46 protein-coding genes and 1 pseudogene (1 of these 47 running past the window's edge) are annotated in these 57,671 nt (G+C 69.8%); 20 read left to right on the top strand and 27 right to left on the bottom strand.

Annotated elements, in window-relative coordinates:
- The 3 genes in view from ICC28_RS35665 to ICC28_RS35655 are tightly spaced (each overlapping or abutting the next) and all read left to right on the top strand, a layout consistent with a single transcriptional unit that may run on beyond the window.
- Window positions 1-3,281: the 3' portion of a non-ribosomal peptide synthetase gene (locus ICC28_RS35665; protein ID WP_188292974.1), read on the top strand. It extends 592 nt beyond the left edge of the window; 3,281 of the gene's 3,873 nt are visible here — the last part of the coding sequence; its start codon lies off the left edge, out of view; its stop codon occupies window positions 3,279-3,281.
- Window positions 3,278-3,454: an MbtH family NRPS accessory protein gene (locus ICC28_RS35660; RefSeq protein ID WP_188292973.1), complete on the top strand. Its 177-nt coding sequence runs from the start codon at window positions 3,278-3,280 to the stop codon at window positions 3,452-3,454. Before ICC28_RS35665 ends, ICC28_RS35660 begins: the two co-directional genes overlap by 4 nt.
- On the top strand, window positions 3,451-4,212 hold the full coding sequence (locus tag ICC28_RS35655; protein WP_188292972.1) for a 4'-phosphopantetheinyl transferase family protein: 762 nt from the start codon (window positions 3,451-3,453) through the stop codon (window positions 4,210-4,212). Before ICC28_RS35660 ends, ICC28_RS35655 begins: the two co-directional genes overlap by 4 nt.
- On the opposite strand, the gene ICC28_RS35650 is transcribed toward ICC28_RS35655, so the two are convergent.
- Entirely contained in the window at window positions 4,139-5,335 is a 1,197-nt protein-coding gene (locus tag ICC28_RS35650; protein WP_188292971.1) for an alpha/beta hydrolase-fold protein, read from the bottom strand. The genes ICC28_RS35655 and ICC28_RS35650 overlap by 74 nt on opposite strands.
- Window positions 5,336-5,442: 107 nt before the next feature.
- Between ICC28_RS35650 and ICC28_RS35645 the strand changes: the two genes are divergently transcribed.
- From ICC28_RS35645 to ICC28_RS35635, 3 genes are all read left to right on the top strand, one after another.
- Complete coding sequence (locus ICC28_RS35645; RefSeq protein WP_188292970.1) at window positions 5,443-7,140, top strand: hypothetical protein; 1,698 nt, start codon at window positions 5,443-5,445, stop codon at window positions 7,138-7,140.
- A 46-nt stretch (window positions 7,141-7,186) separates the two neighbouring features.
- Window positions 7,187-8,227: a YncE family protein gene (locus ICC28_RS35640; protein ID WP_188292969.1), complete on the top strand. Its 1,041-nt coding sequence runs from the start codon at window positions 7,187-7,189 to the stop codon at window positions 8,225-8,227.
- 95 nt (window positions 8,228-8,322) lie between these two features.
- On the top strand, window positions 8,323-8,502 hold the full coding sequence (locus ICC28_RS35635) for a hypothetical protein (protein ID WP_188292968.1): 180 nt from the start codon (window positions 8,323-8,325) through the stop codon (window positions 8,500-8,502).
- 95 nt (window positions 8,503-8,597) lie between these two features.
- Here the strand turns inward: ICC28_RS35635 and ICC28_RS35630 are convergent, their stop codons facing one another.
- On the bottom strand, window positions 8,598-9,236 hold the full coding sequence (locus ICC28_RS35630; RefSeq protein WP_188292967.1) for a TetR/AcrR family transcriptional regulator: 639 nt from the start codon (window positions 9,234-9,236) through the stop codon (window positions 8,598-8,600).
- A gap of 696 nt (window positions 9,237-9,932) precedes the next feature.
- Here ICC28_RS35630 and ICC28_RS35625 point away from each other — a divergent pair.
- Together ICC28_RS35625 and ICC28_RS35620 are read left to right on the top strand one after the other, a co-directional pair.
- The gene (locus tag ICC28_RS35625) at window positions 9,933-11,336 is read left to right on the top strand and encodes a hypothetical protein (protein ID WP_188292966.1); all 1,404 of its coding nucleotides are present in this window, start codon (window positions 9,933-9,935) and stop codon (window positions 11,334-11,336) included.
- 884 nt (window positions 11,337-12,220) lie between these two features.
- Window positions 12,221-13,636, top strand: a complete 1,416-nt coding sequence (locus tag ICC28_RS35620) for an alpha/beta hydrolase-fold protein (protein ID WP_188292965.1) — start codon at window positions 12,221-12,223, stop codon at window positions 13,634-13,636.
- Window positions 13,637-13,895: 259 nt separating this feature from the next.
- Here the strand turns inward: ICC28_RS35620 and ICC28_RS35615 are convergent, their stop codons facing one another.
- Window positions 13,896-14,123: a hypothetical protein gene (locus ICC28_RS35615; RefSeq protein WP_188292964.1), complete on the bottom strand. Its 228-nt coding sequence runs from the start codon at window positions 14,121-14,123 to the stop codon at window positions 13,896-13,898.
- 406 nt (window positions 14,124-14,529) lie between these two features.
- Here ICC28_RS35615 and ICC28_RS35610 point away from each other — a divergent pair, with 406 nt between their 5' ends.
- Window positions 14,530-15,519: an MFS transporter gene (locus tag ICC28_RS35610; protein WP_188292963.1), complete on the top strand. Its 990-nt coding sequence runs from the start codon at window positions 14,530-14,532 to the stop codon at window positions 15,517-15,519.
- Window positions 15,520-15,630: 111 nt separating this feature from the next.
- Window positions 15,631-16,017 carry a hypothetical protein gene (locus tag ICC28_RS35605; protein ID WP_188292962.1) on the top strand — a complete coding sequence of 129 codons (387 nt, stop codon included), beginning with the start codon at window positions 15,631-15,633 and terminating at the stop codon, window positions 16,015-16,017.
- A gap of 652 nt (window positions 16,018-16,669) precedes the next feature.
- Here the strand turns inward: ICC28_RS35605 and ICC28_RS35600 are convergent.
- The 3 genes from ICC28_RS35600 to ICC28_RS35590 all read right to left on the bottom strand — a co-directional run bounded on the left by ICC28_RS35600 (window position 16,670) and on the right by ICC28_RS35590 (window position 19,431).
- On the bottom strand, window positions 16,670-17,695 hold the full coding sequence (locus ICC28_RS35600) for an alpha/beta hydrolase-fold protein (RefSeq protein ID WP_188292961.1): 1,026 nt from the start codon (window positions 17,693-17,695) through the stop codon (window positions 16,670-16,672).
- Window positions 17,696-17,999: 304 nt separating this feature from the next.
- Entirely contained in the window at window positions 18,000-18,290 is a 291-nt protein-coding gene (locus ICC28_RS35595; protein WP_188292960.1) for a fibronectin type III-like domain-contianing protein, read from the bottom strand.
- A 10-nt stretch (window positions 18,291-18,300) separates the two neighbouring features.
- On the bottom strand, window positions 18,301-19,431 hold the full coding sequence (locus ICC28_RS35590) for an alpha/beta hydrolase (RefSeq protein ID WP_188292959.1): 1,131 nt from the start codon (window positions 19,429-19,431) through the stop codon (window positions 18,301-18,303).
- 204 nt (window positions 19,432-19,635) lie between these two features.
- Between ICC28_RS35590 and ICC28_RS35585 the strand changes: the two genes are divergently transcribed.
- The 4 genes from ICC28_RS35585 (at window position 19,636) to ICC28_RS35570 (ending at window position 24,877) form a co-directional block, all read left to right on the top strand.
- A complete protein-coding gene (locus tag ICC28_RS35585) occupies window positions 19,636-20,256 on the top strand; it encodes a carboxylesterase family protein (RefSeq protein WP_188292958.1) in 621 nt (206 codons plus the stop codon).
- Window positions 20,257-20,451: 195 nt separating this feature from the next.
- Window positions 20,452-21,234, top strand: coding sequence for a hypothetical protein (locus ICC28_RS35580; protein WP_188292957.1), 783 nt, complete (start codon window positions 20,452-20,454; stop codon window positions 21,232-21,234).
- Between the two features lie 332 nt (window positions 21,235-21,566).
- Complete coding sequence (locus ICC28_RS35575) at window positions 21,567-23,162, top strand: carboxylesterase/lipase family protein (RefSeq protein WP_188292956.1); 1,596 nt, start codon at window positions 21,567-21,569, stop codon at window positions 23,160-23,162.
- 50 nt (window positions 23,163-23,212) lie between these two features.
- Window positions 23,213-24,877, top strand: a complete 1,665-nt coding sequence (locus ICC28_RS35570) for a carboxylesterase/lipase family protein (RefSeq protein WP_188292955.1) — start codon at window positions 23,213-23,215, stop codon at window positions 24,875-24,877.
- A gap of 71 nt (window positions 24,878-24,948) precedes the next feature.
- On the opposite strand, the gene ICC28_RS35565 is transcribed toward ICC28_RS35570, so the two are convergent.
- From ICC28_RS35565 to ICC28_RS35545, 5 genes are all read right to left on the bottom strand, one after another.
- Window positions 24,949-25,968, bottom strand: a complete 1,020-nt coding sequence (locus tag ICC28_RS35565) for an LLM class flavin-dependent oxidoreductase (RefSeq protein WP_188292954.1) — start codon at window positions 25,966-25,968, stop codon at window positions 24,949-24,951.
- Between the two features lie 37 nt (window positions 25,969-26,005).
- Entirely contained in the window at window positions 26,006-26,488 is a 483-nt protein-coding gene (gene rraA, locus ICC28_RS35560; protein WP_188292953.1) for a ribonuclease E activity regulator RraA, read from the bottom strand.
- Complete coding sequence (locus tag ICC28_RS35555) at window positions 26,485-28,176, bottom strand: thiamine pyrophosphate-binding protein (protein ID WP_188292952.1); 1,692 nt, start codon at window positions 28,174-28,176, stop codon at window positions 26,485-26,487. Before ICC28_RS35555 ends, rraA begins: the two co-directional genes overlap by 4 nt.
- Window positions 28,173-29,267, bottom strand: coding sequence for an alpha/beta hydrolase (locus tag ICC28_RS35550; protein WP_317454158.1), 1,095 nt, complete (start codon window positions 29,265-29,267; stop codon window positions 28,173-28,175). Before ICC28_RS35550 ends, ICC28_RS35555 begins: the two co-directional genes overlap by 4 nt.
- Before the next feature lie 279 nt (window positions 29,268-29,546).
- On the bottom strand, window positions 29,547-30,755 hold the full coding sequence (locus tag ICC28_RS35545) for an MFS transporter (protein ID WP_188292951.1): 1,209 nt from the start codon (window positions 30,753-30,755) through the stop codon (window positions 29,547-29,549).
- A gap of 302 nt (window positions 30,756-31,057) precedes the next feature.
- Here ICC28_RS35545 and ICC28_RS35540 point away from each other — a divergent pair, with 302 nt between their 5' ends.
- The gene (locus tag ICC28_RS35540; RefSeq protein WP_188292950.1) at window positions 31,058-32,173 is read left to right on the top strand and encodes an ABC transporter substrate-binding protein; all 1,116 of its coding nucleotides are present in this window, start codon (window positions 31,058-31,060) and stop codon (window positions 32,171-32,173) included.
- A gap of 99 nt (window positions 32,174-32,272) precedes the next feature.
- The gene (locus ICC28_RS35535; RefSeq protein WP_188292949.1) at window positions 32,273-33,268 is read left to right on the top strand and encodes a LysR family transcriptional regulator; all 996 of its coding nucleotides are present in this window, start codon (window positions 32,273-32,275) and stop codon (window positions 33,266-33,268) included.
- Window positions 33,269-33,275: 7 nt separating this feature from the next.
- Here the strand turns inward: ICC28_RS35535 and ICC28_RS35530 are convergent, their stop codons facing one another.
- The 3 genes from ICC28_RS35530 to ICC28_RS35520 are packed head-to-tail and all read right to left on the bottom strand — an operon-like array spanning window position 33,276 to window position 37,722.
- On the bottom strand, window positions 33,276-34,511 hold the full coding sequence (locus ICC28_RS35530) for an ABC transporter ATP-binding protein (protein ID WP_188292948.1): 1,236 nt from the start codon (window positions 34,509-34,511) through the stop codon (window positions 33,276-33,278).
- Window positions 34,512-34,557: 46 nt separating this feature from the next.
- Window positions 34,558-36,291 carry an ABC transporter permease gene (locus tag ICC28_RS35525; RefSeq protein WP_188292947.1) on the bottom strand — a complete coding sequence of 578 codons (1,734 nt, stop codon included), beginning with the start codon at window positions 36,289-36,291 and terminating at the stop codon, window positions 34,558-34,560.
- Between the two features lie 36 nt (window positions 36,292-36,327).
- Entirely contained in the window at window positions 36,328-37,722 is a 1,395-nt protein-coding gene (locus ICC28_RS35520; protein ID WP_188292946.1) for a CapA family protein, read from the bottom strand.
- 243 nt (window positions 37,723-37,965) lie between these two features.
- On the opposite strand from ICC28_RS35520, the gene ICC28_RS35515 reads away from it, so the two are divergent.
- On the top strand, window positions 37,966-38,298 hold the full coding sequence (locus ICC28_RS35515) for a hypothetical protein (protein ID WP_188292945.1): 333 nt from the start codon (window positions 37,966-37,968) through the stop codon (window positions 38,296-38,298).
- 178 nt (window positions 38,299-38,476) lie between these two features.
- Here the strand turns inward: ICC28_RS35515 and ICC28_RS35510 are convergent, their stop codons facing one another.
- The 3 genes from ICC28_RS35510 to ICC28_RS35500 are packed head-to-tail and all read right to left on the bottom strand — an operon-like array spanning window position 38,477 to window position 40,660.
- Window positions 38,477-39,304 carry a substrate-binding periplasmic protein gene (locus ICC28_RS35510; protein WP_188292944.1) on the bottom strand — a complete coding sequence of 276 codons (828 nt, stop codon included), beginning with the start codon at window positions 39,302-39,304 and terminating at the stop codon, window positions 38,477-38,479.
- A gap of 60 nt (window positions 39,305-39,364) precedes the next feature.
- On the bottom strand, window positions 39,365-39,994 hold the full coding sequence (locus ICC28_RS35505) for an amino acid ABC transporter permease (RefSeq protein ID WP_188292943.1): 630 nt from the start codon (window positions 39,992-39,994) through the stop codon (window positions 39,365-39,367).
- Window positions 39,995-40,015: 21 nt separating this feature from the next.
- Window positions 40,016-40,660 carry an amino acid ABC transporter permease gene (locus tag ICC28_RS35500; protein ID WP_188292942.1) on the bottom strand — a complete coding sequence of 215 codons (645 nt, stop codon included), beginning with the start codon at window positions 40,658-40,660 and terminating at the stop codon, window positions 40,016-40,018.
- 37 nt (window positions 40,661-40,697) lie between these two features.
- On the opposite strand from ICC28_RS35500, the gene ICC28_RS41370 reads away from it, so the two are divergent.
- Window positions 40,698-40,973, top strand: a complete 276-nt coding sequence (locus tag ICC28_RS41370) for a hypothetical protein (protein ID WP_317454157.1) — start codon at window positions 40,698-40,700, stop codon at window positions 40,971-40,973.
- On the opposite strand, the pseudogene ICC28_RS35495 reads toward ICC28_RS41370, so the two are convergent.
- Both ICC28_RS35495 and ICC28_RS35490 read right to left on the bottom strand, forming a co-directional pair.
- Window positions 40,950-41,531, bottom strand: a pseudogene (locus tag ICC28_RS35495) (amino acid ABC transporter ATP-binding protein); the annotation flags it as partial. The gene ICC28_RS41370 and the pseudogene ICC28_RS35495 sit on opposite strands and share 24 nt — an antisense overlap.
- 150 nt (window positions 41,532-41,681) lie before the next feature.
- Window positions 41,682-42,374: a GntR family transcriptional regulator gene (locus ICC28_RS35490; RefSeq protein WP_188292941.1), complete on the bottom strand. Its 693-nt coding sequence runs from the start codon at window positions 42,372-42,374 to the stop codon at window positions 41,682-41,684.
- Between the two features lie 136 nt (window positions 42,375-42,510).
- Between ICC28_RS35490 and ICC28_RS35485 the strand changes: the two genes are divergently transcribed.
- Both ICC28_RS35485 and ICC28_RS35480 read left to right on the top strand, forming a co-directional pair.
- On the top strand, window positions 42,511-43,431 hold the full coding sequence (locus ICC28_RS35485) for an ornithine cyclodeaminase family protein (RefSeq protein ID WP_188292940.1): 921 nt from the start codon (window positions 42,511-42,513) through the stop codon (window positions 43,429-43,431).
- A gap of 34 nt (window positions 43,432-43,465) precedes the next feature.
- Window positions 43,466-44,758 carry an NAD(P)/FAD-dependent oxidoreductase gene (locus tag ICC28_RS35480; RefSeq protein WP_188292939.1) on the top strand — a complete coding sequence of 431 codons (1,293 nt, stop codon included), beginning with the start codon at window positions 43,466-43,468 and terminating at the stop codon, window positions 44,756-44,758.
- Between the two features lie 243 nt (window positions 44,759-45,001).
- On the opposite strand, the gene ICC28_RS35475 is transcribed toward ICC28_RS35480, so the two are convergent.
- From ICC28_RS35475 to ICC28_RS35440, 8 genes are all read right to left on the bottom strand, one after another.
- Window positions 45,002-46,399 carry a ricin-type beta-trefoil lectin domain protein gene (locus tag ICC28_RS35475; protein WP_317454156.1) on the bottom strand — a complete coding sequence of 466 codons (1,398 nt, stop codon included), beginning with the start codon at window positions 46,397-46,399 and terminating at the stop codon, window positions 45,002-45,004.
- 356 nt (window positions 46,400-46,755) lie between these two features.
- Window positions 46,756-48,630 carry an RICIN domain-containing protein gene (locus tag ICC28_RS35470; protein WP_188292937.1) on the bottom strand — a complete coding sequence of 625 codons (1,875 nt, stop codon included), beginning with the start codon at window positions 48,628-48,630 and terminating at the stop codon, window positions 46,756-46,758.
- Window positions 48,631-48,896: 266 nt separating this feature from the next.
- A complete protein-coding gene (locus ICC28_RS35465; protein ID WP_188292936.1) occupies window positions 48,897-50,774 on the bottom strand; it encodes an RICIN domain-containing protein in 1,878 nt (625 codons plus the stop codon).
- 53 nt (window positions 50,775-50,827) lie between these two features.
- Window positions 50,828-52,579, bottom strand: coding sequence for an amylo-alpha-1,6-glucosidase (locus ICC28_RS35460; RefSeq protein WP_188292935.1), 1,752 nt, complete (start codon window positions 52,577-52,579; stop codon window positions 50,828-50,830).
- Window positions 52,580-52,717: 138 nt separating this feature from the next.
- Window positions 52,718-53,554 carry a carbohydrate ABC transporter permease gene (locus ICC28_RS35455; protein ID WP_188292934.1) on the bottom strand — a complete coding sequence of 279 codons (837 nt, stop codon included), beginning with the start codon at window positions 53,552-53,554 and terminating at the stop codon, window positions 52,718-52,720.
- Window positions 53,551-54,540 (bottom strand): carbohydrate ABC transporter permease, encoded by a 990-nt coding sequence (locus ICC28_RS35450; protein ID WP_188292933.1) that lies wholly within the window; start codon window positions 54,538-54,540, stop codon window positions 53,551-53,553. The genes ICC28_RS35455 and ICC28_RS35450 overlap by 4 nt, the downstream gene beginning before the upstream one ends.
- Before the next feature lie 20 nt (window positions 54,541-54,560).
- Window positions 54,561-55,805: an extracellular solute-binding protein gene (locus ICC28_RS35445; protein ID WP_188292932.1), complete on the bottom strand. Its 1,245-nt coding sequence runs from the start codon at window positions 55,803-55,805 to the stop codon at window positions 54,561-54,563.
- 135 nt (window positions 55,806-55,940) lie between these two features.
- Window positions 55,941-56,963, bottom strand: a complete 1,023-nt coding sequence (locus tag ICC28_RS35440) for a LacI family DNA-binding transcriptional regulator (protein ID WP_188292931.1) — start codon at window positions 56,961-56,963, stop codon at window positions 55,941-55,943.
- Window positions 56,964-57,671 lie beyond the last annotated feature (708 nt).

Genomic DNA, 57,671 nt, shown 5'->3' with positions numbered 1-57,671 from the left:
CGCAGGCCCTCGCCGACCGCCCGGAGGCACCCCGGCTCGCGGGCCGGGGCGCGCTGCCCTCCCGCTCGTTCCTGCGCCGTACGGCCCACCTGGCGCCGGCGTCCACCGAACGGCTGCGCGAACTCGCCGGCCAACTGCGCGCCACCTGGCCGGACGTGCTCATCGCCGCTCAGGCGCTCTACACCGCCCGTGCCACCGCTCGTACGGAGGTGGTGCTCGGGCTGCCCATCATGGGGCGGATGGGCTCGGTGGCCCTGCGCGTGCCCGGCATGGTGATGAACGTCCTGCCGCTCAGGCTGACCGTCTCCCCGGAGGCGACCTTCGCCGAACTGCTGCGGCAGGTCGTGCTCGGCATCCGCGAGGTGCGCCGCCACCAGCGCTACCGCTACGAGGACATCCGCCGTGACCTGGGCCTGCTCGGCGAAAACCGCGGTCTGGTCGGTCCGCTGGTCAACGTGATGCCCTTCGACTACGGCGTCGACTTCGCGGGCACGCCCGCCCGCGCCCGCAACCTGTCCGCGGGCCCGGTCGACGACCTGACCGTCAACATCTACGACCGTGCCGACGGCCGCGGCCTGCGCATCGACCACGACGGCAATCCCGCCGTGTACAGCGAAGCCGAACTCACCGCGCACCAGGAGCGGTTCCTGCGGCTGCTGGAGCGGCTGGCCGACGGCGACCCACACCTGCCGCTCGCCGTCCACACGATCACGACCCCGGCGGAACAGGCCCTGGTCCTCGACAAGTTCAACGACACCGAACGGGCTCTGCCGCCGACGACTCTGATCGGTCCGATCGAGTCCCAGGCGGCCCGCACCCCGGACGCGCCGGCGCTGGTCTTCGCGGACACGACACTCACCTACGCACAACTCAACGTCCGCGCCAACCGGTTGGCCCACCACCTCCGCTCGCTGGGCGCGCGTCCGGGTGCGGTGGTGGCGGTGTCGGTGCCGCGCTCCGTCGAGCTGGTCGTCGCGCTCCTCGCCGTACTGAAGACGGGGGCGGCCTATCTGCCGCTCGACCCGGACTATCCCACCCAGCGGCTGACCCACATGCTCCAGGACGCGGTGCCGGTGTGCGCCGTCACCGACCGCGCGGACCGGCTGCCGGACGACGTCGGGACGCCGCTCGTAGTCCTGGACGGGCTCGATCTGACGGCGTACCCGTGGGTGGATCCTGCGCGGGCGCTCACTCCGGCCCATCCCGCCTACGTCATCTACACCTCCGGTTCCACGGGCCGGCCGAAGGGGGTCGTCGTCCCGCACGGGGCGATCGACAACCGACTGCGCTGGATGCAGCACGAGTACGGACTGACCGCGGCGGACCGTGTGTTGCAGAAGACACCGTCGTCCTTCGACGTGTCGGTGTGGGAGTTCTTCTGGCCGCTTCGCGAGGGCGCCGCCCTGGTCGTCGCCGAGCCGGGCGGGCACAAGGACCCCACCTATCTGGCCCGGCTGATCCGCGAACAGGCCGTCACCACCTGCCACTTCGTGCCGTCGATGCTCCAGGCCTTCCTGGCGGACCCGTCGGCGGCCGGCTGCGACGGACTGCGCCGGGTGTTCTGCAGCGGAGAGGCGCTGCCCCGCGAGACGGCCAACGCGTTCTTCCGCACGCTGCCGGACGTCGAGCTGCACAACCAGTACGGGCCGACCGAGGCCGCGGTCGACGTCACGTATCACGCCTGCGCTCCCGGTGGCTCCGGCCCGGTGCCGATCGGGCGGCCGGTGTGGAACACCCGCCTGTACGTCCTGGACGCGGCGCTGCAGCCCTGCCCGCCCGGAGTGGCGGGCGAACTGTACCTGGCGGGTGCCCAGTTGGCCGACGGCTACCTCCATCGCGCCGAGCTGACCGCGACCCGGTTCGTGGCCGACCCGTTCGGCCTGGCGGGCACCCGGATGTACCGCACGGGCGACCTGGCGCGCTGGACGCACGACGGCGAGGTCGAATACCTCGGCCGCACCGACCACCAGGTGAAGCTGCGCGGTCAGCGAATCGAACTCGGCGAGATCGAGGCCGCGTTGGCCACCCAGCCTGGCGTGGACGGCTCGTGCGCGATGGTGACGCAGGACCGGCTCGTCGGCTACGTCACCGGCGACGTCGACCCTCAGGCCGTACGGGCCGCGCTGGCCCGCGAGCTGCCCGAGCACATGGTGCCGGCGGCGATCGTCGCCCTGGACGCGTTCCCGCTCAGCCCCAACGGCAAGCTGGACCGCCGCGAGCTGCCCGCCCCTGTCTTCAAGGGCGGGGCCGGCGGGCGCGCCCCGTCCGGACCACGCGAGGAGACGCTGATGCGGCTGTTCGCCGAGGTGCTCGGCGTCGAACGCATCGGTCCCGACGACGCGTTCTTCGACCTCGGCGGCACGTCCCTGCTCGCGGTGCGGCTGGTGGCGCGGGTGCGGGAGGAGTTCGGTGCCGAGCTGACGATCGGCTCCCTGTTCGAGGCGCCGACACCTGCGGCCCTAGCCGCCCGCCTCGGCACAGCTCAGCAGGCCGCCGGGGACGCCCTGGACGTCGTACTGCCGCTGCGCGCGGAGGGAGCGCGACGGCCGCTGTTCGCGATCCACCCGGCGGGCGGGATCGCCTGGTGTTACGCGGGGCTGTCCGCGCGCCTCGGTCCGCAGCAGCCGGTGTACGGCGTCCAGGCGCGCGGACTGGTCGGTGACGAACCGCTGCCGCGCACCCTGAAGGAGGAGGCCAAGGACTACGTCGAGCGGATCCGGGAGGTGCAGCCGCACGGGCCGTACCGGCTGCTCGGCTGGTCGGTCGGCGGAGTGCTCGCGCACACCGTGGCCGTGCTGCTCCAGGAGACCGGAGAGCGGGTCGAACTCCTGGCGCTGCTCGACGCGTTCCCCGCCGAGCAGTGGCGGGACCGGCCCGCGCCCGAGGAGGGCGACGCGCTCACCGCGGTACTGCGGATGGCGGGCTTCGACCGCACCGACGAGCGGACGCGCGCGGACGTGCTGACCACGCTGCGCCGGGCGGGCAGTCCGCTGGCCGGGCTCTCCGACCGCACGCTGAACCAGATCGTCGACATCGTCCCGAACCACGCCCGCATGATGCGCGAGCACCAACACCGCCGCTACGAGGGCGACTTGCTGTTCTTCACGGCCGCCGCCCCGCGGGCCGAGGACTGGCTGACCCGGGAGGCGTGGCGGCCGCACGTGAGCGGCGCGATCGACAACCACGACCTGGACTGCACCCATCCGCAGCTGATGCGGGACCGGTACCTCGACGACATCGCGGCCCATCTCACCGCATGGCTCAAGGAGTTCGACGCATGACGCGGCAGTCGGGTCCGTTCGATCCCGGTCATCGGCACCTGGTGCTGGAGAACTCCGAGAGACGGCTGTCGTTGTGGCCGGCCTGGCGGGCGGTGCCGCCCGGCTGGGAGGTCCGCTTCGGCCCGGCCCCGCACAAGGAGTGCGTGCTCCGGGTGGAGGTGGGGCGGCGATGACGACGGCGATCGCTCCGCAGGTGCTGGTGCGGGGCCCGGGGCTGGCCCCGCGGGCGCTGTCGCGGGGGCCGCTGCTGTGGGTCGTGCGGCCCCCGGCGGCGGACACCCCGCTCGACTTCCGCCTGCTGGACGCGGAGGAACAGCGACGGGCGGCGGCGCTGCGGCGGCCGGCCGAGCGGGCCCTGTACGTGGCCGCGCACAGCGCGCTGCGCCGGACATTGAGCGCCTACACGGGTGTACCGGCCGCCTCGGTGCGGCTGACGCGGCTGCCCTGTCCGGGCTGCGGCGGCCCGCACGGGCGTCCGGCGGTGGCGGGGCCGGCCGGGCACGCGGTGCACTTCTCGCTCTCCCGCACCGACGGGCTCGCGCTGCTGGGGCTCGCCTCGCGGCCGGTGGGCGTCGATGTCCAGCGGGTGCCCGATCCGAAGCTCGCCGAGGAGGCCTCCCGGTCTCTGCATCCGTCCGAGCGGCGGCAGTTGACCAACATGCCCCCCGCGGTCCGCGCCGCCGCCTTCGCGCGCTGCTGGTCCCGCAAGGAGGCCTACCTCAAGGCGACCGGCGAGGGCGTTTCCCTCGATGCCCTGCGGGGCGTCCATGTCGGGGCCGGCTTCGACCCCGCGCAGCTGTCGCGCTGGCGGCTCGCGGATGTCGACGTCCCCGTCGGCTGGTCCGCGGCCTGTGTGGTCAGCGCCCCAGGAGCTCCACGAGGCCATCGGCCAGTTCCGTGCGCCAGCAGAGGTAGTCATGGCCGCCGTTGAATTCCCGATAGGAGGAGTCGTGATACCCCACGGCCGCGAGCGTGTCGCGCAGCCGCCGCGCCGCGGGCAGGGCCACCCACTCCTGCTCGCCGAAGGACAGCCGGAATCGCACCGGGAGCCGGGGCCCCTCGGCGATGACCTTGGTGAGCCATTCGGTGTCCGGTCCGACGGGCCACCAGAACGAGCCGGACTGGACCAGCGCGTTGCCAAAGCGATGCGGCGCGGCCACGGCGGCGTAGGCGGCGGTGAGTCCGCCGAGGCTCTGGCCCGCGATGATGGTGCGGGCCGGGTCGTCGGTGAGCGGCAGCCGGCCGGCCGCCCAGGGCAGCAACTCGTCGGCGAGGAAGGCGAGGTACTCGGGACGGCAGGACAACTCCGCCCAGCGGGTGGGTTCGTCCACGGCCTCGGGCAGCACGGCGGCGAGCGGGGGGATGCGCCCGTCGGCGATCAGGTTGTCGAGAAGGCGGCCGAGGCCGAGGCGCGGTTGCCAGTGCTCGCCGTCGAGGAGGACGAGGACGGGCAACTCCGGTGCGGGGACGGGGGGTTCGTACAGCCACACACGGCGGTCGGCGACCTGGTGCTCGGTGACGGATCCGCGCGGGACACCGGGTCTCGGCTGCCAGTCCGTCGCTCCCGGCGCGGCGGGGAGTTCGGCGTAGGGGACCGGCTTCCCGTCCCAGCGATGGGGCACGGCCCGGGAGTTGAACGGGTCCGCACGACGGCTCGGGCCCGCGCCGTCGTCGACGATCAGATCGTAGGTGCCGCGCCAGTCGTGGCGCAGGCGCAGCGTCCAGTGCCAGACGTCGGTGCCGGGGACGTGCGCCATCAGGTTGCCCTCGGGGTCGCGGGGGTCGCCCAGCTTGTTCGGCAGGACCCGGACGGCTCGGGTGCCGGGGGCGCCGCGCCACAGGAACGTCACGGCGAGGTGGTCGTCGCGGCCCAGGGGGTCCGGGCCGACAAGGGGGGCGCCGCGGCGGCGGACGTCCGCCCAGAACGCCTCCGTCCCGCCGGGCGCGGGCAGCGCGCACGCCGGCTCGGAGAGCCGGGGTACCGGGTCCGGTCGCGGGATGCGGGGCGGGTGGTGCGGGGCACCCTCCGGCGGCGTCAGCGCGGGCACGGGCATGGGGGCGGACTCCCGATGGCGAGGCGGCTCTTCCTGTTAGGACAGCCTAACCTCACCTCCTTTTGTGATCACTCGCATATGTCTCTCATCTGCCAGGAGCATTTCTCATGACGTCTCACAGACCCACACTCGGTGGCCGTGTCCTCGCGCTGACCGCCGGCGCCACGCTCGGGCTCGGCGCCCTGGCCGTGCCCGTGCTGGGCTCCACCGTCCTCGACACCAACGGCAGCGTGGCCCTGGCGGCGGACGCGACGACGCCCGCAGTCACGCTCGGGACCGCCTCCGCGGCGCCGGGCGGCGAGGTGTCGTTCACCGTCTCGGGCTTCCCGGCCGCGGCCACGCTGAGTGTGAAGTTCGACGACACGACCCTGCTCAAGCAGTTCACGATCGGCGACGACGGGACCGTGTCGGGGACGGTGACGATACCGGCCGACGCGAGCGTGGGCGGCGGTCACTGGCTGCGGTTCCTGGCCCCGCAGACCAGCGTGAAGAGCGAGGCGCTGACGGTGGCGGAGGCGCCCACCCCGTCCCCGACGCCGACTCCCACACCGACAGCGACTCCCACCGCCACGGCGCCGACCCCCGCGGTGAAGCTGACCAGCAGTGCCAAGGTCACGGCGGGCGGCAAGGTCTCCTTCAGCCTCACCGGATTCGCCGAGGGCCAGACGGTGACGGTCAAGCTGGACGACAGCACGATCCTCGCCCAGTGGACCGACGCGGTGGACGCGGCCGGCACCTTCGAGGGGACGGTCACCATCCCCTCCTCCACCTCTGCGGGAGCGCATTGGCTGCGCTTCCTCGCCCCTGAACCGGCGACCAGCCTCAAGGCCGACATCACGGTGAAGGCGGCGACCTCGGGCGAGGACGACGGCAGCGACTCCGGGTCGGGATCCGGCTCGGGATCCGGCTCGGGCTCGGGCGGCAGCAGCTCCGGCTCCGACAGCGGCGGTTCGGGCAGCGGCGGCGACTCGTCCGGCGCCGCCGCCTCCATCACAGCCGGCTCGCAGGTGGCCGCGGGCGGCAAGGTGTCCTTCCGGGTGACCGGGTTCCCGGCGGGTCAGCGCCTGACGGTCAAGCTGGACGACAGCGAGATCCTCGGCCAGTGGACCCTCGGCTCCGACGGGTCGTACTCCGGCAGCGTCACGGTGCCGTCGGACACGACGAAGGGCTCGCACTGGCTGCGCTTCCTGGCCCCGGACCCGGCGACCAGCCTCAAGGCGGCCTTCACGGTGACCAGCGGCACGTCCACCGCCGCCTCGACGACCTCGCCGTCTTCCTCTTCCTCTTCCTCGTCCTCGGCGACCCCGGTCCCCGCCGCCTCCGGCGCACCCGCGAGCGCCACCAACTCCGCCGGCGCGAAGGCCGAGATCACCGCCAGTGAGGTGCAGCCCGGCGGGCGGCTCCACTTCAAGGTGACGAAGTTCCCGGCCGGGGAGACGGTCACCGTCAAGCTCGACGACGAGAGCATCCTGGGCCAGTGGAAGGCCGATGCGTACGGTTCGTACGAGGGTGACGTGACGGTCCCCGCGGACACCTCCGTCGGCGCGCACTGGCTGCGCTTCCTCGCGCCCAACCCGCCCACTTCACTGAAGATCGAGTTCACGACGACCGCCGCGGACGGCACACCGTCCACTTCCCCGACCGCCCAGGACACCGAGCCGCAGAGCCTCGCCGCCGCGACCGTCGAGGCTCCGGTCTCCTACGCCACCATCACGTGGTCCGCAGCGGCCGCGGCAGCCGGCGGTGCCGGCGGAGCCGCGGCGACGACCTTGTTCGTCGTGCGCCGCCGCAGCGCGGCCAACTGAGCCACTCTCCCACCAGTTGATCACCTACACAAGGAGTTCCATCAGCATGTCCACTCGCATCACCTACCGTGCGGCCGTCGCCGCGGCGCTTGCCGCGGCCGGCACCGTCGCCCTGCCCGGCACGGCCTCGGCCCAGGCGACCACCACCGTCACCGCCACCACGGCCCCCTTGGTGAAGGGCCTCTACCAGTCGGCCTACTCCGAGCGGAACGACGCCCTCTGGGTCACCGTCTCCAACGGCCGTCCGCCCGTCACCGCGACCAGCCTGCTCAAGGTCGACCCGGACACGCTCGCCGTGGAGCGGACGATCACCCCGCCGGTCACCGACGCCACCACCGGCGCGCGGGAGGCCGTCTACGGTGTCGCCGTCGACGACGAGCACAACACCGTGTGGGTCACCAACACCCGCAACAACACGGTCGCCGTCTACAGCCAGAAGGACGGCTCCCACCTGGCCACGCTGCCGGACGTGGCACACGCCCGGGAGATCGTCGTGGACGAGCGCCACAACACGGTCTGGGCGACGGCCTTCGGCTCGGGGGCCCTGGTCGCCTATGACTCGAAGACCCTTGAGGAGAAGCGCCGCATCACCGTCGAGGGCGCGAGCCCGGCCGGTGTCACGGTCAACGAGCGCACCGGCACGGTGTACGCGACCGACCTCGCGGGCGACCGAATCATCGCGGTCACCCGGCAGTCGGACACCCCGGTATTCGTCCCCACCGGCGACGGCCCGATCTCGATCTCGCTGTCCGGCAACGGTAGTACGGCCTACACCGCCGACCAGACGGCCGGCACGGTCTCGGTCGTCGACCTGAAGCAGGGGACCGTCACGAAGTCCGTGGCCACAGGGGCGGGGGCGCTGTCCCTGGACACCGACGAGCGCTCGGGTGACGTGGTGGTCGTCAACCGCACGGCGGCGACCGTGACGGTGGTCGACCCTCGTGCGGGTGTTGTCGAGGAGACCGTGACCACGGCGGCCAACCCCAACCATGTCGAGGTGACCGACGGCCGCGCGTACGTGGTCGACAAGTCCGGTGCCGGCGCGGCCGGTGCGGACCAGGTGACCCGGATCGACCTGGGGCACTGAGCCGAGCGGGAGGGCCCCGGCTCCGGGGCCCTCCTGACCGGTGAACGTGACCGCCGCCGACATGCAGGAGGCCGTCGGCGAGTTCCTGAACGCCTGTGAGCCAGATGAAGGTCGTCATGATCGGCTGTTGCCGCAGTAGCGGCTTCGCCGTGGGCCTGCACACCTGCGACCGTAAGCCCGACTCCGTCGCGAAGTCCGCCGAGCAGGACCAGCCCCTGCTCACGAGCCGCGGCTCGCACGTGCTGTCCTCGTCACTGTCCGGTGAGGACTCGTAGCCGCCACGGACAGCACCGGCGAGGCGAGCGAGCACGGTCGCCTGAGCGGAACCCCGACCGGGCCCACGAGGACTCCACGTCGGAACGGAAGACCGTCAGCTGAGCCCCTCCGCCGCGACACGGAGTGCCGAGCGCAGGGCTGCCCTCAGTTCGGCCTCCACCGTCGCGGGGTCGGATGACGCGTCGGCGGTGCGCCACGCACAGTGTTCGACTGCCGCGCGCAGGGTCGCGTTGAGCATGGCCGCCCGGACCATGGGCCGTAGGTCGTCGACGGGCAGACCGGCTCGCTCGGCCAGGACTCGGGCGAACACCGGCTCGGCCTCATCGTGCATCTGAAGCCAGACGGCGCGCAGGCCTGGTTCGGTACGGGTCAGCCGGATCAGTGCGCCGACGGTGGCGCGATCGCCGCCGCCGACGAGTCCGTGTTCGGCCGTGGGCTCCTGGTCGAAGAGCTGTTCAAGGGGCTGCCCGGAACGCCAGTCGCGAAGGCAGGCGACAGCAAGATCGATGCCCGCCGACAACAGCGGCCGTACGCAGCTCTCCTTGCTCGGGAAGTACCGCCATACCGTTCGCGAGGAGACACCGACGGCCCGCCCGATCTGCTCACCGGTGGTCGCCGTGACGCCCTGCGCGACGAACAGGTCCACCGCCGCCCAGGCGATCTCCCATCGGATCTCGGTCTTGCGCTCCTCGCTCAGGGGCGGCCGCCCCGTGCGTCCGCGCGGTACGGTCATCTCTTCTCCCGCCGATGGTGATCGATCCCCTGGGATTCTCCATCAAACGTTTATGTCGCTCACAGACATTAACTCGTAGGATGGGGCGCGCCAGGCGCGTCGCCTGCGATGAGCGGATCGGAGCGCCTCTTGACCAGCGGACTCGGCGGACTCGGCGTCCTCGTCACCGGAACGAGTTCCGGCATCGGGCTGCGACCAGCCCGGCCTTCGCCGCGGAGAACGCGCGCGTGCTCGTGACGGAACTCGACGCAGAGGGCACGGAACACTGCATGCCCATCGTCGAGAATGTCGAGCAGGCCATCCACTGGCCGACACCATCGGCAGCGGCGCGGCATGGAGCACCTCGCCGAGGATCCCGCACAGGCCGACGGCCGCGAAAGCCCGCCATGAACCCCGCTCGCGTAACGGTTCGAGATGACCGTGCCGCGCGGTCAGCCATTCCCGGAAAACGCGCCATCACTCCCTCAAACCATTCAAACAATTCCCACAGCCCATCCATGGAAATGCGCGCGACACACATAGTCCCGCAACATGCAATCTGTTCTGACGCCTCTGGGAATTGACATCACGAACGACGCACTGCAACGATCAATGAGCCCACATAATCCGAGTCTCCCTTTGGAGTGGGGGCACGCCAAAGCCGTGCAAAAAAATGCATTAGCAAGCAATCTGGAATTCCCGGCGAGAGGAACCCCTGTGACGGTGAAGAATGACAGCAAGAAGGTCCAGCCAGGCGGTGGGCCGGTCCATCGGCGGTCGTTCCTGGGTGGCTCCGTCGCCGCCGCCGTGGCGGCCGTGTCCATAGGCGCCACGCAGGCGTCGGCCGCCGACAGGAAGGCGGCTCCGACGGCGGCCGCCGGAGGCACCTCGGCATCGGGGTTGCGGGCGGGGGCCGGCAAGGCCGTGATCGAGATCCCGTCCTCGCTTCTGCCCCTGGACGGCTTCACCACGGTCCACGACGACCTGTACGTCCGGATCCTGCTGCTGGAGAGCGGCTCACGCCGCGTCGCCCTGGTCGTACTGGACATGACCTCGATCGGTTCGGACGGTGTCGCCGCACTGCGGAAGATCGTCACCGACGCGGCCGGCGTCGAGTCGGCCGACATCATCGTGACCGTCACCCACACCTTCTCGACCCCGCACGTCAATCCCGGCAGTGCGGCCAACTCCCCGTTCATGAAGCAGGTCTCGCAGGCCGCTTCGACGGCGGTCGCGGCCGCGGTCAAGGCGCTGCAGCCCGCCCTGGTCGGTTTCGGCACCGGCAAGTGCGACGTCAACGTCAATCGTGACGTCCTCACCGCCGACGGCTGGTGGCTGGGCACCGGCGAGTCGGGCACGTCCGACAAGAGCGTCGGCGTCACCCGCTTCGACGACACGGCCGGCAACCCCATCGCCATCCTGGTCAACTACGCCGTGCAGTCTTCCGTGATGCTGGACTCCGTCATGGCGAACGGCGACCACCCCGTCACGGCCGACCTCGCGGGCGCGGCGGTGGCGCACATCGAGAAGCAGTACGGCGACGACACCGTGGGCTTCTTCCTCGTCGGAGCATGCGGCGACCAGTCGCCCGCCTTCCGGTCCAAGCGATACACCATCGACAAGGACAAGAAGTGGTCCCAGACCGACGCCGCCGACGCCGGCTGGCTGCTGCTGACCGTGCAGGGCGAGCGGCTGGGTACCGAGGCCGTCCGGGTCAGCCAGACCGTCAAGACCACGGCCGCGGCGACGCTGGACCTGGTCACCGACTCCGTCACGGTCGACGCCGTCACCATGGGGCGCCCGACGGGCCCTGTGAAGACCTACACCTTCACTCCCAACGGCACGGCCGACGTACCCATCTGGGTGCTCCGGATCGGGGCCGGAGTGTTCGCCGGGGTGGCGCCGGAATTGTCCGCCTCCACCGGCCTGAGCATCAAAAAACGCTCCCCCTTCCCGCACACGGCCGTGCTGTCGATGCTCGACGGCGGGGCGAAGAGCATGGCAGATTCCATCAGTTACGCCCGGATCACCTACGAAGCGGTGAATTCGACCTATGCACAGGGTTCGGCGGAAAAGGTCGCGGCGAAAATCGACGACATGCTCGACTCCCTGCGCGGCTGACTTGAAATCGCCCCGGATTCGGAAGCCCTGACACAAGCTCTTGACCGGACTTGGTGAAAAGAATCGCCGGAGTTCCGTTCCGGCAGGCGTTGCGCGGGATCCTGTTCCAGCTGCGCACCTTACCGGCGTGTCGGGCAGGATGTGTTCCAAGAGCAGCACCTCGGCTCGGAAACGACCTGCCCGCGGCGCCTGACCGCCTTCAAGGAGTTCGGCTTCCGGGACCGGCCGCGTCCAGTCCCGTTGAGGGAACAACGGTCGAAGAGAAGGGGCTGGGCGGGGTTCGATGCATGGCTGTGGCGGCGGGCACCACAACGCCCTGCCGAGACCGCCGCAGACCCCGCCGCCATGACACGCAGGCCAGACCCACCGCGCGACGGGCTCCGTCAACGAACTCGCTCGGCGGGTCGAGGTCTGCGTCGTCGTGCACAGGACGCGCCCCGGGCCGCGGTGAGCGGGCACGGGAAGAAGGCGACAGGCGACGGGGCCGTCACCCTGCCATGCACATGGCCGCGCGGGCCGCCCCTCGCTCGTGCGCCTTCGACGGTCCGTCTCGCGCGGCCCGGGGCCCCGGGCAGATGTCCTCGGTATGCCTTCGAGGTTCACACCCGGTTTCGTGGCCCTGCCCGTGAGCCCGAAGAGAGCCCATGAACCGGCCTCATCTCCTCATCCTGTGCGCCGCCACAGCAACCGCACAACTTTCAGTGCTGGAATCTCTCGCAGTCGCCTCGCCGAAACTCGGGGCGACTGCAACGCCGTTGGACTGAGGCGTCGGCGAACGCTCCCTGAGGCGACGGATCGCCACGGCGTCCGGCCAGGACTCCCACCGGCCTCGCCCCACGGCGTCAGAACACGCAAGCAACCCCGCACGGGGGGATAGGAATCTCATGGATCGTCGTAAGTTTCTGGTGCGTTCGGCCGGCACGGCGGTGGCCGTGCTGGCGGGCGCCGTCGGTTGCAGCTCGGGCAGCGGCAACAGCGGCTCCAACCATGTGAAGAACGCGACGGCGATCACACAGGTGTTCGGCGATGGCCAGAAGCTGACCAGCGTCACCCTGGAGTACGACGCCGAGATCAAGAACGCCGGACTGTCCACATCGGACTTCTCGGTCAGCGGCCGGAAGATCACCAAAATCTACGCGAACACCTCCGCCGCCACCGCTTCCAAGGGCACCGACGGCAAGTACGTGATCCTGGAACTGGATCCCGATGACGACAACGCCATGATCAACCCTGGCGCCGCCGCGGCGATGAGCCAGATGGGCGGCGGCTCGGGCGCACCCAGCGGTGCCCCGAGCGGGGCGCCCAGCGGCGGGGGCATGGGCGGCCCGCCGAGCGGCGCGCCCGGTGGCGGCGGGGGCGGCCAGCAGGCCAAGTCGGTCAGGACCGCCTCCGCGACGGTCGTACAGAAGGCGGACATCGCCACCGTCGACGGCTCCTCCTACGCGGCCGGCTCGTCGGAGATCAAGACGACCAAGGCCGACAACCTGATCGTGGACGACTTCCAGCAGTTCTCCTTCAAGGATCCGGAGAACGGCAACACCCTCAAGTACAACCTGTACCTCCCCAAGGGCTACGACAGCGACGGCGATGAGTCCTACCCCCTGGTGCTCTTCATGCACGACGCCGCCGTGCTGAGCAGCGACCCCCTCACCACCCTCACCCAGGGTCTCGGCGCCGTCAGCTGGGCCAGCCCCGAGGACCAGGCCAAGCGTCCCGCCTTCGTGCTCGCTCCGCAGTACGACACCACGGTCGTCGACGACCACGGCAGCTACACGATCACGAACTGGCTGGACACCACCGTCCGACTGCTGGAGAAGATCACCGGTTCCTACAAGGTCGACGAGAAGCGGCTGTACGCCACCGGGCAGTCCATGGGCGCGATCATGACGATCATCATCAACTTCCAGCACCCCGATCTGCTCGCCGCCTCCTTCATCGTCGACGGACAGTGGGACTCCAGCAAGGTCAAGCCCCTGGCCGACCAGAACCTGTGGTTCGTCGCCGCCCACGGCGACGCCAGCGCCTACGCCGGCCAGAACAAGATCGTAAAGGTCCTTGAGGGCGAGGGCGCCAAGATCACGACTGCCACCTGGGACGGCAAGTCCACCCAGGTCGAGCTCGCCGCGGACGTGAAGGCCATGACCGCCAAGGGCACCGCGATCAACCACACCATCTTCAAGAAGGGCACCGTCGTGCCGGAGGGCCAGGAGGAGACCTCCCTCAACAACCACCTCAACTCCTGGCGCGTCGCGTACACCATCGAGGGCATCCGCGACTGGATCTTCCAGCAGAGCAGGTAGCAGCGGCTCAGCAGGAACGGCCCGTCGACGCGGTTCCCGCCCGCAGGCCCTTGTCGTGCGGCCGGTGGGGCGTCGGCGGGCACGCTGACCGTCCCGCCTGGGCCTGCGGAAGAAGCCTCTGGGCGAAGCTGCCACCGGTGCGGCGGCGGTGAGAGGGACGCCACGGCTGGGTGAGCGGGAGCCGCCGCCTCTTTCCCCCCACCATCTCGTGCGTCGCCCTCCGGAGCACTTGACCATTCAGGTCGTCACATTCGGGTCTTCACCGGAATCCGGCCCACGACGTCGAGGAAGAGGTCGAAGCGGGGCGCTTCCGGGCCCAGTAGTGCCCCATCTGCAGGGCCCCGAGCCACTGCACGATGCCCAGCCCGAAGATGCGCCAGCTCTGCTCGTCCATGTCGTCAGGGGAGCCGGCTGGCTTGAACGCCAAGATGACGCGGTCGCGCAGTCGGCCGAAGGCGTGCGGGTCGTGGCGGTACGGCATCGCCACATGGGCGGCGTAGCCGGGTACGGCGAGAACTGATCGTGCATCCTCCAGGCGAGGTCCTGGAGGGGTGGGAACGAGCCGAACCGCCGACGCCCCTCTCACGCCATGGCCCGTGGCCGTCCCTGACGTGTCGGACCTGGATCCCGCAGCCGCGTCCCGTCGCGTGGGCGCCGTACCGACGGCCGTGCTGGAACTGGTCAAGACTCTGCGCCCGGGCCTGCGCGACCGGTTGCGCCGATCTCGCGTTCGCCGTCTCGGCCGAGGCGCAGCAGGCCTACGGCAAGGCAACCCGAGCCGACTCGAAGCCGTGGGGCTGCCCGACCACGGCCACGAACGACCCGGCCGCCTCCCTGGGGCGGGCCCGTCGGCAACTCGCCGCGGCGGCGCCTGGCACCGAGGAGGGGTACTGATGTGGATTCTGGCCGGTCTGACTGCCGCCGCAGTATTTGTCCTGCGCAGGCTCCGACGGGGTCGCTCGCGGCTGCCCGTCGGCGGTGGGGCGCCGGCGTTGCTGCTCGCGGCCTTCGGTGTGGCGCTCGCGCAGACGATCGTGCTCGCCGCGCTGACGGTGTTCGCCCGCGAACTCGACGTCGCCGCGACGGGTGCGACCTGGCTCCTGACCGCCTTCATGCGCGCCTCCGCGGTGGCCACGCCAGTGGCGGGGCGGCTCGGTGACCTGTTCGGCCATCGCCGTGTCATCGTCACCGGTCTTGTGCTGCCGGCGGGCTCGGTGGTGGCCGCGTTGAGCACCCAGCTGGGCTCGTACAGCGGCACCGTGACAGGCCGAGTGCTCCAGGGGCTGTCCGGCGGCGTCTTCCCTTGCGCCTTCGGGTTGGCTCGCCAGAGTGTTCCCGCCGAGCGGCTGGGAGGTGTCGTCGCGGCGCTCAGCGCGATGTTCGGCGTCGGCGGGGCGCTCGGCACGGTCGTCGCCGGTCCCCTCGTCGACGTCGCCGGTCCCGCAGCGCTCTTCTGGCTCGTCGCCACGCCGGCCCTGCTGGCCCTGGCCGGGATGGACCGTGTGCCGACGCCGTCCGCATCCGCTGCTCCCGCAAGGCGCGTCGCCCTCGCGGGTGCAGCCCTGCTCACAGGCGCGCTGGTCGCCCTCCTGCTCGCCATCAGCCAGGGCCCCGCGTGGGGCTGGTCCTCGCCGGGGATCAGCGCATTGTTCGTCACCGCGGTCGCACAGACCGCCGCATTCGGGTTCGTCGAGCGGCGCGTCGCGGCACCGCTGATCGACCTACGACTGCTGATCGGCCGCGCCTGCTCACCGCGAACATCGCCACCCTCGTCGTGGGCGTGGGGATGTTCGCCGCAGTCACACTCCTGCCGTTGTTCGTCCAGACGCCCACCGCACTCGGCTACGGTTTCGGCTACTCCCCTGCCCAAACCGGGCTCTTGATGGCGCCGATGGCCGTGTGCATGCTTCTCGCGGCCCCGCTTGCGGTGCGGGTTTCGCCCGCCCTGGGCGCGAGGGCCGCCTTCAGGGGGCGCGGTCCTCGCGGCGATCGCGTTGGGCGGGCTCGGCCTGCTCCACGACCACATCGCGGAGGTGCTCCTCTGGTGTGCTCTCCTGGGGCTGGCCTACGGCCTTGCCTTGGCCTCGCTCGGCGGCCTGGTCGTCGGCGCCGTCGCCCAGGAGAAGACGGGCGTGGTCACCGGCATCAACACCATCCTGCGTACCGTCGGCGGCGCTCTCGGTTCCGAACTCGCCGCCGTGATCGTGGCATCATCGGCGACCGCGCCCGGACGGCCGCCGGAGGAATCGGGCTACACCACCGCGTTCGTCGTCGCCGCCGCGATCGCACTCTGCGCGGCCGCCGTGACCGCGACCCGGGGCGCCGTCACCGCCCGGCCTGGGTCCAAAGCCGTCAACGCGGAGCTCGGCGAAGGCCGATGACCGAGCGGCGAGAGCGAAGCCGATCCGGTTCACCTTGCCTGTTCGCACCTTTCTCAGCAGAGGCGGAGACATCGGTGGAGCCGGATCTCGAATGCTTGGCCACCGCGCTGTAGGTGAGATCCGACGATCCGGTGCACTCCACTCCCGCACGGTGCAGGATGCCGAAGGAGCGGGCGTATACGAGGAGTTGACGGCATCCGGCCGCGGTTGTCGGAAACTCCCGGTAGGACAGGAGCGCGCTGAGCACAGCGATCCCTGCTGCGACATGCACGTCCCGGTGGGTGTCGTCCCCGAGGGTCACATCCTCCGTGGGCTGTTCTGCTTGCCGCGCGAGCAGGGCAGGCTGGTGACGCCACACGGCCCCTTCGTCGGCTGAATGGTGACCGCCGTCGAGCCGGGTGAGCGGTCAGAAGTGTGATCCTCGACCACGATGAGCAGCTGCTGTGAGTCCTGTGCGATCAGGCTGGGAATCCCGTTCCGCTGTTCACGGTCCGCTCCCCGAGTGACAGCCCTGCCGCCCCTGAACAACACCCTCCACCCAGCAACACCTTCTGGAAACCGTCATCCCTGCCGATGCCTGGTCCCCTCGACGGGCCAATGCCGGGCCACCGCTGTGCGGGATGGCCCGGCGGAGACGGAGGCTGACGTCGGGTCAGGCCTTCTGCTCGAACAGCCAGTCGCGCGACGCGGCGATCTTGTACGCGGGCTCGAAGGACGCCATGTGCTCACTGCTCGCCATGGGGTCGGAGGAATCCGCGTCGGACACCTCGAGGACGGTCCCCTTCTTGAAGGTGACGAAGTTGTAGTCGGAGCCCTTGGCCAGCATCTTCTGCACGGTGGAGTTCTGCTCCGACGCGGCGGCGGTCGCATCCAGGTCGGTCGTGGTCTGGTACTTCTTCCCGGCGCTCTTGAGCATCGCCTCGACGTCGGTCTGACCGCCCGAGGCGCGCTCGTCACCCGCGGCGGCGTAGTAACAGAACGTCTCCTTGGCCAGGTTGTCCAGCACGCTGATGTCCCACTGGCAGGAGACGAACAGCTCGGCCGCGAACAGCGTGGGGTACTTGGCTGCCAGGTACATCACCGTCATACCGCCCATCGACTGACCGGTGCCGTAGATCTGCTTGGCGTTCACGCGGTACTTCTTGGCCACCGTGTCGACCAGGCGCTTGGTCATCTCGACGTAGTCGGTGGTGGTGTAGCCGCTGTGGTCGTCGAGGATCACCTCGGGGAACTCGGGCACCAGGACGAAGCTCTTGTGCAGGGCCTGGTCACCCTCGCTGGCCCAGATCAGCGCGCCGTACTGGTCCAGCGGCGCCGTGACGTCCTTGCCGACGAGACTGGAGTCGGCGATGTAGAGCACCATCGGGTACTTCTTGGAGGAGTCGTAGTCCTCGGGGATGAACAGGTTGTAAGGCAGCGACTTGCCGGTCTCCGAGTCGTTGTAGGTGAACTGCTTGAACTTGCTCTTCACGTCGCTCTGGAGGCTCTCCAGACTCGGGGGTGACGCGTCGGCGCTCCGCTTGGCGGTGGCGGCCGCCGCTGCGGCGGAGCCGGACGTGCTCGCGGTGGAACTGGCCGACTTGTCCGTCGAGCTTCCGCAGGCGGTGAGACCGCCGAGGGCGACCGCCCCGAGCGTGGCGGCGAGGAAGCTACGGCGAGGGAGAGTGGGGTTCTTCATGTGGGCAATTTTGTCGACACTCCTCTTGGTATTCGCTGAGGCTCGCCTTTGAGGAACCTGATAATGATCGAACGGATGCGGAACCGCAGGAACAGGAGCCTGTGCCCCGGCACGTGCACGGGAACCGAGAACCTGCAACGCAGCAGGTCCCACACCGGGCAGAACGCTCCGCCGCCTCAGATGCAGATGGCGTACGTGGGCCGCCTCGACCGCGGCCGTGAAGGAGTTGACGGCCAAGGGCCGCGTCCGCCGGTGGCTCTTCCAGCACAGGAAGTGAGCCGGGCGCGCTCCGGGCCGCCCGGTCTCAGCCGAGTCCGGCGGATCCGGTGAGCCGGATGTCGCGGAACGAGGCACCGACCCAGACGGTGCGACGGCCGGCGGGCAGCACCCACCGCTGTTCGCCGGTGGGCCAGTAGGAGAGTCGGCGCTCGTCGACGTACAGGTTGACGCGACACGGTGAGCCCGCTTGCAGGTCGACTCGCCTGAACGCGGCAGGAGTTCTGGTCGGCATCGCCACAGGCACGTCCACGGCGGGGCCGACGTACATGGCGCGCCCGGATCCGGTGACTTCGTCGGATCCTTCCGACTCGGTCAAGAGCGTTCCCTCATCGTCCGGACGCTTTGGCCAGGTGCTTCGCAAAGAAGGGAAGGACGTTGTGCTCCAGCCTGTCGGGGATCCCGCTGACGTGGTTGCCGGGATAGACCTCGAAGCTGTGTGGCACGTCGTACGAGGTCAGGATGCGGTCGAACTCGGTGAGGTTGGCGCGGATGTTGGTGTCCTGGTCACCGACGTCGAACGCGATGTGCTGCTTGCGCAGGTTGTTGACGTACTGGTCGACCATGGCCAGCGGCCGGTTGGTCGTCATCCGTGCGATCACTGGCTCCTGCAGCTCACCGTTCCTGACCGGGGAGTCGTAGTACAGCGGCGGCTTGTCGGGGTTGGGCGCCCATGCCGCTGCCGCGGCGACCGCGGTGCGGATGTTCTGCGGGACCTCGGTGTAGTCGTCGGGGCGTTCCTGGAAGGCTTCGAACGCCGCCATGGCCGCCGGGGTCGACGGGATGTTGCTCTTGGCGTCGATGCAGCACGAGCTCATGATGTAGAGCGACGAGAACACCCCGGGGTGCTTCATCCCGATCCGCATCGCGCCGTAGCCGCCCATGGAGTGGCCCGCGAGACCGCGCGCCTTCGCCTTCGGGACGGTTCGGAAACGCCGGTCGACATAGGACACCAGCTCCTGCGAGACGAAGGTCTCCCAGTCGCCGGTGGTCGCCCCGCTGGAGTAGTTGCTGCCGCCGTAGACGGTCATCGCGTTCGGAGTGACGATGATCATGTCCCGTGCGGTGCCGTTGCCGATGGTCCGGTCGGCGATGGCGTCGAGGTCCGCGATGGGATCGTCACCGAAGTAGCTCAGGTCCGTGTTCGTGAACCCGTGCAGCATGTACATCACCGGGTAGCGCCGATGCGGATGCGACTTGTACCCGGGAGGCAGGTAGACGGAGACGTCGCGGTCCGGTGAGTCCCCTTCGAGGTTTCCTTCGAGGGATTTCCCGTGGACCTTGACGCGCAGGACAGTGCCCGTCGTGTCGTCCGCCGCGCGGGCAACGGGCTTGTCCCGGCCGGCGGGACCGGCGCTCTGGGGAGCCGCCGCACCCAGCGACAGCGCGACGAGCAGGCCGGCCAGAACGACCGCTGTGGTGCGCTTCTTCGTGCCTTTTCCCTGCGATGTCGATCTCAATGGACTCGCTCCTTCCAGACGTCCCGTCATCGTCGACAACACCAGGGGACGAACTCAATGCCCGGTAGGAAAGCATCCGTGATCAGGCGATAAGGCTCGCGTGTCCCGTGCGGCGCTCGCGCATCTCCGTCCCGGGGCGCCGCCGACGCTCGTGAGGAGAGCATGTGAGTCCGACAGACATGCCTCGGCCGCCCCCTCGGCGGCGTGAACGGAGTCGGGGCTCGTGACCGGAACGGCGGCGGTCCTGGACGGTTCACCGTGCACAAGGGCATCCCGTACGCGGCCTCCACCGCCAATGCGAACCGCTGGCGCCCGCCGCAGCCGACGGAAGAGTGGTCCGGGGTCCGCGCGGCCGACACGTTCGGAGCCGGCTGCCCCCAAGGCAGCCGGGTCGGCCCCACCATGAGCGAGAACTGCCTGAACCTCAATGTCTGGACCGCCGCGGAGTCGTCGCGGGATCGCCGGCCGGTGTTCGTGTGGATCTACGGCGGCCGCTTCATCGGGGGCTCCGGGTCGAACGCACCGTTCGACGGGCCAGGGCCGGCCCGCAAGGGTCTCGTCGTAGTGACCTTGAACTACCGGACCGCGTCGTACGGGTTCCTGTCCACCCCGGAGCCGACCGAGAAGTCGGGCCACGGATCCAGCGGCAACTACGGCCTCCTGGACCAGCTCGCGGCGCTGAAGTGGGTGCGGCGCAACATCGCGGCCTTCGGCGGCGATCCGGACAACGTGACGATCGCCGGTCAGTCGACGGGCGCGGCCTCGGTGCTCGGCCATGTGTCGTCCCCGCGATCATCGCCAACTACGACGTGCAGTCCGCGGTGATGATGGAGCCGGTGATGGCGGACGGGTCACTGCCGATCACCTCCGACCTGGCGGGCTCGACCGTGGCGCACGTCGAGGGTCTGTACGAGGTCGTGACCGGCTTCTTCCTGGGCGGCGCCACGGATGATCGGTTCCCGGCGGTGCGTTACACCATCGACAAGGACCGGGAGTGGTCCCGGACGGACGCCTGGCTCGGTGACCGCGGACAAGGCCGCCGAAGGACACCCGACCGGCCCTTCAACGAGCTACACGTGGAGGCCGGACGGCACCATCGACCTACCGGTCCGGGTCCTGCGCATCGGCCAGGGCACGTTCACCGGCGCGATGTCGGAACTGTCCACCTCCACGGCCGACGCCCTCAGGAAGGCCGCGCCGTTCCCGCACGCGAGCGTCATCTCGAACATCGACGGCGGCGCGAAGAACATGGCCGACGCCTGGAACTACGAGCACATCACCTTCGAGGCCATGGACGGCTTCCTCTCCAAGGGCACCGCCGAGCAGGTGGCCGCCAAGGCCGGGACGATGCTCACACGTCCCTGCGCTGGCGACATGGCCGCCGCACCTTCCGGGAGGCTGGGATGCGGTCGCGGGAAAGCCCGGCTGAATCCCTTGAACGAACGGATTCTTCTCCTTGACGGGGAACCAGGCGTGATCGCGTCGCGGCGCAGGACGTCCGGGGCGACGCCAGTGAACACGGTCGGCAGACGGACGGCCGGGACCTCGCCGCGGCGTGGACCGCGAGGGCCTCGGCCCCGGCCTGGGCGATCCGCGCGCCGTATCTCCGGACAGGACACGCGACTTGACCGGACACCGGCAGCGACCGGAGCTGCGCCGCTGAACCGGTGGACCACCCATCGTCGTCCCGTCGGGCCCCTCACCCGCGCCGTGATCCCCGAAACTCCGAGACCGCCTCGGACTCCGCTCTTGGCAGCCGCCGTGGTAGCCAGTGTCGCCGGCGCACCACCCGACGCCCCCTGACGTGAGCCGAACTGACACCGGGCCAGATCGGCTCGGGCGTCGGGCGGATAAGGACCGAGTGTGCATGCGGGAGCACCCGTGGTCAACACTTCAAGTGACGCTTACCTCGGTATCACCGATGGTTTTCAGTTCCTGAAAGGCATCTGTCTGTGCAGGTCACGCCCTGACCGACGGCAGTGGGAGCGACTTCAAGAAACGAAGAAAGTCGTGTCTCGCATATTGCTGACAATATTGCGGGCGGTTACGTTCGCACACGACAGACCCGCCCGCAATCGCGACGGCTCCTCCCCTCCCTCCCCCGGCCCTCAGCGCAACCCATTCACTGGAGGTTCGTGTTGCTCAGACGTGCCCTGCACCATCGCCTGGCCGCCCTGACGGCGGTCGTACTCGTTCCCGCCCTGGCCCTGGGAGCCTCCGCCACCACGGCGGCCTCCGCCGGTGACTCAGTTTCCAGCCGTGCGGCTCCCGTGGTCCGGACGGACAGCGGACAGGTCCGCGGGGTCACCGCGGACCGGGCCGACCGGTACCTCGGACTGCCCTACGCGGCGCCGCCCGTGAAGGAGTTGAGGTTCGCTCCGCCCGCGGAGCCCGCCTCCTGGAAGGGCGTCCGCGAGGCGGACCGCCAGTCCCCGGCCTGTCTGCAGTTCCAGCCCTCCGGTATCCGGGAGGAGCAGGCGGTCAGCGAGGACTGTCTCTACCTCGACGTCTACCGTCCCAGCGGCATCCGGCCCGGGGCCAAGCTGCCCGTGATGGTGTGGTTCCACGGCGGCGCCAACACCCAGGGCACCGGCGTCATCTACGGCGGCGGTTCCATGGCCGCGAAGACCGGCGTCATCGTTGTCACCGTCAACTACCGCCTGGGCGCACTCGGCTTCCTCGCCCACCCGGCGCTGAGCGCCGACACCCCCGGCGGCTCCGGCAACTACGCCCGTATGGACCAGGTCGCCTCGCTGGAGTGGGTCCAGGACAACATCGCCCGCTTCGGCGGCGACACCGGCAACGTCACCATCGCCGGCCAGTCCGCCGGCGGCGGCGCGGTCTGCGATCTGATGGCCGTCCCGTCCGCCAAGGGCCTGTTCGACAAGGCCATCGTGGAGAGCTCCCAGTGCCTGGGCTCGTCGCCCGCCACCCTCGCCGCCGGCGAGGCAAGCGGCGTCGCCTACGCCAAGGCCGTCGGCTGCACCGACGACGCCACCGCCGCCGCCTGCCTGCGCAAGGCATGGCCGAACACACTGATCGCGCACCAGGGCGAGTACCTCGGCGGCTCCAAGATCGGCGGCTCGTTCATGCCGAAGAGCCTCAAGCAGGCCTTCGACGACGGCACTTGGAACAAGGCTCCCGTCCTGACCGGCAACACCCGCTCCGAGAACCGCCTCGCCTCGGAGGCGTTCGCCGACCTCACCCCGGAGGGCTACGAGCAGAGGGTCCGGGCCGACTACGGCGCGAAGGCCGACGCGGTCCTCAAGGCGTACCCGCTGACGAACTACACCAGCCCGTGGGACGCCATCACCCAGGTGCGGACGGACGCCCAGCGCGCCTGCTCCCACCAGCAGAGCGCACAGGGCCTGTCGGCCAAGACCACCGTCTACCGCTACGAGTTCGACGACCCGACCTCGCCGACGCTCTACGGCTTCGCCATCCCCGGCAAGGACATGTCGAACGCCCACAGCGCCGAACTCGCCTACCTCTTCGACTTCACGCTCGGCGAGAAGCCGCTGACCGCGCGGCAGGAGAAGCTGGCCGACCAGATGATCCGCTACTGGGGCGCGTTCGCGCACAGCGGCAACCCGAACACCAAGGGCGAGCCGTCGTGGCCCCGCTACCAGTCGGGTTCCGACTGGCAGGTCATGCAGCTGCGCACCGCGGGCGCCAGCAAGGTGATCACCAGCTACGCCGCCGACCACCACTGCGACGTCTGGCTCGGCTGACACCGGTCCCGCCCTTTCCCGGCATACCCGCACGCAGAAAGCAGGGAGCCATGAAACCCGCCATCAGACCGCGCGGCAGGGGCCGCGCCGCACTCACCGCCCTTTCCCTCCTCGCCCTGGGGCTGACCCCGATCTTCGCCGCCCAGGCCCAGTCGTCCACGGCAGCCGGGTCCCGTCCCGTCTCCGACGTCGTGCAGACCACGGACGGCAAGGTCCGCGGCACCCACCGGACCGGTTACGCCGCCTGGCTCGGTCTCCCCTACGCGGCCGACGCCTCCGGCGCGGGCCGGTGGAAGGCGCCGCGGCCCGTCAAGAAGTGGTCGGGGGTCCGCGACGCCACCTCCTTCGGCGACCGGTGCGCGCAGAACACCGGCTGGGACCCCGGCTACGAGAAGACCGTCACCACCGAGGACTGCCTCGACCTCAACGTCTACGTCCCCGACTCCGCCCGCGCCAAGTCGCCGGTGCTCGTGTGGATCCACGGCGGCGGCTTCACCGGCGGCACGGGCCAGGACACCAATCCGCGCAAGTTCGTCACACAGACCGACGCGGTCGTCGTCACGATCAACTACCGCCTCGGCGTGCTCGGCACCCTCAACCTCCCCGAGTTGCAGGCCGAGAGCAAGGCCGGCCCCGGCAACTACGGCCTCCTCGACCAGCAGGCGGCCTTGCGCTGGGTCCAGTCCAACATCTCCCGCTTCGGCGGCGACCCGAAGAACGTGACCATCGCGGGGCAGTCCGCCGGCGCCGGTTCGGTCTGCGACCACCTCGCCTCGCCCACCGCCAAGGGCCTGTTCGCGCGGGCGGTCATCATGAGCGGCGGCTGCAACCTCCAGTCCGCGGCCTCCGGCCAGGCGCAGAGCGCCGCCTTCGTCAAGGCCGTGGGCTGCGAGACCGCCTCCTCGGTCCTCGCCTGTCTGCGCGCCAAACCGGCGGCCGAACTGCTCGCCGCCCAGAAGAAGTCGGGCGTCTCCCCCTCCGTCGGCGGCCGGGCCTTCCCGGTCAACCCGGCGACCGCCGTGCAGACCGGTGACTTCAACCGGGTCCCGGTGATGCTGGGCCAGACGAACAGCGAGCGGGGCCTGTCCACCTTCCAAAACTACGACTATCTCGGCACGCCGATGACGGCCGCCCAGTACGAGGCCTCCGTCCGCTCGGCCTACGGCGCGAACGCCGACAAGGTCCTCGCCGAGTACCCACTCAGCGCCCACAAGACGCCGGGCGAGGCCTGGACCGACGCCCAGAACGGCTCGACGTCGTACACCCGTCAGCAGCTGATGGCCACGTTCTCGCGGTGGGTGCCCACCTATGCGTACGAGTTCGCCGAGAGCGACACCCCGCACTTCACGTCCATCCACCTCATCCAACAACAGAGCCAGGCGGCCCGCAACTTCCCCTTCGGCGGCGCCATCCACGTCGACGACCTGGGCTACCTCTGGGACTACCTCGGCCAGACCCTGCCGTACGACGACGACCAGCTGGAGCTGTCCCGGCAGATGATCACCTACTGGGACCGGTTCGCCGCGTTCGGCGACCCGAACGGCCCCGGTACGCCGTCCTGGCCCAAGTACCGTGCGCAGACGGGCAAGTTGATGTCCCTGTCCGCCTGCGACACCTCACCGGCGAGCAGCGCGATGCCGGCGCCCTGCTCGAAGGTGAGCGGGGACTTCGCCGAGGACCACAACCTCGGCTTCTGGGAGGACCTGCTGTCCTGACCTCTGTGGGCCACCACGCACCGGTGCCGCACCCCCTCGGAGGGAGGGGGTGCGGCACCGGTGTGCTCAACTCAACGAACAAGAGTCAGCACGTGTTCGCCGAAAGCGCGCAGTGTCCGTTCGAGTCGGGACAGGTCCCCTCGGTTGGCCAGCCACATCCGGCGGACACCCGAGGCCGCGAGGTCCGAGATGCGCCGGACCCAGTCCGCCGGGTTTCCCGCCATGCCCCATCGGGCCATGGCGAACTCGGTGAGGCCGAGGCGTTCCATGAGGAGTTCGTTGCTTCCGCCGGATTGCTGGTGATCCGCCAGGCTGTACCTCCGTACATACTCCCGCACGGCGTCGTGATGGCGCTCGGGCACCAGACGGCCCTCGACCCCGCCTCGCATGCTGTGGTGCAGGATCGAGGCCAGTGACGGGAGCACCCGCTTGCGTGCGGTCTCCCCGTCGTCGTCCAGGACGCTGCGGACGGTGAACCAAGGTTCGACCCGGGCGGGATCCCTCCCCCGCTGACGCGCGCCGTGCTCAACGCGCTCCAGCGACCAGGCCACGACGTCGGGCGTGAGCCCGGTGCCGATGGAGACCGCGTCACCGATCGCGCCGGCGAGTTCCAGCATGCGGGGGCCCTCGGCGCCGACCGAGATGCGGACCGGTCCGCGGCTGTCCGCGAAGGTGCGGATGTCGCGCCCCGCGAAGCGTCCGTGCCCGGTCGCCAGGACGTCGCGGACACAGGTGACATACTCCTCCAGCCGCGCTCGGGTCGCCGGCCTGCGGCCGACGCTGCGGACGGCGGAGTCGCCCGTGGCGATCTCCATGAAGGCGCGGCCCTCGGTCATGGAGTCGATCGTCGCGAGGAACGCGGCGGTGATCTGCGGGTCGCGGGTCCAGGGATTCGTCGGGCGCATGCCGACGTACGTCCGGGTGGTGCCGAGTGCCAGGAGGGTAACCCGGGCCGCCGCCTCGTTCAGCCGGAAACCGGTGTCACCGACGCCGATCGAGTGCAGGCCGAAGTCGTCCGCCATCCGGGCCAGTTCGGTCAGCCTGCGGGCGTGCTGACGGGTGAAGACGGGTTCGACGACGGTGAACTGCATGGCGAACTCCAGTGTTCCGCCCCCACACCGCCCATGCTCAGTCCGCTCCACGGGGCACCAGCACCACGCCGTCCTCGTCCACATGGACCGTGTCCCCGGGAGTGAACACGACCTCGCCGAATGACACCGGTTCTCCCGCTGTGCCGGTACCGGCCTTGCCGCTGCGGTGCGGGTTCGAGCCCAGGGCGGCCATTCCGAAGTCGAGTTCACGCAACCGCGCCACGTCACGCACCGCGCCGTGGACAATCACACCGGACCAGCCGTTGTCCCTCGCCAGGAGCGCCAGGGCATCGCCGAGGAGGGCCGTGCGCAGCGAGCCCGCTCCGTCGACCACCAGCACCCGGCCTTGTCCGGGCCTGGACAGTGCCGTGCGCACGAGGACGTTGTCCTCGCGGCAGCGCACGGTGTCGATCACTCCGCCGAACCGGACCCGGCCGCCGTAGAGGCGCAGTTGGGCGGTGCAGGTGCGGGCCGTGCCCTCCAGCCTGTCGCAAACGTCCGCCGTCGCTTCGTCCGTCACTGTCGGACTCCTTCTTCCGGCGTGGGCTGGGTGTGCGGCAGCCTCATGTGCCGGCTGAGCACCGAACGTGCGGTGCGTACGTCGACGACCGCGAGGCCGGGGCGCAGTGCCGCCTCGGCGAGGGTGTGCGCGCCGGGGGTGTCCATCGTCGAGGAGTGAGCGCCGAACGCGGCCGCGAGCGGGGCGAGAGGAGGTGACGGCACGAGGGCCGCCCCGGCGTTCTCGCCGTCTTTCCTGAGCCGCTGGTACTCGGTGCCGAGTGCCTGGTCGTTGAGGACGAACACGGTCAGATCCGCACCGGCCCGGGCCGCGGTGTCCAGTTCCTGCACGTGCATCATGAACGCGGCGTCGCCTTCGAAGACGACGGTCTTGCGGCCTGGCGCGCCCAGTGCCACGCCGATGGCCGTCGTGAGCGCCTGGCCGATGGATCCGAAGCCCTGGGCGGCGAAGAAGCGCCCCCGCGCGGGAACGGTGACGAAGGCCGCGGCGAAGCCCGAGCAGTGCCCGTTGCTGATGACCACGGTCGCGCCCTCGGGAAGGCGCTCGCTGATCTCCGCGACCGCGCGCCGCGGATCGACGGTGCCGTCGGGGACGGGTGGGGAGAAGTCCCTCAGGTCTTCGAGCCAGCAGTCGGCGGCCGGGCCGACCGGGGTGAACCAGGGCCGACGGGCGCCGGTGGTGGCGCGGGTGAGGGACACCGTGTGCTTCAGCGTGCCCGCGGCGTCGCCCCGGAGCGTTTCCGCCTTCCCCGTGCCGGGGTCGTCGTGGACGACTTTGACGACGTGCGCCTGGGCGAACAGCCGGCCCGACTGCGTGGTGCTCTTGCCCATAGCGGCACCCATTGCCACGACCAGGTCCGCGCGGCCGAGGACGCGTTCGGCCGCCGGATGGGCCAGCCCTCCGGCGATGCCGAGGTCCAGCGGGTGCCCGTCGAACAGCCCCTTGGCGGGCAGTGTCGTCGCCAGCCCGGCGCCGGAGTGGTCCGCGAGGGTCCGCATCAGATCCGGCGTGGCTCCGTCCGCGGCGCCCCGGCCGGCGATCAGCACGGGCCGTTGCGCCTCCGCCAGGAGCCGGGTGAGCCGTTCGGCCGCGGCGATATCGTCACCGTCCGGGGGCGCCTCGCGCAGCCGGTACAGGGGGCCGGTCGCGGGCCGCCCGGTGACGGGAGCGGTGAGAAGGTCGGCCGCGACGCCGAGGACGACGGGCCTCGACTTTGCCTGTGCCAGGGCGATGACCTCGGCGAGTACGTCCACTGGGCTCTCCCCCGGTGTCATGGCACGGTACACGGCCTCGCAGGAGGCGACGAAGGCGGCCTGGTCGAAGGTCTGGGCTCCCTGGTAACCGGTCGGGGTCTCGGCCGCGATGACGACGAGCGGGGACCGGTTGCGGGCCGCCACCAGCAGCGAGGTCGCCACATGACTGAGCCCCGGGCCATGGGTGACCGAGCAGATACCGGTGCGGCCCGAGGACCAGCCGTATCCCTCGGCCATCGCCACCGCGGCGCTCTCGTGCCGGACTTCGACCACTCGCACGCCTTGGGCTTCGAGCGCGAGGAACAGATGCATGTTGCCGTCGCCCATGAGACCGAAGACGTGGGTGCACCCGGTCCGTGCCACCGCGTCGGCGAACTCCTGGGCGTGGGTGCGGACTTCGGTCTCTGTTCCGGCGGCCTGGTTCGCCTCGCTCAAGAAGACTCCTTAGATGAGGGGGAAGTCAAGTGCTCGGAGAACAAGGGGAGTACCTCTTCCTCGAACCGCTGCGGGATCCGGTTGCCGTGGTTTCCCTGGTACACCTCGAACGTGTGCGGCACGTCGTACGAAGTCAGGATGCGGTCGAACTCGGTGAGGTTGGCGCGGATGTTGGTGTCCTGGTCACCGACGTCGAACGCGATGGGCTGCTTGCGCAGGTTGTTGATGTACTGGTCGACCATGGCCAGCGGCCGGTTGGTCGTCATCCGTGCGATCACCGACTCCTGCAGCTCACCGTTCTTGACCGGGGAGTCGTAGTACAGCGGCGGATTGTCGGGGTTGGGCGCCCATGCCGCTGCCGCGGCGACCGCGGTGCGGATGCTCTGCGGGACCTCGGTGTAGTCCTCGGGGCGCTCCTGGAAGGCTTCGAACGCCGCCATCTCCTCGGGCGTGTCCGGGATGTTGCTCGTCGGTGAAATGCAGCACGAGCTGAGGATGTAGAGGGACGAGAACACCTCGGGGTGCTTCATCCCGATCCGCATCGCGCCGTAGCCGCCCATGGAGTGGCCCGCGAGACCGCGCGCCTTCGCCTTCGGGACGGTACGGAAACGCCGGTCGACATAGGACACCAGTTCCTGCGAGACGAAGGTCTCCCAGTCGCCGGTGGTCGCCCCGCTGGAGTAGTTACTGCCGCCGTAGACGGTCATCGCGTTTGGCGTGACGATGATCATCTCTCGTGCAGTGCCGGCGCCGATCGCGCGGTCGGCGATGGTGGGAATGTGTGTCGACACCCCGTCACCGAAATAGCTCAGGTCCGTGTTCGTGAACGCGTGCAGCATGTAAAGGACCGGGTAGCGCCGATGCGGGTCCGAATTGTAGGAGGGAGGCAGGTAAACCGAGACGTCCCGGTCCGGCGAGTCCCCTTCCAGATTTCCTTCCAGCGATTTCGCGTGCACGTGCAATCGCAGCACGGTTCCCTTCGATTCCGAAGCCGTCCGGACCACCGTCGAGTCCCGACCGGGGCTTGTGCCCGGCCCAGACGCCGCACCCAGGGACATCACGACGAGAATTCCGGCCAGCGATGCCGCCACGGCCCGTTCCCTGATGGCGTTTCTCGGTCCTGTCGGTCTCATCGATTCGCGCTCCTTCCGGCTCCCCGCCATGGTCGGAAGTCCGCGGGAAGAAGTGCAATGCCGCGCACGAAAGCGTTCGTGATGGGCCGATAAGGCGGCGCAGCTCCGGCGAAGCCCGGTGCGGTTCGGCAACGCCCCGAAGGGGCGCGGGGCCGTATCGATATGCGGCTCCGCCGCGTGGGCCACGACGGCGTCGCGGATGAGCGGCGGCGTGTCACGGCACGACCAGCGGAGCGCTCAGCGCCGCGCGCGTGGAAGATGTCGGTGGACATGAGGCGGCAGCATCGCGGCGGCGGCCCCGGCGAGGACGGCGAGTGCCACGCACGCCGCGGACAGTGAGAGCACGCCGGCCAGCGCGGCGATGACGAACGGCGCGGCGGAGGGCCCCAGTTCCGTCGTCAGGCGCCAGGAGCCGAGGAAGGGGGCGGGCGATCGCGGGTCGGCGAGGTCCGACCCCATGGTGGCGACGACACCGCCGCTCCAGCCGTTGGCCATGGCCATCAGCGCGGTGCAGGCCAGGAACCACCCTGTGGCGATGGGCAGTCGGGGTGCCAGCGCGAGTCCGAGATGGGAAACGGCGAAGGCCACGAGGGCCGGAACGGCGACCGCGAGTCGTCCCCAGCGATCGGTCACGACCCCGCCCAGGTAGAACAGGGAGAAGTCGAGCCCGGCGGCGAGCCCCACGACGAGTGTCACGGTCACGTCGTCCAAGCCCACACCGGCGCCGACGAGCGGAACGAGGATGCGCCTGGCCGTGCGCATCGTGCTGACGACCGAGACGGTCAGACCGAGCGTCAGCAGAACGTCCCGGCGTTCCCGGATGACTTGGAAGACGCGTGGCCGCTCCCCGGGGTCGCCCTCGTCCGTCTCGGCAGCGGGAAAGGGTGCCAGGGCGACGACGGCCGCGAGAAGAGCGGACGTCCCCACGACGACCAGGAAGCCGCCCCGGACATCGCCCGTGAGCCGTATGGCACCGCCCGCGAGCATCGGCCCGGTGAACAGCCCCAGCCGGGTGGCACCGGCCAGGGCCGAGAGGGAGCGCCCGCGCACCTCGGTGGGTACGGCCATGGTGACCCATGTGTGGCGGGCCATGATGAAGACGGCTGCCCCGCTCCCGATCAGCAGCGCACCGGCCGCGAGGCTCCACATGGTCGAGGCGAGGTGGGCCGCCAGACCACCCAGACCCGTGACCGCCGTCGACCCGAGCATGACGGGCCGTTCCCCGAGCCGGGAGACCAGCCACCCGGCCGGCAGCGCCAGCAGCAGCTGTCCGACGGTAAGCATGGCGGCGACCACGGCCGCGGCGGCCGAGGACTCGGTCAGCCCCATCGCGGCCAGCAGGGTGACGGGCACGGCGGCGCCCTGGCCGGAGCCGTGGAGGACGTTGGGGATCAGCGCGGTCGGCAGCAGATCCCGCCAGGGAACGGTCGGCCGTGGCGCGTCCATCAGTCTCCTCCGTGGAGGTCGGGTACGGATCCAGGTCGTTGCGTCCGCACCGTTCCGCGCGCGCGGTACTTCCGTGTACTGTCCCCCACATCGACAGCTGCGGACAATATTGTCGACGATCCTTGGAGCCGACCATAGGACACCCGCCGTCCCGCGCCCGCCGCGGCGATAAGACCGGCGTTATCGGTCGAGTAGAAACCCGACGCTTACCAGCCTTGAAGCACCCCCCCTACTGTTTCTGGCGGGTTACAGGCATCTGCGGCTTTTCCCCGGTCATGGCCCGGATCTGGAGGCTGGTCAGCATGAAATTCAGAAGTGTGCTCGTCGGGATCACGGCCGCGCTCTGCCTGCTCTCGGCGGGCTGCGGCGGCTCGGGGAGCGGCAGCTCCGAGAACTTGCCGAAGAACGCCGCCGACGCGGGCGGAATGGACGCCCTGGTGGAAAGGGCGAAGGACGAGGGCGAAGTCAGTCTGTACGCCGCCACGACGGAGAAGTCGACCACCGCCTGGGTGGAGCACTTCGAGAAGAAGTACGGCATCCAGGTCAAGCTCTACCGGGACGGCAGCACGACCCTCTTCCAGAAATGGGCCCAGGAAGTGAGCGGTGGGGTCGACAACGCCGACATCGTCATCCAGAACGTGTACCAGCTCTGGCAGGACGCCGAGGACAAGGGCTGGATCACGGACTACAAGACGGCGAACTACGGTGGTTACGACTTCGCCAAGGTCCTGCCGGGCACCGGGCTCGCGGGGCGCGTCTACCCACTGCACCAGAGCATCGGGGCCGTGGTGTGGAACACCGACGTCACCACCCCCGAGCAGGAGAAGCTGCTGCGCGAAGATCCGGTGGCGGCCATGACCGATCCCTCGTTCAAGGGCCAAATGGCACTGGGCGACACGGGCGGGGCGACCACGGCGGGCAACTACGCCAACGTCGTCCTTCACCAGGCCGACAAGTACGGGTGGAAGTGGCTGGAAGGAGTCGCCGACAACGATCCGGCCCTCTTCGAGAGTCAGATCCCCATCGCCGAGCAACTGGTGAAGGGCGAGTACGCGGTGACGTTCGGCACGGACACCCTCTACAACGACTACATCGCCGAGGGCGCCCCCATCGAGTACGCGTATCCCAAACCCACCAACGCCGCCCTGTGGATGATCGGGCTGCCGACGGCGACCCCCCACCCGTACGCCGCCCGTCTGTTCATGGAGTGGGCGACGTCCGACGAAGGGCACGACCTCATGGCCGAATACGGCACGGGTACCGGCACCCGGACCGGCTGGACGGACGAGCGGGCCATCGCCAAGGAGCCGTGGTACGCCAAGTCCGAGGTCTGGTACGGCATGGCCACCCAGTCCGAGCTGCAGGGCGACGGGTTCGCCGACTTCGTCAGCAAGGTCAACGCCACTCTCGGCAAGTGACCACCAACTCACCTTCCGGAGATCCGCGAACCCGGGAGTGGGCCCTGCGGGAGGCGCCCACTTCCGGGTTCGCGGCGTGCCCGGCGACAGGAGGAGAAGATGGCGTTCCCCGGCGGCAACTGGCGTCACACCAGCCGTCAAAGGCTGGTCTCGGGCTTGACGTTCGACCATTTGTTCACCTTCCAGACCCTCGCCCGGGCCGGGTCCTTCCGGGCCGCGGCCGCCGAGCTGGCGCTCACCCAGCCCGCCGTCTCCCAGCGGATACGCCACCTCGAACGTCTGCTGGGCTGCACCCTGCTCGAACGCCGCCAGGGTTCCCGGTCAGAACTGACCGCCGCCGGGCGGGAGTTCCTGGCCTTCGCCGAGGAGGTGCTGACGCGCACCGACCTGTTCCACCAGCGGCTGGAGCAGATGAAGGACCTGCCGGAGAACTCGACCCTCACGGTCGTCAGCGACTCCGACCACATCAAGCACCTGCTCGTCGAGGCCGTCATGGCCATGAAGGAGACGGCGCCGTCCGTCCGCGTCGTCATCAAGCACGAGCCGTCGCGGCAGGCCTGCACACAGGCTCTGTCCGAGGGACGCGCGGACCTCGGCATCTGCCGCTATCCGGCACCGAGCGAGTTCCCCGCGCTCGGCACGATCGAGGAGCGGATGTACCTCTACGCCCGTCCCGAGGACCGCATCCACGCCCTTCCCCAGATCGACCGGATCGCCCACCTCGCGCACACGGACTTCGCGACCTTCGCGGACGGGATGCGCAGCCGCGAGCTGGTGGAACGCTGGGCCGAGAAGGTCGGCGCCTCACTGCACGTCGTACTCGAATCACGTGGCCTTGAGGCGATGCGCACCTACGTCACCCGGGGGCTGGCCCTGGCCGTGCTGCCGGAGTTCTGTGTGCGGGAGGATCTGCGCGCCGGGCTCCTGCGGGTGGTGACCGCGCCGGGACTTCCCCTCCTGCGGGGTGCGGTCATCCTGGCCCCGCCCGAGCGCGCGGTCGCCCAGGCGGCGCGGGTGTTCCTCGGCCTGCTGCCGGCCAAGGTCGAGTCCTCGCTGAGCCCGTCACCCCGCGCCGCGGCGCCGGTACCGGCCTGATCCGGGGTCAGCCGCCGATGACCTCGGTCGGCACCGCGGAGGAGGACTCCTCGTCCGCGGACGCCTCAACGTCCCCCGTCTCGCGCGGCTCGGCGTCCTCCGCGGGGAACCAGGTCAGGTTCTCCGGTGTCACCGTCAGGGCCTGTTCGGCCCCGATCCGCGGGGGCCGGGAGGTGGGTCCGGTGACGGCCTGGACGCGCAGCCGGTGCTCCCCGGCCTCGTAGGTGCGCTCGAAGTGGTCGCCGAGGAACTCGCTGGCCACCAGGCGGGCCCGGAACTCGTTGCCGTCGACGGCGGCCGGAAGCGGCTCCGTCTCCCTCGACACCCGCGCCCATTCGGGGCGGAAGACGAGGGAGACCGCCGCGCCCACGGCCGGGCGGTCGTCCCCCTCGGCGCGGACGACGTCGAGCACCGTCTCCGGCCCGAGCGTAGGGACCCGCACCGAGAAGGTCCGGGTGCCGATCCCGGCGACGACGCCCGGAACGACGTTGGCCTCGCCGACGAACGTCGCCACGAATCCGTTGGCGGGCCGGTGGTACAGCGCCCAGGGGTCGCCGACCTGCTGGATGACACCCCGGTTCATCACGACCACCCGGTCGGACATCGACAGGGCCTCGGACTGGTCGTGCGTCACGTAGAGCACCGTGATCCCTGTACGGCGCTGGATCTGCCGTATCTCGTCACGCATCCGGGCACGGAGCTGGGCGTCGAGGTTGCTCAGCGGCTCGTCCATGAGGACCAGGCCCGGCTCGGTGGCCAACGCCCGTGCGAGGGCGACGCGTTGCTGCTGTCCGCCGCTGAGGTCGGTCGCGTTGCGCCCGGTGAACTCCGCGAGGCCGACCAGTTCCAGCATCTGCTGGGCCCTGGCCCGCGCCTGCGCCTTCGGCAGTTTCTGCGCCCGCAGGCCGTACATCACGTTCTGCAGGGTCGTCATGTGCGGCCACACGGCGTAGGACTGGAACACCATGTTGATGTCCCGTTTGTGCGGCGGGACGTTGACGCCTCGGGAGTAGAGCGGTTGACCGCCCAGGGTGATCTCCCCGGAGCGCGGGGTGTGCAGGCCTGCGACACAGCGCAGTGTCGTCGTCTTCCCGCAGCCGCTGGGGCCCAGGAGCGTGACGAACTCGGACCGGCCGATCTCCAGACCGAGGTCCGAAACCGCCGTCGTACGGCCGTAGTCGGCGAAGAGTCCCCTCACCACCAGGCCTTGGTCCGGCGCCGGGTTGCGGTGCGGCTCGTTCATCGATCTGTTCACCTCGTTCGTGTGTCTACGGCGTTGTCCGTGCGGGTCAGGCGCGCTGGTGCAGCTTGCCGGGCCGGAGCAGGGCCCGCATCACGACGATCCACGCGATCATGAGCACCGTCTCCAAGAGGCCGACCACGGCCGCCGCCGGCAGCGAAGCCTGCTGGGCGTAGTTGAAGGACAGGATGGACAGCAGCATGGTGTCGGGCGTGTAGAGCAGGATCGCGGTGTTGATCTCGCGGACCGTGAACAGGAACACCATGATCACGCCGGCGGCCATCGACGGCCGGAGCAGTGGCAGCAGGATGGTGGTCATCATGCGCGCCTGGCCGGCGCCGCACATCCGGGACGCCTCCTCCAGGGACTTGTCTATCTGCGCGAAGCCGTTGCCCATGACGCGGGTCGCGTGCGGCAGGTACGACGCCACATAGGCCACCACCATGATGGTGAGCGAGCCGTAGAGCGGTGTGCCGAGGTACAGGGCGAACACCCCGGTGGCGAAGACGATGCCCGGAACGGCCAGCGGTGACATCGCCACGGCGTTCAGCAGGCCGGAACCGCGGTGCCGCATCCGCTCGGTGACGTACGCGGTCAGGATTCCCACGGCGACCGTGCACAGGGCCGTGGCCACGGACACCAGCACCGTGTTGGCCAGCGCGTTCTTCAGCTCGGGTGTGGCCAGCACGTCCCTGACGATCCGGGTGGTGGGGTGGATGTCGTCGAGGTTGGTGGAGGTGCTGAAGGCGCGCAGGCACAGCGCGGCGTAGGGCAGCACGGTGGTGACGAGGGCGTAGCCGACGAGGAGGAAGATCACCGCGTACCTGGCCCGGCGGCCGAGGCGTATCCGCTTCCTGTTCTGGGACTTGCCCGTGACGGTGACGAACCTCGACGCCTGCCTGAGGCCCCGCTGGTACAGCCACAGGCCGACCACGCTGAGCAGCACCATCATCGTGCCCAGGGCGGCGGCGAGGGCGTAGTCGCTCGGGTAGCCATTCGTGGCCCGGTAGACCGTCACGGCCAGCGGGTGGAAGGACATCTTGGCGCCCAGCAGCGCCGGCACGGAGAACATGCCGGTGGCGCTGATGGTGACGAACATGACGGACGAGAGCATCGCGTGCCGTACGGCCGGCAGGGAGACGCGCAGTGCCGTCTGGATAGTCCCCCGCCCGTTCATGTGCGAGGCCTCCTCCAGGCTCGCGTCCATGTTCTGGAGGCTTCCGGAGACCAGGAGATAGCCGTACGGCACGTAGTGCAGGGCCAGGATGACGATGAGCCATTGGAAGGTCATGACGTCGATCGACACCCATCCGGGCAGGCCGATGTCCCGGGCGAGCTGGTTGAGCAGGCCGGTGCGTGGCGCGCCCAGTTCCAGGAACGCCAGCGCCCCGATGAACGGCGACAGGAACAGCGGCGCGATCACGACGAGTTCGAAGGTGCGCCTGGCGGGTACGTCGGTGCGGGCCAGGATCCAGGCCAGGACCCCGCCCAGAGCCGTGGCCAGGATTCCGCACGTCAACGACATGGCCATGGTCTCGGCCAGGACACGCCAGATCCGGGCCGAGCCGTATGAGTCGGCCAGGGCTTCGAGGGTGAACGTGGACAGCGGGTTGCGGGGGTCCTCGGAGACGGCGCGGACGAACACCAGCGCGGTCGGAAGGAAGACCAGGACGGCGAGGAGCAGGACCACCAGGGCCACCAGGACCCGGGGGGCCCACTGCCCCCTGGCCGGCATCCTGTTCTCGCGGGGCGGGGAGGTCTCCTGCTGAGTGAGCGTCACCATGCGTCGCGCAGCCTCCTGATCCGTGACCGTGCCCTGTCAGTCCCCGAGCCGTATCCGGCCGACATTGCCGTCGATCTCGACCGGCGTGCCGTACTCGGCGGACAGCTGCCGGTAACGCTCCAGCACGCGGGCGCCGTTGACCAGGTCCGCGATCAGCGGCCGCCCCTCGGTGAGTGGGTGCTGCGCCGCCTTTCCGGTACCGCGGGTGATCTTCGCCTCCTTGGAGACCTCGCGGCCGAGTTCGACGGGGTGCAGGGTGACGTCGATGAGCCGGCCGTCCGTGAAGCGCACATCGATCACGGCCGAACTCCACCACGTGGTGGAGGGCGTGTCGAGCCCTGGGTGCAGGGGGTGCAGATCGGGGGTGAGCGTCGGCAGGGCGTCGACGTCGTGGCCCCAGGTCTCGTAGCTGTCGTACGGAACGCGCTCCAGGAACTCCGACTGGGCGAAGAAGTTGCCCAGTCCGTAGAAGATGGGCTTGCCCTGGTAGATCTCGATGCCGAGTGTCTTGTGCCACCCGTGCCCGACGAAGATGTCCGCGCCGGCCTCGATGGCACGGTGGGCGAACTCCCTGACGAAGCGCGGCGGCCGGTCGCCGCGCGGGCCCTCGGAGATGTTGAAGTGGTGGGCGACCATGACCAGGTCGGCCATGGCGGCCGCCGACCGGATCGAGCGCAGGTTCCCGTCCAGATCGCCCAGGTGGCACTCGGTGAGGATCTCGTACGTGTCGCCCTCGCGGAAGACCATCTCGCCGGCGGCCGACTGACCTCCGGGCAGGTTGTACTGGAACTCGTCCGGCGTGAGCTTCCGGCCGGTCTTGCCCGGTTTGCAGTCCTTGCTCGTACGCAGGATGTTCAGCCGGTCCGCCACCGACCTGAGGTGCTGGGCGGCGTCCGGCGGGACCACGTACGTCGTGGTGACCCGCAGTGGGTTGATCCCCGGGCGGCCCGCCATGGTCTCCTTGGGACGCCCCGCCCACTCGTGCGGGCGGTTGCCGGAGGTCGTGGAGATCAACGCCATGCGGCCGCGGGGCGTCTCGACGAAGGACGGGGTCCGTGCCTCGTCCAGGTCCCGGCCGGTGCCCGCGCACGCCAGGTCCGCGCCCCGCAGTGCCTCGGCCGTGGAAAGCACGCCTTTCGCGCCGAAATCCAGACTGTGGTTGTTCGCCGTCGACATCACGTCTACGCCGAGCCAGCGCAATTCCCGCGCGATGCCGGGATCGGCCAGCATGTAACTGCCGTACCAGTCGCCGCGGCCCGGGTGGACTTCCGAGAAGCGCCCGAAGTTCATCTCCAGATGCGCGTAAGCGACGTCGGCTCCGCTGAACAGCTCGCGAATACCCAGGAATTCCTTCTCGGAGTGCATCGAGAACGGCCTGGTCACCATGCACTCGCCGGCAATCGCGACCGACCATTCGGCGGTTTGGGACATAGGACCTGCACTTCCTTCCGAATTGCTGGACGCAGTCGCACGCGGCCACGCGGCGACACCCTCTGGCATCGGGTTTTCGTCAGGTTAGGTCGGCGTCGACATCCCGAGAAGTCCACGGTTCCTACTCCACTTATCAGCGGCGGTTATCACCGGCCCGGTCCCGGCCACCACAACCTCGACCACGCACGGCTGTGAGTGCGGGCGACATGATTCGAGAACGCCCTTGGCGACGGGGAGCCAGCCGTGCCGGCCGCCACGATGAGCTGGGCCGCCTGGGACGACGACCTGCTGGGCATGGCTGGGCTGCTGTTCGTGCGGTGGCGGGTGGATCGCGCCAGTACCCACGGTCACCAGCACCTGGCGTCGGACGGCTGGGCGGCGGGCGCCTTCCCCGTGGTCGCGCCGTGGGCCGTGGCCCGGTTCGGGGGCAGTGCCCCGGGCCTCCCCTCCGCGCACGTTCGCCCGGGCGGGCGGGGCGGCGACGGCCGCCGCGACGACACTGATGCTCCTGCGCTGACCCGTTCCGACGGCGACCGGCTTCCCGCAGGCCCGGCCGGGCGGCTCGCGCCTGGGTGAACGAGCGTGCCGATCCCGGAAGCCGCCGTGCGGCATGACGTACTCATCGCGCGCGGGCGTGACGCGTAGTCGCGGCCCGAGCAGTCGGCGACCGCCACCTTCAACTCGTCGTCCTCCCGAACCGGTGACCGCCGGTGAGCGCATCGGCCCTCCGGCGGTCGTCCCGGGACGGATACGGTCAGCCGATCAGACGCGGCTCTCCGACCTCGGCCGCGCCGGCCTCCAAGCCGTTCTTGGTGAGGATCTTCGCCAGTTCGCCGCTGCTGCGCAGGGCGGCGATGTCCTCGTTGACGGCCTTGAGCATGTCCTCGTGTCCCTTGGGCATCGGGAAGGTGGCCTGGGCGGCCTCGATGGAGGCGGCGACCTTGTCGAAGGGTTCGGCCTTCTCGACCTTCAGGTCCTTGCCCTTGGTCGCGTACACGGCGCCACCGTAGGCGTCGACGCACACGTCGACGCGGCCGGCCTCAAGGTCCTGGTAGCAGTTCACGCCCGAGGGGTACGTCTTCAGCTTGCCGCCGAGGTAGTCCTTGAGGTCGGCGACCCACAGGTAGCCCTCCACCGTCCCGACCGTGTACCCCTTCGACTTGAGGTCCGGGATGGCGGTCACGCCCTCTTCCGACACCAGGCCCATGTCGTCCAGGTAGAGCGGGTCGGACAGGTCGAGCACCTTCGCCCGTTCCGCGGTGCGGTACCAGTCGCCGGCCGCCAGGTCCGCCCGTCCGGCCTGCGCGGTCGGGATGACGGCGGCGGCGCCGGCGGCCTTGACGGTCACGGTGAGGCATTCCATCTTCGCGATCGCCTTGACGATGTCCCCGTCGACGCCGGTGATGTCGTTGCCCTGGACCTTGCTGAAGGGCGGAAGGTCGAAGCTCACCACGGTGAGGGTGCCGTCCGTCAGCGTCTTGAACTCGTGCTGGGGCTTGCAGTCGGCGGCGACGGTGGTCGTGGACGAGTCGCCGCCACAGCCCGAGAGCGTGGCCACGGCCAGGAGCGAGACGGCGGCCATGGCTGCCGGGAACCGCTGTTCATGTTTCTCCCTAGTGTTTTCGTGCCCCGGGACGGGTGCTCAGACGTGCCGGGCCAGACGGCGCTCGACGCGCTCCGACAGCCAGCTGGCGGGGATGGTGACGGCGAGGTACATGAGGCCCGCGAGGGAGAGGACGCTCAGGTACTTGAACGTGGAGGACCCGTACGAGTACGCGGCCCCCAGCAGTTCGGGCACGGCGATCGAGTAGGCGAGCGAGGTGGCCTGGAAGATCAGGATGGACAGGCCCATGAGGGCCGGGACGGCGACACGCAGTCCCTGCGGGATCACGATGAAGCGCAACACGGACAGCCGGCTCATGCCGAGGGCGTCCGCCGCTTCGAGCTGGCCCTGCGGAACGGACTGCAGGCCGCCGCGGATGATCTCGCTGGCGTAGGCGCCGGTGGTCAGGGCGAGGGCGAGCGTCGCGGAGACGAAAGAGGTCAGTGACAGTCCCTGTTCGGGCAGGCCGAAGTAGACGATCTGCAGCATGACCAGAGCCGGGGTGCCGCGTCCGATCTCCACGAGGCCGATGACGGCGTAGCGGACCGGTACGACGCGTGACGCCGAGCCGAGGGCCAGCAGCAGACCCAGCGGCAGACCGAGGGCGAGAGCCCCCGCGACCAGCTTGGCACTGATCTTGAGCCCGTCCAGAAGCTGGGGGGAAGGCATCCGACCAGTCGGTGAGGAAGCTCATCGGGCCACCCTTCGCTGCAGGCGCCGGTCGAGGGAGCGCGACAGCACCGCGCACACCGTCGACAGCACGATGTAGAGGACGGCCGCCACCAGGAACGGCCTGATCGCGTCACCGGTCGTGCGCGACTCCTGGTTGGCGTAGAAGAGGATCTCCTGGACCCCGAGGGTGAAGGCCACCGAGGAGTCCTTGAACAGGCCGATGCCGTAGTTGGCGGTCGCCGGCACGGAGATCCGGAAGACCTGCGGGGCGATGATCTTGCGGACGATGGCCAGGCCGCTCATGCCCAGAGCCCGGCCCGCCTCCCACTGTCCGTGGTGCACCGCAGTGAGTCCGCCGCGGTAGATCTCGGCCATGTAGGCGCAGGAGATCACTCCCATGCCGACGATCGACGCCTGCAGCGGATCGATCCCTGGCAACGACTCGCCCAGGCCGAAGTAGATGATGAACAGCCACACCAGTGGCGGGATGCCCCGGCAGACCTCGATGACCGAGCGGGACAGCGCGCGCAGCAGCCGCCGGTTCGAGACACGGGCCGCGACGAACGGCAGGCCGCCGACGATACCGATCCCGAGGCTGGCGCCGGTCAGCAGCAGCGTCGTCGGCACCCCCTTGAGTACCGCGAGAAACAGGTCCGACCCCATCGCGGTCCACCGCCCTGAGGAACTGCCGGGTCCGGGCGTGCGCGGGCGCCGCGAAGATGTCGGCGGGCTTGCCCTCTTCCAGGACGGCTCCGTCGGCCATGACGACGAGGTGGTCGGAGACGTCTCGCGCGAACTCCATCTCGTGCGTCACCACGACCATGGTCATGCCGTCGTCGGCGAGTTCCCGCATCACGTTCAGCACCTCCAGGCCCAGTTCGGGGTCGAGCGCGGAGGTGGGCTCGTCGAAGAGCATCACCTCGGGGTCGAGGGCCAGGGCGCGCGCGATGGCGATGCGCTGCTGCTGTCCGCCTGAGCAGCGGTTCGGGTACTGCTCGGCCTTGGCCGCGAGGCCCACACGCTCCAGCAGCGCGAGCGCGCGCTCCCGGGCCTGTGCCGGGCTGCGGCCGAGCACCTGTTCCTGGGGGAGGGTGATGTTGCGCAGCACGGTCAGATGCGGGGAGAGGTTGAACGACTGGAAGACCATGCCCACGACGCTGCGCAGCTTCGCGAGGTCCCTGGACTTGATCTGGCTGCCCGCGTCGATGCTCGTGCCCGCGACGACGATGGTTCCGCTGTCAGGCGTCTCAAGCAGATTGACACAGCGCAGCAGCGTGCTCTTCCCTGCACCGCTCGGCCCGATGATCGCGGCGACCTCACCCTGGGCCACGGACAGCGACACATGGTCGACGACGGTGTGGTCACCGAATTTCTTCACGACATCAGTGAGCTCGATGGCCTTCTTCTTGCTTGCCAAGGTTCTTGTCCCCGATTTGGGCCACCCGTCGACCGGATGGCCGGGCTCGGCGCAGGCGCGGGCTTGGCGGACAGGCCGAACCACTCGGGCCTTGAGGTGTAATACCTCACTGAGCATCAGGGGCGGGCCGGTGACTGTCAAGGGTCCGGATCCCGCGCTCGGATCACCATCGTGTTGCGATCACAGCGGAGTCACATAACGGGCGGGTACATCCAAGTGGGCCCGCCGCGCGACGGCGATGGGGCGCCGCCGCCGGCCCCGAAAGGGTCAGACCTGTTCTTCCGCCCGGCCGGCCCAGATGCCGCGACTGTGGGTGAGGTGCTTGCGCATGAGCTCGGCCGTCAGCTCCGCGTCGCCCGAGGTGATGGCGTCCACGATGGCGATGTGCTCCTCGCCGGACTGGGTGAGCTCACCCTGGTCCGCCAGCTTCTGCAGGCCCTCCATGCGCGCCTGGTCGCGCAGCTGACCGACCATGGCCACCAGGCGGCGGTTGCCCAGCAGCTCCAGCAGCCCGAGGTGGAACTGCCGGTCCCGGTCCAGGAAGGCGAACAGGTCCCCCTCGCGGGCGGCGTCGGTGATCTGTTCGGCGAGTTCCCGGAACCGCTCCACCGCCCCCCGATCGGCCTGCTCGGCGAGCTCGACCATCGCCGGGACCTCCAGCATGGTGCGCACCCGGAAGATCTCCTCGAGGTCGTGGTCCGTGAGCACCGGGACCCTGAAGCCCCGGTTCCTGATGACCTCCACCATGCCCAGATTGGCCAGGTCCATGACGGCCTCGCGGACCGGCGTGACCGAGACCCCCAGCTCGGAGGCGATGTTGATGACGCTCTCCACGCTCCCGGGCTCGATCTGGCCCAGCACGATCCGGGTGCGCAGCGCCTCGCGTGCCTGCTGACGGAGACTGACCGACTTGAGCTGCGCACCGCGCGCGGGCGCCCCCACCGGGCGAGAAGTAGTCATACGCCATGCATAACACAGAACACCGGGCCCGTAAGCCGTGCCGCTTGCCGTAGTGCGTAAGGTGTAATACCTTACTGAAGCTCTCCTCCCGCGGACCCGCGAGGAAGCGAAGAGCGCGACGAGGAAGTGGAGTGCCATGAAGGCGATGACCGTCGGCGAGCCCGAGATCCGCGAGGCCGTGACCATGAAAGAGGCGATCGACGCCGTACGGCAGGCCTTCGTCGATCTGGCCGGCGGGGAGTTCGAGATGCCCACCCGCACCGCGCTGCGGGACGGCCAGTTCCTGGTGATGTCGGCCCACCACCGGTCGACCGCCTCCGCCATGATCAAGACACTGAGCCTGGACTTCGCGCGCAAGCCCGCCATCGCGGGCACCGTGACCTGGTGCGAGACCGGCCGCCTGGACCAGCTGATCGCCGACGCCGGAGCGGTGACGGCCCTGCGCACCGGCGCCGTCGTCGGGGTCGCCACCGACCTGCTCGCCCCGCCCGAAGCCGGGCGGCTGACCCTGATCGGCGCGGGCGGACAGGCCGCCGACCAGGTCCGCGCCGTCCAGGCGATCCGGCCCCTGCGGCAGCTGACCGTGGTGGACGCCGAACCGGCCCGCGCGCGGGACCTCGCCGAACGCCTGGCACCCGAACTGGCCGGGGTGGACCTGCTCACCTCGACCGACGCGGTGGCCGCTGTCCGGCAGGCCGAGATCGTCTGCTGCGCGACCAACGCGACCAGCCCGCTCTTCCCCGAGTCGGCGCTGCCCGCGCAGGTGCACGTCAACGCCATCGGCGCGTACCGCCCCACCATGCGGGAACTGCCCGACGAACTGCTCGCCGACAGCACGGTCGTCATCGACGAACTGGACGCCGTCCTGGAGGAGTCCGGCGAGATCATCCACGCCCTCGACGCCGGCGCCATCACCAAGGACGCGCTCACGGAACTGGGCACCGCGCTGAGCGCCCCCGGCGCCGAGTACGGCAAGCGGACCGTGTTCAAGTCCGTCGGTGTCGCCGTGCAGGACTGGGCCCTCGCCCGCCTCCTGGCCGACAAGTTCCTCGCCTGACACGGCACGGCCGCGAACCGCGAGAAGGACAGCGATGACAGACAGCGCAGTGATCGTCGGTGCGGGCGTGATCGGGCTCGCCACCGCGTACCGGCTCGCCCTGGACGGCCTGGCCGTCACCGTCGTGGACGCGGCGCCGGGCGGGACGGCGGGGGCATCGGAGCACAACGCCGGATGGATCGTCCCGATCATGTCGACTCCCGTGCCCGCCCCCGGGATGCTCGGACAGGCCCTGCGGTGGATGGCCCGCAGGGACAGCCCCCTGTACGTACGCCCCTCCCCCCGTCCCGAACACGTGCGCTTCATGATCAACATGCTGCGCCACTGCAATCCCCGGGACTTCGCGTCCGGTGTCGAGGCGCTCACCTCCCTCAACGAGCGCACGCTTCAGCTGTTCGACGAGTACGACAAGGACGGCGTGCGCTTCGAGCACCACCGCGTGGGCCAGCTCCTGGTCTTCACCACCCGGCACACCATGGAGGAGTACCGGTCGGCCTCGGCGCCCATGGAACGGATCAGCCACACCGCGATCCCGCTCTCCGGCGACGAGCTCCGCGACCTGGAACCGGCGCTCATCCGACGGGTACTGACCGGTCTGCGCTGCCCGCAGGAACGACACGTGGATCCCGCGAGTCTGGTCAGGGGCCTGGAAGAGCGCTGCCGGGAACTCGGCGTCCGCTTCCTGCACGGCAGCCCGGTCACCGGCGTCCGATCGAACGGCCGCAGCGTGACCTCGGTGCTCGCCGCGGGCGAGGAGGTCCCGGGCGATCTGTTCGTCCTCGCCGCCGGAGTGCGTACCGGCCCGCTCGCGCGGCTGGCCGGACACGCCCTGCCCATCCGGCCCGGCAAGGGATACGGTTTCGACGACACCAGCGGCTCGGTCACGCTGCGGCACTCGGTGTACCTCGGCGAGGCCAAGGTGGCCGTCACTCCCCTGTCGGACCGGCTCCGGTTCGCCGGGACGATGGAGTTCGGCAGCTCCGACGCGGCCATCGACCCGCATCGGCTGCGCGGCATCGCGCGCTCCGCCCACGCCTACCTGCCCGACTTCCCCGCGGCGGCACAGCCGCAGGGCTGGACCGGTCTGCGTCCGATGACACCGGACGGGCTGCCGGTCATCGGCCCGCTGCCGGGCAAGGACAACGTGCTCGTCGCGAGCGGACACAGCATGCTCGGAGTCACCCTCGCGCCGGTCACCGCGGACATCATCGCCGCGGAGGTAGCCGGAGGCCGACGGCGAGCCGACTCGGCGGGCACGGCGCTCCCCTTCTCTCCCCGGCGCTTCGGCGTGCGGCGCGCCCGAAGCACGGCGGACAACCGACGCTGACTCGGTTGTCCGCCGCCGAGCTACGGCCGGGGCGGCGCTCGGCCGTCGCGGAGGCCGCCCCGTCTCCCGGCGAGTGTCCGGGTGTGCCGCCGTGCACCGGACGGACCAGGCGGCGCCGGACGGCTGACCGCGGACCAGAGGAGCGGGGCCGGGGCCTGCTCGGCACCGGCCCCGCCGGATTCGGCCTGGCCGACCCATATGGGCGCCCACGGCCTGGTGAGGCCCTTGGCGGCCCCGGGCGGATCAGGCGATCTGCCACTTCTGGTTGGTGCCGCCCCAGCAGGACCAGAGCTGCACCTTGGACGTGGACTGGTTCACGTCCAAGCAGAGGCCGGACTCCACGCCGCGGACCGTGCCGTCGGAGTAGAAGGTCCACTTCTGGTTGTCCTGGCCGTTGCAGTCGTAGATGACGACCTTGGTGCCGTTGGCCGTGCCGTTGCCCAGGGCGTCCAGGCACTTGGCTCCGCCGAAGACGGTGATCTGTCCGGTGGCGGTTCTGGTCCACTGCTGGTGTGTCGCGCCGGTGCAGTTCCAGATCTGGACCTGGGTGATGTTCTGCTGGGTGCCTCCGGGGATGTCGAGGCAGCCCGGGACGCCGACGCTCTTCAGCGCGGTGAGCGGCGTGCGGGGAGCGAGGCCCCAGAGGTACTTGAGCCGGTCCATCTGGGTGGGGTTGCGCACGCTCAGGGTCAGGTCGGTACCGGTGCCGTGCAGGGCGTAGAGGGAGTACCAGTCGTAGTCCGGCCGCATGGTGTGCTTGCCGCCGAGGGCCGGCCAGTAGGTCGAGCCCATGCCGAGGTCGTGGGCCGTGTCGATGACCGCGCGCATGTAGAGGACGAAGTTGTCCGAGCTGCCCGCCTGGTTGTAGTCGCGGCCGTCGTCCATCGGGCCGCCGAACTCGTCCAGGATGGTGCGCGAACCGCAGGAGCCGATCCTGCTCTTGAACAGGGTCACCCACTCGGCGTAGGACCTGGGCGTGTGGCTGAACGCGTAGAAGTGGAGCGACACGTACGTCCCGTCCAGACGGCTGTCGCCGCACACGGTCGTGACGTCATCGTTGAAGCCACTGCCGCTGACGACGATCCGGTTCCTGGGGACCGACGGGTAGCGCGCGATCCAGGCGGCGGCGACGTCGGCCCACTGGGCGGCTGTGTAGCCGCGGGGTTCGTTGAACGACTCGAAGGAGACCAGGGGGTTGGACGCGTACTTGGCGACGACCGGGTCCCACATCGCGTTGAAGGCGGCGGTGTCGTCGACCTTGCCGTTAGGGACCTCTTCCCAGTAGCCCAGGATCACCTTCATGCCCTTGGCGGTTGCGGCGTCGACGGCTCCGGTGTAGGCGTCGCCCCATGTCGTACCGGGCACGGAGTACTTGTTGATCGGCAACCGGACGGTGTTGGCACCGTCGTGCTGGAACCCCGTGAGGATGGCGTCGGCCTTCGCCCTGACGGTCGCGTAGCTGTCGGACACGCTCAGGCCCTCGGGGACGACGGGGGCGTTGACGAAGCTGTCTCCGGGGCGGGCCCAGTTGACGCCGCCGAACTGGGCGGAGTTCAGCGGATCGGCCGCGCCGGCTGGCGACGCGCCGGACAGCACGCCGGCGGGTATGGCGAACAGCGCGGTCAGTGTCGCCGCTAACACCCGGCGCAGCACACGCCGTTGCCCGGGGCGTCTTTCGGAGCGGGTATCGCGGGGGGTGCGGGTGGGACAGGAGCGGAACATTGTCTTCCTCTCGGGACGGGCTGCCGTGGCAGCCGCTGTTCAGACGGCTCGCTGTGGCCCTCTCCGGTGTGGCGAAGGTGGCTGTCGGGCTGTCTGCGGCTCGTGAACGGTGGTCTCAGAGGGGTGGTATGCGTCGGGGCCGGGGCGGCGAATCTGCGGTCGCCCTCGCGAGGTCGACCGCCAGGACCTGGTGGTCGTGGGACCCGGCGAGGTCCCACGACCGGCGGCCGACGTTCGTCAATGTGTGTGCTGGTGGGCGAGCAGTCCGCCGCCCGTCAGCTCTTGCCGAGCAGGCGCCAGATCTGGTTGCGCTTGTTGGTCAGTTCGCTCGCGCTGTCGCAGGTCCACTGGTGGATCTTCGCGCCGGGCGCGGTGGATATGGTGCTGACGTCGACGCACTTGCCGCTGTGGGCGGCGGCCAGCTGGTAGTCCTTGCTGTTGCCGAGCGCCGTCACCGGGCGCAGGACGAACTGCTGGTTGGTGCCGCCGGTGCAGGTCCACTGGATGACGGCGGCACCGTCGGCGGTGGAGGCGCCGGACACGTCCAGACACTTGCCGCTGTGCTGGTTGACGACCGTGAACGTATCCGCCTTGCCGGCCACCGGCTTGAAGTCGAACATCTGCTGGTAACCGCCCTCGCAGTGGTACTGCTGATACTGCGTGCCGTTGGCGGTGGAGAGGCCGGTGTCGTCCAGGCACTGGTTGCTGTGCTGGGCGACGGCGACCGTGGAGACGGTCGTGTTCGACGGCGGGAGCAGGGTGACGGTGTAACCGTCCGACGCGTTCGTCCAGGGGACGGTCACAGAGGCGGAGTTGCCGCCGACGGTCAGAAGCTGGTCGGAGACGGTGACCGGGCCGGTCACGGCGCCGCCGCCGTTGTTGGGGACGCGCTGGACGACCGCGCGGACCCGGCCGTTCTCCACCACGGAGGTGGTGTCGAGGCGGTCGAGATTGACGGTGACGTTCCCGGTGTTGCCATTGCTGCCGAGCAGGATCTTGGCGTTCTTGGCGGTGTTGTCCTTCGTCGCCAGACCGTCGGTGTTGGTGCCCGCGGTGACCTTGACGATGTTGCCGGTCTGGGAGCCGTAGTAGCGGTACAGGAACCACTCCCCCAGCGGCAGGTACTGGCCCGTGCTGTTCTTGGTTAGCAGGTTCGCCTGGAAGTCGTGCAGGTTGCCGGCGGAAGCCCAGTTGGCGCGCAGACCGTCGGCTCCCGCCCGCTCCAGACGGGAGATGTACCAGCCGCCACGGCCCGGGTTCTGCTCATTGGTGTTGCCGTACTCGTTGACCTGGAACGGGCGGCTCGTGGTCATCGACCGGGCCGCCAGCTTCGCCTTGACCGCACTCGCGTCCGCCACGGGGTCGCCGGGCAGGTTGTGCCAGCTGTAGATGTCCGGTTCGACGTTGTTGGCCTTGACGTAGTCCAGGTACGTGTCCCACCACGACGAACCGTTCGACCCGGGCTTGAAGGCGCTGCTGGGGCCGACGACGACCGCGTTCGGGAAGGCCGCCCGGATCTTCTGGTAGGCCCGCTTCCACATCTCCAGGTACTGGGACTGCGACCGTCCCCAGAAGGCGTTGATGTCGGGCTCGTTCCAGATGTCCCACTCGATGTCGGACATGCCGGCCGCCTGTGCGTCGGCGATGAGGCGGTCGTAGAAGGCGTCGAAGGCGGACCAGTCGCCGTTGTCGCCCGGGAAGCTGGGGCTGGTGGTTCCGTCGGCGCCCCAGAGGTCGTGGGGCAGGATGACGAAGGTTCCGCCCAGCGACTTGGTGCGCTGGTACTGGGCGCGGGTGGAGTTCCACCGGCGGTCGTACTTGCCGGCGACCCAGCCGCCGGGCTTGTCCAGCTGGGCGCCGCCGGCCCGCATGAACTTCCACTTGATGTCCCTGTAGAAGTGCTCCTGGGGCAGCGAGCCGTTCTCGGACATTCCGTAGATCGTGCCCGAGGCCCGATAGGTGGGGGCGCCCCCGGCGGTGGCGAAGTCGACCGCGACGGTGGTGTCGGCGGCCTGCGCGGTGGTTCCGGGAAGGCCGACGGCCGCGAGCGATGCGAGCAGCGCGACGAGCCCGGTGGTCCGGCGGAGGTGGCGGCCTCCGGGGGAGGCTGGTCCGCCGATGCTTGTGGACGGTGAGCTAACACGGGACATACGCATGTGGTCTCCCGAGAAGGTGGGTGCTTCCTGGGCACGGCTCGGCCCAGGAGGTCTTCGGCCGCCGGTCGTCCTGGCTTCTGCTTCTGCTGCGGCTGCGGCTGCGGAAGAGACAGGTGGGCTCGTGGCAAGGCGACGAGGAGTTCGCCGTTGCGGTGCAGGACCTCACGGCCGGGACGTTGTGCGCCGACGGGGCAGGTCTGGTCTCTCGGAGGTACGCGGTGCGGGCGGGGACCGGAGTCCCCGCCCGGCGCGCTTTGAGGTCAGCCCATACCCTGCAGGCGCCAGATCTGGTTGCGCTTGTTGGTCAGTTCGCTCGCGCTGTCGCAGGTCCACTGGTGGATCTTCGCGCCGGGCGCGGTCGAGATCTCGCTGACGTCGAGGCATTTGCCGCTGTGGGCGGCGGCCAGCTGGTAGTCCTTGCTGTTGCCGAGCGCCGTCACCGGGCGCAGGACGAACTGCTGGTTGGTGCCGCCGGTGCAGGTCCACTGGATGACGGAGGCACCGTCGGCGGTGGAGGCGTTGTTGACGTCAAGGCACTTGCCGCTGTACTGGTTCACCACGGTGTAGGTGTTCGCCTTGCCGGCCACCGGCTTGAAGTCGAACATCTGCTGGTAACCGCCCTCGCAGTGGTACTGCTGATACTGCGTGCCGTTGGCCGTGGACAGATTGGTGTCGTCCAGGCACTGGCCGCTGTGCTGGGCGACGGCGACCGTGGAGACGGTCGTGTTCGACGGCGGGAGCAGGGTGACGGTGTAACCGTCGGAGGCGTTCGTCCAGGGGACGGTGACGGAGGCGGAGTTGCCGCCGACGGTCAGAAGCTGGTCGGAGACGGTGACCGGGCCGGTCACGGCGCCGCCGCCGTTGTTGGGGACGCGCTGGACGACCGCGCGGACCCGGCCGTTCTCGACGAGGGACGTGGTGTCGAGGCGGTCGAGATTGACGGTGACGTTGCCGGTGTTGCCGTTGCTGCCGAGCAGGATCTTGGCGTTCTTGGCGGTGTTGTCCTTGGTGGCGAAGCCGTCAGTGCCGGTACCCGGGGTGAACTTGACGATGTTGCCCGTCTGAGAGCCGTAGTAGCGGTACAGGAACCACTCCCCCAGCGGCAGGTACTGGCTGCCGGTCCTGGTCAGCAGGTTCGCCGCGAAGTCGTGCAGGTTGCCGGCGGAGGCCCAGTTGGCCCGCACCCCGTCGGCTCCGGCCCGCTCCAGGCGGGAGATGTACCAGCCGCCACGGCCCGGGTTCTGCTCGTTGGTGTTGCCGTACTCGTTGACCTGGAAGGAGCGGCTGGTGGTCATCGACCGGGCCGCCAGCTTGGACCTGACGGCGGTCGCGTCGTTGACGGGGTCGCCGGGCAGGGTGTGCCAGCTGTAGATGTCCGGTTCGACGTTGTTGGCCTTGACGTAGTCCAGGTACGTGTTCCACCAGGACGAGGCGGTCCCGGCGGGGCTGCGGTAGGTGCTGGGGCCGACGACGACCGCGTTCGGGAAGGCCGCCCGGATCTTCTGGTGGGCCCTCTTCCACATCTCCAGGTACTGGGTCTGCGACGGCCCCCAGAACGGACGGTTGTCCGGCTCGTTCCAGATGTCCCACTGGACGGTCATGTTGTTGGCCTGTACGTCCCCGATCAGCTGGTCGAGGAAGTCGTTGAACCGGGTCCAGTCGCCGTTGTCACCCGGCCAGCCCTGGCTTGTGGTGCTGTCGGCTCCCCACAGGTCGTGCGGCAGGAGGACGAAAGTGCCGCCCAGCGTCCTGGTGCGGTTGTACTGCGCCAGGGTGGAGTTCCAGCGGGTCTGGTAGGCGGCGAGGCTGGTGCCGTAGCCACCGCTGTTGAGCTGGGCGCCGCCGGCCCGCATGAACTTCCACTTGATGTCCTTGTAGAAGTGCTCCTGGGGCAGCGAGCCGTCGGGGCTCATGCCGTAGAGCGTGCCCGAGGCCCCGTAGCCGGGGGCGCCACCGGCGGTGGCGAAGTCGACGGTGACGGTGGTGTCGGCGGCCTGCGCCGTGCCCGCGGGCAGGGCGACGGCCGCGAGTGAGCCGAGCAGCGCGGTGACGGCGGTGGCGGCGCGCAGGCGGGTTCCCGCGCGGGCCGGTCTGCCGGTGTCGCCGGGCGGGTCGGGAAGGATGCGGGGTGCGGGCATTGCGGGTCTCCCGGTGTGGGTGCTGCCTGGGCGGGGACGGCCCAGGGGGTCTTTCATCCGCCGGTGTGCGCGGCGGGAGCGGTGTGCCGGAGAGCGTGGGCTTCGGCGAGGAGGAGATAGCTGCTGGCGGTCCAGGTGTAGGCGCGGTCGCGCAGGCCCGTGCCGGTGACGGCGTCGAAGTTCTCGGCGAAGCCGTACGTCTCGCACAGGGCACGGAAGCGGGCGCTGATGTCGTCGGCCAGCCGCTGGTGGCCGGCGCGGCGCAGACCGTCCTCGACGAGGACGGTGGACGGCGCCCAGATCGGGCCGCGCCAGTAGCCGTCGGAAAGGTAGTGCGGTGAGCTGAGCTGCTCGGTGGCCAGGCCGTGCGGGGTCAGGTGGGCCTCGATCCGGTCGGCCAGAACGGCGCTGACGTCCTCCGGCAGGTGCTCGCCCAGCGCGATGGGCATCAGGTCGAGGAGGCTGGCACTGGTCCAGGTGTCCCCGCTGCCGACCGAGCGGGCGACGAACCGGCCGCCGGTCCACAGCTCCTCCAGCATCGCCGCCTGCGTCGCCTCGGCCGTCCGCGTCCACCAGCGGGCGTCGTCCGGCAGCCCCAACTCGTCCGCGAGTGCGGCGAGTTCATGCAGTTGCAGGGTGAGAAAGGCGGCCAGGTCGGCGGTGACGACGACGCGCTCGGGGTCGAAGGTGGTGGCGTTGTCCCAGCCGCTGTCGTTGCCGTGCTGGTAGTGGGACAGGGTGGCACCGGGCGCACGCCGTGCGGTGAGCCAGAAGTCCGTCCAGCGGGACAGCCTGTCGTAGGCCTCGGCCAGTTGTTCCGGGGTGAGGGAGAGCCGTCGGCGCAGGTGTCTCAGGGTCCAGCCGTGGATGGGGGGTTTGACGAAGTTGTGCAGCACCTCGGAGTGGGTGACCGAGTCGGGCAGGGCCCCGCTCTCGTCCTGGTGGTCGAAGGGCAGGGAGAACTGGTCCCAGGCCAGTTCCGGGTGTCCCGGGGCCAGGGCCAGGGCGTTGAAGCAGTGGTCCCAGCTCCACACCTTGTCCATCCAGTGCTTCGACATCAGCACCGCCGGCCGGGTTACCAGGCCGACCGGGCGCACTGTCGCGGACCACAGCACGTACGCGGCGAGTTCGGCGGCCGGGGTGGCGGACGAGCGCCAGGGGGCCACCTCGTCGACGAAGTCCGCGAAGGCGTTCCGGGCGGCCTCCGCGACCTTGCCGAAGGTCGCGGACGAGACGTAGGGCGCCCGCGCCGTGTCGAGTTCCTCCACCGCGATCTCCCAGGCTCCGTCCGGGCCCGCGGCGACGGTGAGGCCGCGCTCGGCGCTGCCGAGGGCCTGGGCGCCGGACGCGCCGGTCACGGCTCCGGACAGCAAGGTGATCCGGCAGCGGCGCCCGGTCTCGTACGACGTGAAGACATGGGCGCCGGAGACCGGGTCGTCGTAGAGGTAGGTGCCGCTGAAGGGGGTGAGCGCCCGCGCCGCCGCGGTGATGCGCAGGGCCAGGCCCTCGCCACGGACCCGTACGGTGTCGGGCGACTCGTAGGCCAGGTCGATGCGCCCGGCTTCGTGGACCCAGCTGAGCAGGCTCGATGTCGCCACGACGCGGGTCTCGGCCCGCTCGCCCGTCGACGCGTCGGAGGGAACCAGGCGCAGGACGGCGTGCATGCCGTTCTGGTGCGAGACGAGGTGGAGGTCCTCGGCGCGCGTCTTCTCCGCGAGTACGGACGAGATGCCGAACCAGGATCCGTAGGTGCTGAACGGGATGTCGTGGACGGAGAAGGCCGGGCCGGACGGGGCGGCGGTCATGGGGCGTTACTCGTTTCTTGGGCAGTGGCGGTCGGCGATCGGCGGTCCGCCGTGTGGCTGTGACGGCGGTACACCGGCCGCCGGGTACGGGTCCCGGCCGTGAGGACCGGATCGGCGGGAAACGGTGGCGGGGGAAGCTCAGTCCTTGACAGCTCCGGCGGTCACGCCGGCGGCGACGTAGCGCTGGGCGAGGACGAGGATGACCGCGGCGGGCAGCGAGGCCACGACGGCGGTGGCCATGATGGCGTTCCACTCCTGGTTGTTGTTGCCGATGTAGTGGTAGATGCCGAGCGTGATCGGCTCGTGGGCACCGCCGCTCGCGAGGGTGCTGGCGAAGACGAAGTCGGACCAGGACCACAGGAACGCGAACAGCGACACCGTGACGATCGAGTTGCGGCTCATGGGCAGGACGATGGACCGGAAGGTGCGCAGCGGCCCGGCTCCGTCCATCTGCGCGGCCTGGAGCAGTTCGCCGGGGATGCCGGACATGAACGCGGTGAAGATCAGCACCGCGAAGGGGACGGCCAGGGTGGAGTCGGCGACGATCAGGCCGGGGACGGACTGGAGCAGGCCGAGTTGGAGGTAGATGGCGTAGAAGCCCATCGCCATGATGATGCCGGGGATCATCTGGGCGACCAGGAACAGGAAGCTGAGCAGCCCCCCGCCGCGCGGGCGCAGCTTGGCCAGCGCGTAGCCGGCCGGGGCGGCCAGCGCCACGGTCAGCGCGACGGTGCCCAGCCCGATGACGAGACTGGTGCCGAGGTAGGGCAACTGCTGGTCGAACACGGCACGGTAGCCGTCCAGTGTGCCCTGGACCGGGAACAGGTCCGGCGGGCTCTTGCGCATGTCCTGATCGCGGGTGAAGGACACGTTCAGCATCCAGTAGACCGGGAAGAGCATGATCGCGGTCAGGAGGAGCCCGAGGGCTGTCTTCCACCCTGTACGGGTGCGTCCGCGTACGGCGACGGCTGTCATGACATCCTCTGCTTTCGCTCGGCCCGCAGATAGATCAGGCCGAAGACCAGGGCGGCGACGACGAGCAGGTTGCCGACGGCCGCGCCGGGGCCGAAGGCGGGCAGCAGGTTGCCGAAGCCGAGCTGGTAGGACCAGGTGGCGAAGGTGGTGGACGAGTCCGCCGGGCCGCCCTTGGTCATGATCCAGATGATGTCGAAGACCTTGAGCGTGTAGACCAGCCCGAGCAGCAGGGTGATCGCGGACACCGGGCGCAGCAGCGGGAAAGTGATGCTCCAGAACCGCCGCCAGGCGTTCGCGCCGTCGAGGGCGGCGGCCTCGTACAGGCTGGTGGGGATGGACTGGAGGCCGCTGTAGAGCACGACCAGGTTGAAGGGGACGCCGATCCAGATGTTCGCGACGATCACCGAGGTCAGCGACCACGACGGTGAGGTCAGCCAGTTCACCGGCCCGATACCGACGGCGTGCAGAGCAGCGTTGACGACACCGGAGTCGCTGTTGAGCATCCACGACCAGGTGGAGGCGGACACGATCAGCGGCAGCAGCCAGGGCACCAGGAACAGAGCGCGCAGGGTGGCGGAGAGCCGGAAGTGCTGGTGGAAGAAGACCGCGAGGGCCAGGCCGATGGCGTACTGGAAGACCAGGCACGCCGCGGTGAAGACCACGGTGTGAAGGAGGGCCGGGGCGAAGGTGGGGTCGTCGAGGACGGTGCGGTAGTTGGCCAGGCCGGTGAAGGGGGCGTCGCCCTGGACGAAGGAGCGGACCGTGTAGTTGCGCAGGCTCAGGTCGAGGTTGCGGTAGAGCGGATAGGCGTAGAAGAGGACGAGGTAGAGGGTGACCGGGGCGAGGAAGCCCCAGGCGGCCCACTGCGGGGACGTGCGCCGACGTCCGGTCCCGGCGACGGCCGGGGGCGAGGGCGGGGCGGCGGTGACCGCCCCGTCCCCCTCGCGCACCGGTGCCCGGTCCGGCACCTGTGTCGTGTGCTTCATCAACGGGCCTCTGACACTGGTTACTTGACGGCCGACTCGGCCGAGGAGAGCGCGTCCTTCGGCGAGGCGGACCCGCTCAGGGCGGACTGGACGGCCTTCCACAACTGCTCGGAGATCTTCGGGTACTTGGTGCCGAGGTCGTCGCTGGTGCGGCCCTTGGCCGCCTTGACCGCGTCCACCCAGGGCTTCAGCTTGGCGTTCGTCGCCACCTGCTTGTCCTGGACCTCGGTGGTGGGGGCCACGTAGGAGAGCGTGGTGTCGGTGGTGAGGAGGTTCTCGGTGCTGGTCAGGCAGGACACGAGCTTCTGCGAGGTGGTGTAGCGGCCGGTGTCGCCCTGGACCGGGATGGTGACGAACTCGCCGCCCGTCGGGGCCGCGGCGTTGCCGCCCGAGGCGGCGGGGACAGGGATGACCCCGTAGTCGAAGCCGATCTTCTCGGCGCCCGCCAGCTGCCAGGTGCCGTTCTCCGCGAAGGCGTAGTCGCCGCTCGAGAACTCCTGCCAGCTGGTCGTCTGGGTGTTGTTGATGACCGAGTTGGGCGCGTACCCCTTGTCCAGCCACTCCTTCCACAGCGACAGCGCGGACACCGCCTCGCCCGAGGCGATGTCGGTGAGCTGAGCGCCCGAGCCCCAGAACCACGGCAGGAACTGGAAGCTGCCCTCCTCGGTCCCGATCGCGGAGAACGTGATGCCCTTCTTGCCGGCCTTCTCCACCTTCGCGAGCGCCGCGGTCAGCGACGTCCAGTCCTTGACGGAGGCGATGTCCACCCCGGCTTCCTTCAGCACCTCCTTGTTGTAGTAGAGGGCAAGGGTGTTGGCGCCGATGGGCGTGCCGTAGGTCTTCGCGCCCGCCTGGCCGGCGGCGAGGAGGTTGGGGTCGACCTTCGAGGTGTCCAGCTTGTTGTCGTCGGTCGTGGTCAGTACGCCCGCCTCGGCCAGGGTGGACACGACGGGGTTGTCGACGATGAGGACGTCCGCGGAGTTGTCCTGCTGGGCCGCGAGCAGCGCCTTGTTCGTCAGGTCGCTGGTGTCGAAGGCGGTCCGCTTGATCTTCACGCCCGCCGTGGTGCCGCAGTCGTCCAGCAGCTTCGCCCAGGCCGAGCTCTTGTCGAACTGCGGGTAGGGGTCCCAGATGGTGTAGGTGCCGCTGTCCGCCCCTTCGGTGGAGGTGCTGCCCGAACCGGAGGAGCACGCGGTGGTGCCGGTGGCGACGGCGACGACGGTCATGGCTGCGGCGGTCAGGCGCCGTCTGGTGGTTCTGTTCATTGCGTGTTCCTCTGTGTTTCGGGCAAGGGGGTGCCGTGGGAGGGGCGATCAGCGATGGCTGAGCCTGTTGAAAAGAGCTGCGGTGGAGTGGGCCGGGATGAGGGGGCCGGAATGAGGTGGCGTGGGTGAGTGCGGCTAGTGGGCGGGGCCGGTGGCGGCGGGTCCGGTGCTGGACCGCAGTGAGATCGGTGGTGCGAGCAGGTGGTGTCGAGGGGCGGCGTCCGGGTGGTCCAGCCGCTCGATGAGCAGGTCGACGGCGAGCCGGCCCATCTGTTCCGCCGGTACGTCCGCCGCGGTGAGCTGCGGGGTCACCGTCTCCGCCCACCGGCCGGCCGCGACTCCGGTGACGGAGAAGTCGCGCGGCACATGGCGGCCCGCCTGCGCGAGCCCCCGGTAGAGACCGCCGAGCGCGGCCTCGTTCATGGTGACGAGGGCGCTGGTGGCGGGATCGTCGTACAGGATCTGCTCCAGGCAGGCCTGGCCGGAGGCGGCGTCGTCCCCGCAGCAGTACGTCCGCACGGTGAGCCCGCGTTCCGCCGCGGCCTTGGTGAACCCGTCCAGACCGCGGTGGGCTGACTCGTATCCGGCCCTCAGCAGCTGCTCGGGCCGGTTGACGAAGGCGATCCTGCGGTGGCCCATGTCCGCGAGGTGGTGGACACAGGCCTCCACCAGCGCGGTGTGGTCCAGGCCTACCGACCAGGTGCCTTCCGGGTGCGCGGTGCGTCCGATGGCGACGCAGGGGAAGCCCACCGCGTTCAGGTGTTCCACCCGGTCGTCCTCCAGGCGGATCTCCATCAGGATCGCGCCGTCGACCCGCCGCTCCCCCAGCAGCCGCTGGAACGAGCGGTCGCTGTCCACACCGCTCGGAGAGAGCAGTACGTCGTAGTCGTGGGCCGCGGCGGCCTCGACCACGCTGCCGATGAAGTCCAGCTGCATGCCGGTGTAGTGGTTGCCAGCCGGCGGGAAGACCAGACCAAGGGTGCTGGTCCGGCCGTTGGCAAGGGCCCGCGCACTGGCGTTGGGCCGGTAGCCCAGCTCGTCGATCACCCGCTGGATCTTCAGGCGGGTGTCCTCCGACACCGGACGCTTGCCGCTCAACGCGACGGACACGGTGCTGCGGGACACACCGGCCCGCTTGGCGATCTCACCGATGTTCACGGCGACTCCTTGCTCGGACTGCATGAAGCGCTCGAACCGCTTCAAGCAGTCCGACAGCCCCGGGGTGGGAGAAGGGGCTGAGGCGTACCGATTGTCGAACCGGTTCGCGTGAAGTGAAGTTAGGAGGGTCCTCGGACGGCTGTCAACGCCTGGAACCGAGCTGTTTTAACGAATCAGAAACCTGGTTCGGGGTATTGCTGTGCATTTTTTGCCCGCTGGTAACTTCTCCGAACCGGTTCGACCAGCGACGGCGTACTCCTCCCGGTGGGCGGATTCTCCCCGTGCGTCGGCATCGTGCGGAACAGCAGGCACTGCGGGCCGACGACGAGAACCCGAGGGCGGCCATGACGGGCCGAGCTCAAGCCGGGGCGCAGCGGGCCCCCCGCGATGAACGAGGTCTGCAAGCAAGGCGCCCGCCGCACCCCGACCATCGGCTCGACGCCCGCGGACGCCACCATCGTTGGGTCGGCGACGCCCCCGCGCGCCGACCGCGCGCCGCGGGAACGCCCGAGCCGCCTCCGGACCTGGTCTGTGACCAGCGCCGGAAATTACCTGCGACAGAAGCGTTGACTGGGTTACGTGAGGAACTTATCTTCTGGCCGAGATCACGAACTTCGTTCGAAATTACGACCACTATTCTCGGTGCCCCTTCGTCCCTCTCCACCCCGGCTCCAGCCCCAAAGGTTTCCAAGGGGGTACTCCGTGAGG

Origin of the sequence: Streptomyces sp. TRM68416 (assembly GCF_014596915.1) — a bacterium.
GTDB lineage: Bacteria > Actinomycetota > Actinomycetes > Streptomycetales > Streptomycetaceae > Streptomyces.
Note: the sequence above shows the minus strand (reverse complement) of the source record. Positions and strands in the feature narration are given on the sequence as shown.

Coding starts and splice junctions, on each gene's coding strand:
- ICC28_RS35660 (WP_188292973.1), top strand. CDS start 3,278: ATGACGCGGCAGTCGGGTCCGTTCGATCCCGGTCATCGGCACCTGGTG.
- ICC28_RS35655 (WP_188292972.1), top strand. CDS start 3,451: ATGACGACGGCGATCGCTCCGCAGGTGCTGGTGCGGGGCCCGGGGCTG.
- ICC28_RS35650 (WP_188292971.1), bottom strand. CDS start 5,335: ATGCCCGTGCCCGCGCTGACGCCGCCGGAGGGTGCCCCGCACCACCCG.
- ICC28_RS35645 (WP_188292970.1), top strand. CDS start 5,443: ATGACGTCTCACAGACCCACACTCGGTGGCCGTGTCCTCGCGCTGACC.
- ICC28_RS35640 (WP_188292969.1), top strand. CDS start 7,187: ATGTCCACTCGCATCACCTACCGTGCGGCCGTCGCCGCGGCGCTTGCC.
- ICC28_RS35630 (WP_188292967.1), bottom strand. CDS start 9,236: ATGACCGTACCGCGCGGACGCACGGGGCGGCCGCCCCTGAGCGAGGAG.
- ICC28_RS35620 (WP_188292965.1), top strand. CDS start 12,221: ATGGATCGTCGTAAGTTTCTGGTGCGTTCGGCCGGCACGGCGGTGGCC.
- ICC28_RS35610 (WP_188292963.1), top strand. CDS start 14,530: ATGTGGATTCTGGCCGGTCTGACTGCCGCCGCAGTATTTGTCCTGCGC.
- ICC28_RS35600 (WP_188292961.1), bottom strand. CDS start 17,695: ATGAAGAACCCCACTCTCCCTCGCCGTAGCTTCCTCGCCGCCACGCTC.
- ICC28_RS35570 (WP_188292955.1), top strand. CDS start 23,213: ATGAAACCCGCCATCAGACCGCGCGGCAGGGGCCGCGCCGCACTCACC.
- ICC28_RS35565 (WP_188292954.1), bottom strand. CDS start 25,968: ATGCAGTTCACCGTCGTCGAACCCGTCTTCACCCGTCAGCACGCCCGC.
- ICC28_RS35545 (WP_188292951.1), bottom strand. CDS start 30,755: ATGGACGCGCCACGGCCGACCGTTCCCTGGCGGGATCTGCTGCCGACC.
- ICC28_RS35540 (WP_188292950.1), top strand. CDS start 31,058: ATGAAATTCAGAAGTGTGCTCGTCGGGATCACGGCCGCGCTCTGCCTG.
- ICC28_RS35535 (WP_188292949.1), top strand. CDS start 32,273: ATGGCGTTCCCCGGCGGCAACTGGCGTCACACCAGCCGTCAAAGGCTG.
- ICC28_RS35530 (WP_188292948.1), bottom strand. CDS start 34,511: ATGAACGAGCCGCACCGCAACCCGGCGCCGGACCAAGGCCTGGTGGTG.
- ICC28_RS35525 (WP_188292947.1), bottom strand. CDS start 36,291: ATGGTGACGCTCACTCAGCAGGAGACCTCCCCGCCCCGCGAGAACAGG.
- ICC28_RS35520 (WP_188292946.1), bottom strand. CDS start 37,722: ATGTCCCAAACCGCCGAATGGTCGGTCGCGATTGCCGGCGAGTGCATG.
- ICC28_RS35510 (WP_188292944.1), bottom strand. CDS start 39,304: ATGGCCGCCGTCTCGCTCCTGGCCGTGGCCACGCTCTCGGGCTGTGGC.
- ICC28_RS35505 (WP_188292943.1), bottom strand. CDS start 39,994: ATGCCTTCCCCCCAGCTTCTGGACGGGCTCAAGATCAGTGCCAAGCTG.
- ICC28_RS35500 (WP_188292942.1), bottom strand. CDS start 40,660: ATGGGGTCGGACCTGTTTCTCGCGGTACTCAAGGGGGTGCCGACGACG.
- ICC28_RS35490 (WP_188292941.1), bottom strand. CDS start 42,374: ATGACTACTTCTCGCCCGGTGGGGGCGCCCGCGCGCGGTGCGCAGCTC.
- ICC28_RS35485 (WP_188292940.1), top strand. CDS start 42,511: ATGAAGGCGATGACCGTCGGCGAGCCCGAGATCCGCGAGGCCGTGACC.
- ICC28_RS35480 (WP_188292939.1), top strand. CDS start 43,466: ATGACAGACAGCGCAGTGATCGTCGGTGCGGGCGTGATCGGGCTCGCC.
- ICC28_RS35470 (WP_188292937.1), bottom strand. CDS start 48,630: ATGTCCCGTGTTAGCTCACCGTCCACAAGCATCGGCGGACCAGCCTCC.
- ICC28_RS35465 (WP_188292936.1), bottom strand. CDS start 50,774: ATGCCCGCACCCCGCATCCTTCCCGACCCGCCCGGCGACACCGGCAGA.
- ICC28_RS35460 (WP_188292935.1), bottom strand. CDS start 52,579: ATGACCGCCGCCCCGTCCGGCCCGGCCTTCTCCGTCCACGACATCCCG.
- ICC28_RS35455 (WP_188292934.1), bottom strand. CDS start 53,554: ATGACAGCCGTCGCCGTACGCGGACGCACCCGTACAGGGTGGAAGACA.
- ICC28_RS35450 (WP_188292933.1), bottom strand. CDS start 54,540: ATGAAGCACACGACACAGGTGCCGGACCGGGCACCGGTGCGCGAGGGG.
- ICC28_RS35445 (WP_188292932.1), bottom strand. CDS start 55,805: ATGAACAGAACCACCAGACGGCGCCTGACCGCCGCAGCCATGACCGTC.